This window comes from Congzhengia sp. (assembly GCF_037235575.1).
GTDB lineage: Bacteria > Bacillota > Clostridia > UBA1381 > UBA9506 > Congzhengia > Congzhengia minquanensis.
On sequence record NZ_JAXUNN010000038.1, the window covers coordinates 57672 to 115342 of the forward strand.

Consider the following 57671-nt stretch of genomic DNA (forward strand, 5'->3'; position numbering starts at 1 on the left):
GAATTATGTACACGGTGTTTGCGTGTCTGAACAATCCGCCTTAAAAATAGCAGCTGCTTTGAAAATGCCGCATGAAAAAATATTTATAGCGTCAGAAAACAAAAATAAACCACTCGCGCCAAAAACAATATCCAATTATCACAGGTTAATTTCCGCTATACTGGAAAAGGCCGTTAAATGGCAAATATTGATGTATAACCCTTGCAGACGCGTAGAAGTGCCAAAGGTGCCGAGAAAAGAAACAAACTACCTTGATGAAGTGCAGGCAAGTAAATTGTTAAACTGTTTAGAGAACGAACCGCTTTAATACAAAGCAATGATAACAACGCTTCTTTACTCTGGTATGCGGCGCGGCGAACTTTGTGGGCTGGAATGGGCGGATATAGACTTTGATAATAATTTGATTGATATAAACAAATCATCGTTATATTTAACCGACAGAGGGATTTTTGACGATACAACAAAGACAGAGAGTTAAAAACGTGTCATTAAAGTGCCGCAATATGCAATTGATATATTAAAGCGCCACGGCGGCGAACAATCATTACAACGGTTAAAACTGGGCGATAAATGGATAAATTCCGGCAAGGTGTTTACACAGTGGAACGGAAAGCCGATTCACCCGGACACAATATCCGGTTGGTTCGGAAAATTTTTAAAACGGCATAATTTGCCGCATATTTCCATTCATAGCTTGCGGCACACAAACGCAACGCTTTTAATAGCGGGCGGCGCAGATTTAAGAACAGTTTCAAAAAGGCTGGGGCATGCCGACATGACAACAACGGCCAATATCTATACGCACGCAATCCAAAGCGCAGACGAAAGAGCGGCGCAGGTTTTAGACGCAATGCTTCCGGTTAACGATGCCAAAGCAAACTAATTTTTTATGCCGTAAGTAGCAAATAAGTAGCAAACAGGAGCAATTCACAATATTTCCATAAAAAGTATAAACCCCACAAACCTTGCGGCTGTGGGGCTTCTTTTTGGCGCGCCATGAGAGATTCGAACTCCCGACCTTTTGGTTCGTAGCCAAACACTCTATCCAGCTGAGCTAATGGCGCACGCGCTATTTAAAATCTGCTTTTGAAAATCAGCAAATACTATTATAGCACGTTTGTTTTAAAATTGCAAGAATTTTTTTCTAATTTATTTCTTTCACCTTGAAATAAACCAACATGTCAGACTCACCGCGGTTTGCAAAGCCAAAATAGGGAATGAATTTAATCCGTGTTTTTTCTAAAAAGTTTTCTGAATAAGGGCGGTAGAGCGCAGTAGAATTCTGAAGTTTGCGAAAGCCGTCTGTTTCAATTACGTTGGCGCCGAAAAACGGGTCAAAGGCGACTTTGGCATTTAAATTTTGGTTCACATAAAGGGCATGCAGATTTTCGCCGTTGTCAACGCTTTCGGCGCAGTAAACCAAAGGCCCAAACATCAGGGCCGCCCTGCCAATGTTGTTCTGCACGTTCAGGTTTGCCTCCACTAAGACCGGATCCATATGAAACTCTAACGAAACGGTTCCCGGATGATGAAACCGCGCATAACCGTTTTCCATGGTATATGGCGAGCTGGCTGTAAAGTTGCTGCACCAATCGGGAACACGCACACAAAGAAATTCTGCTCCCCGGTACACAATTTTTGCTTTTCCGTCTAACGGATAATTTGTGTGCGTTTCCACGTGCGCTGTGCCGTCGTCAAAGGTGCTTTCGGCCAAAATGTGCACATAGACGGACTCGCCCTCCCTGTCGTACAAAAAGCTCTCATATTCTTCAATAAAACGGTTGATATTAGGCGGACAGCAGGAGCAGTCGAACACTTCTTTGCGCTGTGTGGCGGCATGGTGTTCTGTGCCGGCCGCATCTATGAGCCGGTTGTTTGTTTTTGCATTGATTTCTAAGGGATTTTCATAGAAAAACGCCTTGCCGTCTATTGAGAGTCCGGATAAAATCCCGTTAAAAAGCGTACGCTCCAAAATATCGGCATAGACAGACTTTTTCTCTAAATCCAGCAGATTGCGGCAAAAGTAGGCCAGCGATATGGCGGCGCAGGTTTCCGCATATGCGCCCCTGTTGGGCAAGTCAAATTTTCGGGTAAAGCCTTCATACAAATTTGTGGAACCGACGCCGCCTGTAATATATAATTTATGGGAATATATATCAAAAAAGATATCCTGGCACCGCCGGGCGAGTTCGCTGTCGCCCAGCTCTTTTGCTAGGGCGCTGACGGCCGTGTATAAATAAAGGCAGCGCACGCTGTGTCCGGTGGCGGTTCGCTGGGAACGAATGGGAAAATCCTGAGAGGAAGGGCGGTGGCCGTCTTTCTCGTTTGCACCGCGGTGTTCTATAAAAAACTTTGACAAAGCAAGATAGCGCGGCTCGTTTGTAGCCTGATACAGGCGAATCAGGGCGAGTTCAATTTCCTCATGGCCGGGCGTGGTGAAGGCGGCGCTGTTTTTAATGTGAAACGTTTGGTCAATCAAATCTGCATAGCGCATCACAAGTTTTAAAAAACGGTCTTTTCCCGTTGCTTCATAATAAGCCACAGCGGCCTCAATGAAGTGTCCGGCGCAGTAAAGCTCGTGATCTTCCCGCTTTGTGAACCGCATTCCCGGCTCGCACACGGTATAATAAATATTAAAATATCCGTCAGGCTGCTGGTTCGTTTCAAATTTGTCAATTAAAGACTCAATTTTTGCCTCAAGCTCCTTGTCCCTGGTTTTTGCCAAAATATAAGACGCGCCCTCCATCCATTTTGCCACATCAGAATCCCAAAAAATATGTGGCTTTTGCTCCATTCCCTCTTCCCATACACAGGAAAAGGCGCCAATCCGGCCTGTGTTTTCAAACTGCTTCCAAACAGCGTGAATTGTGATTTTCCGATTCAGCTCCTGCTTTTCCCGCAGAAGTCCGCCCAATAAATTTACATTTTTATATGCGCTGTAATTCATGGTATTCTCTCCTTTTCTTGACAACGTAACTGCTATTATCGTATAATAAACTGCAAGCACAGTCAATAGAAAAAAGCAGATGAAAGGTGTGAAAATCAGATATGTTAAAAACCGAAACCGGCAGCCTTGCCTATTGCGGCGGCGGACTGTTTTTAACCGAGGCGGAATGGATTCATCCAAAGAGGGAAGAAAAAACCTATGAAATTATCTATATGGTGCGCGGTACTGCCTTTATGGAGGAGGGCGGGACGGAATTTACCCTGCAGAAAGGCGACCTGAAAATTTTGCGTCCCGGTATTGCACACAGCGGGGTTTGTAAATCGGTTACGCCCACCTCATTTTACTGGCACCACTTTAAAATATCAGGAAATATCAGCGAATTTTTGCCTGAACGTTCTCTGTTTCAAAGCTTTTCCGGCGGCAGAATCTTTCCAGAAATTCTGCACCTGGAAAACCTGTGCGGAAAACAGGCGGCAGAGCCTGCCCTCCTGCACCTGCTTAATATTCTGAAAATTACCGTCCCTGGCCAAACCGGAAGCGAGCGGCTAGCCAACCGGGTTTATGAATATGTGCGTATCAACGCAAGCGCCCAGCTTACTGCTCAAAAAACAGCCGCTTATTTTGGCTACCACCCGGAATATCTTTCTAAAGTTGTAAAGCAAAAATTTGGAGTCGGACTAAAAAGTGTTATAGATAAATTTATTATTAATCGCGCAAATGAACTTTTAGACAATTCTGTTTATTCAGTAAAGGAAATTGCGGCAATGCTGGAATTTCGCGAGGCGAATTTGTTCATAAATTTTTATAAATATCATGAAAACACCACCCCGACGAAGTATCGCAGCAGGAACTTTAAAACCCACATGAACGCGCGCTAATTTTTGCCCTCCAAAATTTTTTCCACCGGCCGTTTGTGTTCCCGGTTAAACCGTTCCAGCTTAAAGAGGGAGGAGTCACGGCTGATTTTATTAATGCCCTCCGAGCAGGAGAGGCTCATTTTAAAGCCCATTTTTTTAATTTCCTCCTCAGACTCGCCGCAGAGGAAGCCAAAGGGATAGGTAAAACAGTCCGCATTTTTCCCCGTGTTCTGGTAAATCAAATCGCGCATCTTTTTCACATCTTCCGTGAACACCTTCTGATAGTGTTCCGTTTTCTCCCCGCGCATTTTCGAACAGCCGTTCCTGCCGCCGGAAATTTTGTGCATGTCGTAAGTATGGTTTTGAATTTCCGTGTGCGTGCTGTTGCTTAACTGATTTACATCGTCCCAGTTTAAATGGGCGTAGGAAACACACCTGTCGTTGATTTTAGAATACTCGTCCGTGTAAGAGCCAACAATGGAAACAACGGCTTTCATATCATACTTTTCCAAAAGGGGAACGGCATATTCTAAATAAGAAAGATATCCGTCGTCGAAGGTAATCATAACAGGCTTATCGGGAAGCGGCTCGCCGTCTTCGTGGTAGCGAATCAGCGTGTCTGCTGTGATGGCCGTGTAGCCGTTCTTTTTTAAATATTTTAAATCAGCTTCAAATTCGTCGGGGGAAATAACAAATTTTCCCTGCTTGCTTTTTTCTTTTAAAATGTGGTGATACATAATAATGGGCAGTTCATATTCCGCCCCGCGGGTTTCCTCCGCCAAGCAGCAGATATATGCCCCGGCGTGGAACACGCCAAATATTAAGGCAATACAAGCTGCAAATACAACAAAACGGAATAAAATTCGTTTCATGTCTGTCTTCCTTTCTTTTTTGCAAAACAAGTTATGTTTTAAATTATATTCATGCCAGGCTTGTATCAATCATATATTTCACCGAGGTGAGAATTTTGTTTGAAAAATTAAAGAGTGCAAAGCATTTTTATATCTTTTGCAGTTTGGTTACGGCGGTTTCGCTGCTCACTGCCGGATTTGTGATGGCAAACCCGCCGGAAACGGTTGCGGTGGAGCAAAACCAGGAAGGCAAAGACTTTATAAAATGGGTGGATTTTAACGTGTGTTACACCGCCCTGTCAGACTGCTTAAAATATGATGTGGGCACCTACGGCACGGAAAAGCACACAAGCTGGCTGGACCTTTTGGCCTGTCTGGCGTCGAAAAACGGCGGGACGTTTTCCGGCTATAAATCGTCGGACTTAAAAAAAATTACCGACGAGCTGGAAAAGGGAACCCCGCTTACCGATATAACTGGAAAACTTAAGGCGTTTCCCTATTACCGCGAGGCCTACGAAGGAGTGTTAGGCGGTTTTGTGGGGGAATTTGAAATTGAAAAGGACGACGGAAACGGCGGTAAGGTCGTGGAGCGAAAATATGGCTTAAAAGCGTTTTCTCCCATTGCAAAGGGATACAGCTACTCCGATTTTGACGATTTCGGCTCGTCCCGTTCCTATGGTTTTAAACGAAAGCACTTGGGCCACGACATGATGGGCAGCGTGGGAACGCCGGTCATTGCAGTGGAATCCGGCTATGTGGAGTGCGTTGGCTGGAACCAATACGGCGGCTGGCGCATTGGAATCAGAAGCTTTGACAAAAAGCGGTATTATTACTACGCCCATCTGCGCAAAGACCACCCCTACAACGACATGTATGAGGGAAAAATTGTCACTGCCGGCGAGGTAATCGGCTATCTGGGTATGACGGGCTACAGCACAAAAGAAAACGTAAACAACATTAACACGCCCCACCTGCATTGGGGAATGCAGCTTATTTTTGACGAATCCCAGAAGGATGCCTTAGCAGAAATTTGGATAGATATTTACGCTATTACAAAGTTGTTAGACCAAAACAAATCGGCAGTTTACAGGCCAGAGGGCGAAAAAGAATTTTACCGCAAATACCAGATGTATGAGCCGAATATCGAGGTGTTCGCCGATTGACAAACCGGCTTTCGTTTAGTATAATAAACACAAATGATAAAGGGCGCACACAGGCGCTAAGGCGGTTTTAAAGTTGAAAGTTCTTCAAATCAACGTTTCAAATAGCGGCAGTACGGGAGCAATCGCAAACAGCATCCATAGGCGGCTCCTGCGGGACGGGGCGGAGTCCCGGTTTTTGTATGCCCGCGGCCCGAAAACGACGGAGCCGGCAGCCCCGACGCAGGCAATGGCCCCGACGCAGTCGGTGCAGACCGCGCCGGAGCGGTATGTAAACGCACTTTTGTCCCGGCTTTCCGGCCGCGTAGGCTGCTTTGGAAAAAAAAGCACGGACAGGATCTTAGAAAAAATGGAAACCTTTCACCCCGATGTGGTGCACCTGCATAACCTGCACGGATACTATGCAGACATTTTCCGCCTGCTTGAATTCTTAAAAGAACGGAAAATAAAAACGGTTCTCACGCTCCATGACGAGTTTTTGTTCACGGGCCGGTGCGCCTTTTCGGGAGAGTGCGAAAAGTGGCGGACAAACGGCCCAAACGCGGCAAACAGCCCCGGCACAGTAAATAGCCCCGGTGCAGCTAGTTTAAAAGGGGCTTTAGCCCCCGGCGCAGCCGGCGGCTGCGGCAATTGTCCGCGCATGGGCGAATACCCCGCCGCGCTTTTGGACAAGTCCCGCGCGCTCTGGCTGTTAAAAAAACAGGTGTTTTCAGAGTTTCATACCTTAACGGTTGTTTCCCCCTCCCGGTGGCTGGCGGACAGGGCAAAAGAAAGTATTTTGTCCGGCCACCCCATTTGCGTTATCCCCAACGGCATTGAGCCGGGCACGTTCTGCCCCGGGGAAAACAGCGTAAGGGACGAATATGAAATAAAAGAGGAACATGTGGTTCTTGCGGCGGCGCAAAACATCATGAGCGGCCGCAAGGGCGGAGAATATGTGCTGAAGCTTGCGGAAACCATGCCCAAAACCCGGTTTTTGATTGTGGGCGCACAGGAAGAGGTTTTGTGCCCGCCCAACGTTACGTTGATTCCCGGAAAACAGAGCCCGGAAGAAATGGCCAACCTCTACCGCGGGGCAGATGTGTTTTTAATCACCAGCCGGGAGGATAATTTTCCCACCGTTTGCTTGGAGGCTGCGGCCTGCGGTACGCCTGTGGCAGGATTTTTAAGCGGCGGCGCGCCGGAAACGGTTTCGCCGAAAGTCTCAAATTTTGTGCCCTTTGGCGATGTTGCCGCTTTAAAATCGGCCGTAAAAGAGCTGTTTTTGCTGGACAATAAGGAACAAAATGCGGCGCTGTTTACACATGCTGCGGAGAAAATGTATCAAGGCTACAAAGGGAAATATATGCAAAAGTAAGAAATTTTAGTTGCGAAAATCCAGCATTTGTGATATAATAAATAAGATAAATTCACTTTAAGATAAACCAAAGGAGAGTTCCATGGAAGAAAACAGCGGTTTTCCGCAAATCCCGGAGGGGGCGTCCTATCTTGCGGAGAGCTATGACGTAATTGTGGTTGGCGCGGGGCACGCGGGCTGCGAGGCGGCTTTGGCCTCAGCCAGACTGGGTGCAAAAACGGCGGTGTTTGCCTTAAATTTAGACAGCGTGGCCAACATGCCCTGCAACCCGTCTATCGGCGGAACCGCCAAGGGACACCTTGTGCGGGAAATCGACGCTTTGGGCGGCGAAATGGGCAAGGCGGCGGACAAAACCTTTTTGCAGTCGCGAATGCTAAACCGGGGCAAAGGGCCGGCTGTTTACTCCCTGCGCGTGCAGTCTGACAGGCGGGCATACCAGCAGGTAATGAAGCACACCATTGAGCTGACCGAAAATCTGGACTTAAAACAGGCCGAGGTCACATCGCTTCTTATAGAAAATAATAAGGTTTTAGGCGTTGTAACCCACACGGGCGCGTTTTATCCGGCGAAGTGCGTCATCATTGCCAGCGGCACCTATTTAAAGGGAAAAATTATCATCGGAGACACGGCTTACGCCGGCGGGCCGGACGGAACCAGGGCAGCGGAAGGGCTGTCTGCGTCTTTGCTTGCGTGCGGCGTGCAGCTTATGCGGTTTAAAACCGGCACCCCTGCCAGAGTGAACCGGAGCACCGTGGACTTTTCCAAAATGCAGCGTCAGGACGGGGACGAAACCATCACGCCCTTTTCCTTTGAAACCGAAAATCCGGGAGAGAATAAAGAATCCTGTTATTTAACATATACAAATGCAGAAACGCATAAAATTATCATGGACAACCTGCACCGCTCACCGCTTTACAGCGGCAAAATCGAGGGCGTCGGCCCGCGGTATTGCCCCTCTATTGAGGACAAGGTGGTGCGGTTTCACGATAAAGAACGCCACCAGCTCTTTATCGAGCCGATGGGCGAAAATACCGAAGAAATGTACGTGCAGGGCATGTCGTCCAGCTTGCCGGAGGACGTGCAGATAAAAATGCTCCGAAGCATAAAGGGCTTAGAAAACGTAAAAATGATGCGTACGGCCTACGCCATTGAGTATGACTGTATCGACCCTACCCAGCTTGATTTAGCGCTGGAATTTAAAGAAATCCGCGGTCTGTTCGGCGCAGGACAGTTTAACGGCAGCTCCGGCTATGAGGAGGCGGCGGCCCAGGGCTTAATTGCAGGGATTAACGCGGCAAGAAAAACCCAGGGAAAGCCCCCCGTGGCGCTGGACCGTTCTACCAGCTATATCGGAACGCTGATTGACGATTTGGTGACCAAAGGTACCCATGAGCCATACCGGATGATGACGTCGCGGTCGGAATACCGGCTTTTGCTCCGGCAGGACAATGCCGATGCAAGGCTCACCCCCCTAGGCCATGAAATCGGCTTAATTTCAGACCGGCGGTATGCATTATTTTGTAAAAAGCAGGAAAGAATTGAAGGGGAAATAAAACGGCTTGAAAAAATAGTGCTTCCGCCGTCAGATGCAGTGCTGTCCTTTTTAAAGGAACACGGCTCAACCCCGATATCTACCGGCGCAAAATTCTGCGATTTGCTAAAGCGCCCCGAGCTAGACTATACGGGGCTAATATCTCTGATTGGCGAAGAACAGGGGCTTACCGGGCAGGAGGCTGAGGAAGTTGAAATTTTGGTGAAATATGAAGGCTACATCGCCCGGCAGCAAAAACAGGTGGAACAGTTTAAAAAGTTAGAAGAGCGCAGATTGCCGGAGAACATTGACTATGAAAAAATTGACGGACTGCGGATTGAAGCAAGACAAAAGCTTGTGAAAATGCGCCCGTCCTCCATCGGCCAGGCGGGAAGAATTTCCGGTGTAAGCCCGGCGGACATCTCGGTTCTTCTGGTGTACTTAGAGCAGAACCGCCTGTAAAAAAGACAGGAAAGGAATTTTTCTTATGATAAAGAGCATGACAGGCTACGGCCGCTGTGAACACATTGACGAAAACAGGAAAATTGTAATTGATATCCGGTCGGTAAACCACAGATACTGCGACATTACCGTGAAAGTCCCCAGGGCCTACGGCTATTTGGAGGAAAAAATTAAAGAATTTATGTCCGGCGAAATTTCCCGGGGCAAGGTTGAAATTTTTGTCTACATAGAAAACTATACCAACGACGACAAGGTCATTACCTTAGATCATGTTTTAAGTGAAAACTATTACAATGTTTTAAAAGAGCTGAAAGAAACATATAATTTAAAAAACGAAATTGGACTATCCGACCTTTCGCGGTTTTCCGATATTTTCATCACCCGCCAGCAGGAGGAGGACAAAGACAAGGTGTGGGAACTGGTGTCTTCCTGTTTAAAAGCTGCGGTGGAGGACTTTGTGGCAATGCGCCTTAGGGAAGGCGAACGCCTGCGGGAGAACCTTGCGGCCCGGGCCGAAGCCATTCAGGGGCTGATTGCGGAAATTGAAACGCGCACGCCCCAGATTGTAGCGGAATATTCTCAAAAGTTAAAAGACAGAATGACAGAACTTTTGGGGAATTTTCAAATTGACGAGTCCCGTCTGCTTACCGAGGTGGGAATCATGGCCGACCGGGTTTGCATCGACGAAGAGCTGGTGCGCTTAAAAAGCCATTTTACAGAGCTGGAAAAAATTCTTGCCCTGTCAGAGCCGGTAGGCCGTAAGCTGGACTTTTTGGTGCAGGAAATCAACCGTGAAACCAACACCATCGGCTCAAAGGCAAACGACTTTGGCATTGCAAAAAATGTTGTGGAGATAAAATCTGAAATTGAAAAATTGCGGGAGCAAATTCAGAATATTGAGTAACGTTAGGAGAACAGTCACATGAAGCTGATCAATATAGGTTTTGGAAACATAATTTCGGCAAATCGGCTCGTGGCCATTGTCAGCCCGGAATCAGCGCCCATTAAGCGCGTGATTCAGGATGCAAGAGACCGCGGCATGTTAATCGACGCCACCTATGGCAGGCGCACCAGGGCGGTTATTATCATGGACAGCGACCATATTATCCTGTCCGCCGTGCAGCCCGGCACCGTGGCCCACAGACTCGATGAAAACGCAGTGGTGGAAGAGCCGGAGGAAACGGAGGGCGAAGAAGGTGAAGAATAACCGCGGACTTTTGGTGGTGCTGTCGGGTCCTTCCGGCTCCGGCAAGGGAACGGTTCTAAAGCAGGCAATGCGTTCTGACCCAAACATTGAAGTTTCTGTGTCCGTCACCACAAGGGCGCCCAGAGAGGGCGAAATTGACGGCGTAAATTATTATTTTTTAACGCCCGAAGCGTTTCAAACTTTGCTGGCGGAAGACGGACTTTTGGAGTGGGCCGAATTCTGCGGAAATTTCTACGGCACACCCCGTGAGAAAATTGAACAGCGGTTAAACGAGGGAAAAGATGTGGTGCTGGAAATTGAAGTGCAGGGTGCAATGAAGGTGCGTGCGGCGTTCCCCGACGCGGTGCTGATTTTTAATCTGCCCCCGTCTTTGGAGGAGCTGAAAAACAGGCTTACCGGAAGACAAACAGAACCGCCGGAGGTTGTGGAAAAACGGCTGAATACCGCGGTTTGGGAGCTTTCCCAGGCAGAAAATTATGACTATGTGATTGTAAACGACAATGTGGAGGACGCGGCGAATGCGTTTCTTTCCATTTTAAGCAGTGAAAAATGTAAAACAGCGAGAAACAAGGCGTTACTTGCGCATTTTTAAGATAAAAAATTGAAAGGATTGATTTTGTTATGATGCTATACCCGTCTATTGTAGACCTTTTGGAGAAAGCGGGCAGTAAATACAGCTTGGTGATCGCGGCTTCTAAGCGTGCGCGGGAAATCTGCGAGGAAGGGGAGGAAGAAGGCGAACCCTTAGACGGCGCAAGGGGAATTTCCCAGGCGGCGGAAGAAATTGCCGACGGCACGCTTTCCATCATCAATTACGAGGGTACAGACGGCATTATTGAAAAGGTGCTGCACAACACAGAAGAACTCTATGCAGAAGCCGGCGAAGAAGCTGTTTCAGAGCCAAATGAAGCGGAAAATGACTAATATTGGAATTGTTTCGTTAGGCTGTCCGAAAAACAGGGTGGACACGGAGAATATGCTGGGAATTTTGGGAAGTTCAGGCTTTGGCATTGTGGCAGATCCTGAAAATGCCGATATTATCATTGTGAACACCTGCGGCTTTATCGACGCGGCAAAAGAGGAGTCGATTGCCACCGTTTTGGAAATGGCCGAATTTAAAAAGAAAAAGTGCAAACTGTTGATTATGGCAGGTTGTCTGGCGGAACGCTATTCAGACGATATTTTAGCCGAGCTGCCGGAGGTAGACGCGGTGGTTGGCACCGGGGACTATCATAAAATTGCCGAAGTCATTACCCAGGCACAAAAGGGTGAAAAGCCTGTGCTGTCGGGCCATATTGACGACGAAATCCCAGAGGGGCTGCCCCGGATTTTAAGCACCGGGAGCGCAAGCGCATATTTAAAAATTGCCGACGGGTGCGACAATAAATGCACCTACTGCGTAATTCCAAAGCTAAGAGGAAAATACAGAAGCCGCCCCTTTGAAGAAATTGTGGCAGAAGCCGAGGAGCTCGCCAAACAGGGTGTGCGGGAATTTATCGTTATCGCACAGGATACCACGCGCTACGGCTACGACCTGTATGGGGAAGAAAAACTGTCCGCGCTCCTTACGCGGCTGTGTCAAATTGAGTCCGTCCGCTGGGTGCGGGTGCACTATATGTATCCCGAATCCATTACAGACAGCATGATAGAAGCCTTTGCGGCCAATGAAACAATTGTAAATTATATGGATATTCCAATCCAGCACATCAATAACCGCATTTTAAAGCTCATGGGCAGAAAAACCACAAAGGAACAGATCACGGAATTAATCCAAAAACTGCGGGACAAAATTCCGGATTTAACCCTCCGCACATCGTTAATTACGGGTTTTCCCACAGAAACCGAAGAAGAATTTGAAGAACTTTTGGAGTTCGTGAAAACCACCAGGTTCGAGCGGCTTGGCGCGTTTGCTTACTCCCAGGAGGAAAACACCGCTGCTGCCCGCCTTGCGGGACAAATTGAAGAGCGCATAAAGCTTGCACGGCAGGAACGGGTGATGGAGGCACAAAACGATATTTCGGCACATCTTCAAAAAAACAAAATCGGAAAAACGGTGGAAGTGCTGGTGGAAGGATATGATAGGGAGAATCTCATGTATTTTGGAAGAACAGCGGCAGATTCCATTGAGGTGGACACCGTAACCTATTTTGCCACAGAAGACGAAGTTTTGCCCGGCAGCTTTGTAAAAGTGAAAATTTTAGACGCCGACAGCTACGACTGCACTGGTGTGCAGGTAGAGTGAGCGTAAAAGGGGACATGATATTGAACACACCAAATAAATTAACGCTGCTAAGGGTCATAATGATTCCGCTTTTCATTGTGTTTTTTCTTTATGATTTTGTTCCATATTCCAATGTAATTGCCATTGTGCTGTTCGCGGCCGCATTTTTTACCGACTGGCTGGACGGCCGCCTGGCAAGAAAAAACAACCAGGTAACAAACTTCGGAAAAATAATGGACCCCCTGGCGGACAAAGTTTTGGTTTCCGCCGCCATGGTGTGCTTAACCTGGACAAAAATCGTGAATCCCTGGATTACGATTGTGATTTTGGCGCGGGAATTTACGGTTTCGGGCATCCGCATAGCGGCGGCGGCCGAGGGCAACGTGGTAGCGGCCAGCATCTGGGGAAAACTGAAAACCTCCTGGCAGTTTATTGCCATAACAACCGCCCTGATTTTTATGCAAAAGGTTCTCATTGTGGATATCTGTATGTGGATAAACCTGATATTAACGCTGTTTTCCGGCGTTGATTACGTGGTGAAAAATAAAAAATACTTGTCTTATAAATAGCCTGCGGCTGCCCGTATATAACGGACAGCTGTTTTTTAACCGTGCACGTTGTGCATTCGGAAAGGAAGTGTTATTGTGAACTTGTTCGATTATCCGAATGAAGCTTTTCCGGAGGAAATTACAACCGTTTTAGAGGAAAACGAAACTATACGAATTGAAAAAATTGTTTCCTGCGGACAGACCTCCGGCTGGTACGACCAGGAGGAAAACGAGTGGGTTCTGCTTTTAAAAGGCGAGGCGGAGCTGGAGTTTGAAACACACAAAACACGCCTCGCCCCAGGAGAATATCTTGTCATTCCCAAACACACCAGACACAGAGTTTTAAAAACAACCCAGTGTATCTGGCTGTGCATATTTTATAGATAACTTTTAAAGCCGCAATGCATGCGGAGAATAGGAGGATTTTTATGGCATTAAAAAACTATTCGGCGGTCACACCGGAAATTACGGCTCTTTCCGAACTGTGTACAAAAAACAATCATATCACACCGGAACTTTATGAGAAACACCAGGTGAAACGAGGCCTCAGGGACTTAGACGGAAAAGGCGTTGTCACGGGGCTGACCGAAATTTCAAAAATTGTTTCATCGAAACAGGAAAACGGCAAAACCGTGCCCTGCGAGGGCGAGCTTTACTACCGCGGCATCAATGTAAAAGACTTGGTCGGCGGCTTTTTGGCGGAAGACCGGTTTGGGTTTGAAGAAACCGTTTACCTGCTGCTGTTTGGCGAGCTGCCGGACGGCGAAACCTTAAACGATTTCTGCAAGCTTTTAAGCGACGCGCGGACGCTTCCGAAAAACTTTGTCCGCGATGTCATTATGAAAGCGCCCAACCAGGATATTATGAATTCCCTGGCAAAAAGCGTTCTTCAGCTTTATTCTTACGATAAAAATGCCAATGACATATCCATTCCCAACGTGCTCCGGCAGTGCCTGCACTTAATTGCGAACTTTCCGCTTCTGTCGGTTTACGCCTACCGCGCCTACCGGCACTACATCAAGGGCAAGGGGCTGATTATCCATAACCCCGACCCGAAGCTTTCCACCGCGGAAAATATTTTAAGGCTGCTTCGGGCGGACAAGTCGTTCACCCAGCTTGAAGCGCGGCTTTTGGATTTATCACTGGTGCTTCACGCAGAACACGGCGGCGGCAACAACTCCACCTTTACCAACCACGTTGTAACCTCATCGGGAACCGACACATACTCTGCCATGGCGGCGTCTTTGTGTTCTTTAAAAGGCCCGAAACACGGCGGCGCGAACATTAAGGTCACTCACATGTTTGCAGACATTAAAAAGCATGTGTCCGACTGGAACGACGACGAGGAAATTAAGGCATATTTACTGAAAATATTAAACAAAGAGGCCTTCGACTGCTCCGGCCTGATTTACGGTATGGGCCATGCGGTTTATTCCGTTTCCGACCCCCGTGCAGGCGTGTTTCGCGGCTTGGTGGGCAAGCTTTCTGAGGAAAAGGGCAAAACAAAGGAATTTGCGCTTTACAACAACGTAGCGCGGCTGGCCACGGAAGTGATTGCCGAAAAGAGGAAAATTTATAAAGGCGTCAGCCCGAATATTGACTTTTACAGCGGCTTTGCCTATTCTATGATGGAACTGCCGGAAGAGCTTTACACCCCCATTTTCGCGGTGGCAAGAGTGGCAGGCTGGAGCGCCCACAGAATCGAAGAGCTGATTAACGCGGGCAAAATTATCCGCCCGGCATACACCTCAGTGTCTGCCGACCGCCCTTATGTGAAGCTCGCAGACAGATAAACTGCAAAGACGCCGTCCGTTGACACAAAGGGCGGGCTGTGTTATACTAAAAAGGAACGATAAATGATACAAAGAAAGGATTTTAAAAGATGGGACTTACGCTTACGGAAAAAATTCTCAAAAACCACATTGTGGACGGCGAGTTTAAAAAAGGTACGGAAATCGGAATTAGAATCGACCAGACGCTGACGCAGGATGCAACGGGCACCATGGCCTATTTGGAATTTGAGGCAATGGGAATTCCCCGGGTGAAAACAGAGCGGTCTGTAGCATATATCGACCACAACACCCTGCAATCTGGCTTTGAAAACGCCGACGACCACCGGTTTATCGGCTCGGTGGCAAAAAAACACGGTATCTATTTTTCGCGCCCGGGTAACGGTATTTGCCATCAGGTGCACTTAGAGCGGTTCGGTATTCCGGGAAAAACCTTAATCGGGTCTGACAGCCACACCCCCACCGGCGGCGGCATCGGTATGCTGGCAATCGGCGCAGGCGGGCTGGACGTGGCCGTTGCCATGGGCGGCGGCGCGTATTACATAACCTATCCCAACATAGTGAAGGTGAACCTAACCGGAAAACTTTCCCCCTGGACAGCGGCGAAAGACGTTATTTTAGAAGTTTTAAAACGCATGTCAGTCAAAGGCGGCGTGGGCAAGGTGATTGAATATTGCGGCGAGGGCGTGAAAACCCTTTCCGTTCCCGAACGCGCAACGATTACCAACATGGGCGCAGAGCTGGGCGCAACCACTTCTGTTTTCCCGTCTGACGAAATTACCAAAGCATTTTTAAAAGCGCAGAAAAGGGAAGACGTTTGGGTTCCATTATCTGCGGACGACGACGCGGAATACGACGAGGTCATCGACATCGACTTGTCGCAGGTTGAGCCTTACGCCGCCTGCCCCCACATGCCGGACAATGTAAAACCCATATCGGAGCTGGGAGATATGAAAATCGACCAGGTGTGCATTGGCTCCTGCACCAACAGCTCCTATCAGGACATGATGAAGGTTGCCTATATTTTAAAAGGAAAAACCGTGCACCCCGACGTGTCCCTTTCCATTGCCCCCGGATCAAAACAGGTGCTGAATATGCTTGCAGAAAACGGCGCGCTGGGAGATATGATTGACGCCGGCGCAAGAATTTTAGAGAGCGCCTGCGGCCCGTGTATCGGTATGGGACAGTCGCCCAACTCCGGCGGTATTTCGCTTCGGACGTTTAACCGAAACTTTGAAGGGCGTTCCGGCACAAAAGACGGACAAATTTATCTCGTGTCCCCTGAAACCGCCGCGGTTTCCGCCATCAGCGGCGTGCTGACAGACCCCAGAACCTTAGGGGAAATGCCGGAAATTAAAATGCCGGACGAATTTAAAATTAACGATAATATGATAGAGCCTCCCGCCCCCGAAGCGGAAATGGACAGTGTGGAAATTCTCCGCGGCCCCAACATTAAGCCCTATCCGGAAACGGCGCCGCTGAAGGACGAGCTGGAGTGCGCCTGCTCTTTAAAGGTGGGCGACAACATCACAACCGACCACATTATGCCAGCCGGCGCGAAGATTTTGCCCCTGCGTTCCAACATTCCGAAAATTTCTGAGCATTGCTTTACCGTGTGCGATGAAACATTCCCGCAAAGGGCAAAAGAGCTGGGCAAAAGCATTATCGTGGGCGGTGCAAACTACGGCCAGGGCTCGTCCCGAGAGCATGCGGCTTTAGCGCCTTTGTACCTGGGCGTGAAAATCGTGCTGGTAAAATCTTTTGCCAGAATTCACCGCTCTAATTTAATCAATGCCGGAATTTTGCCGTTAACGTTTGCAAACGAGGCCGACTACGACAAAATCTCCCAGGGGGATATCCTCTGCGCAAGCGGCTTAATTGAAGCTGTGAAAAACGGAGAAGACATTGTGATTGAAAACAAAACCACAGGCGATAAAATTAAATGCAGGAGCGACTTAAGCGGCCGCGCAAAAGAAATTATGCTGGCAGGAGGCCTGCTCGATTTTACTCGGGAAGCGCTTGCAAAATAACCACAGAAAGGCAGGAAACAACTATGTCAAAAATTCAGATGAAAACCCCGCTGGTTGAGATGGACGGGGACGAAATGACCAGAATTATCTGGAAAATGATTAAGGATATTCTGCTTACGCCTTACATAGACTTAAAAACAGAGTATTACGATTTAGGACTTACGCACCGAAACGAAACGGACGACCAGGTTACGGTGGACTCTGCCGAGGCCACAAAAAAATACGGCGTTGCGGTAAAGTGCGCGACGATTACGCCCAACGCTGCAAGAATGCCGGAATATAATTTAAAAGAGATGTGGAAGTCGCCCAACGGAACAATCCGCGCGATTTTAGACGGAACGGTGTTCCGCGCGCCGATTCTGGTGAAGGGCATTACCCCCTATATCCCAACCTGGACGAAGCCCATCACCATTGCCCGCCACGCTTACGGCGACGTGTATAAAAACACGGAAATGCAGGTGGCAGAGGGCAGCCGGTGCGAGCTGGTGTGCACGGATAAAGACGGAAACGAAACCAGGGAACTGATTCATGAAATGAACGGCGCCTCCGGTATTATCCAGGGGATTCACAACACGGACAAATCAATTGCAAGCTTTGCAAGAAGCTGTTTTAACTTTGCGCTGGACACCAAGCAGGACATTTGGTTTGCCACCAAAGATACCATCTCGAAAAAATATGACCACCGGTTTAAAGATATTTTTGCAGAAATTTTTGAAACGGAATATAAAGAAAAGTTTGAAAATGCCGGAATTGAATATTTCTATACGCTGATTGACGACGCGGTGGCAAGAGTAATCCGCTCTGAGGGCGGCTATATCTGGGCCTGCAAAAACTACGACGGCGACGTGATGAGCGACATGGTGGCAACGGCCTACGGCAGCCTTGCCATGATGACCTCGGTTTTGGTTTCGCCCGACGGCGTTTATGAATATGAGGCGGCTCACGGCACGGTGCAGCGCCACTATTATAAGCACTTAAAGGGAGAGGCAACCTCTACCAACAGCGTGGCAACCCTGTTTGCGTGGACGGGAGCTTTAAGAAAACGCGGAGAGCTTGACGGCCTTTCGGATTTGTGCGAATTTGCAGACAAATTGGAACGCGCCACTATAAAGACCATTGAAGACGGCGTGATGACCGGCGACCTTTACCTGCTGTCTTCCCTTCCGAACAAGCAGAAGGTAGACACAGAAGGCTTTTTGCTTGAAGTAGACAAACGCTTAAAACAAATGATGTAAGTTTATTTTTTCACCTCTTTTCGTGTACTGCATATCATGTAGTATGTGAAAAGAGGTGTTTTTATTGCGTCTTGGTCCGAAACGGTACATATTTGCCCGAAAGTCTGCCAAACGAAAAGCCGCCCGCTGGGGGGCGCTGGTTTGCTGTGTTCTTTTTCTGCTATGTTCCGCTGTTTATGCGCTTTCCGTCATGCGCCCGGCCTTTGCCGCTTTGGCGGAAAACCGCGCGAAAGAGCTTGCCGTGCGAACGATTAACGAGGCAATTTCACAAAAGTTTTCTCAGGAAATGAAATACAGCGATATTGTGGAGTTTGAGCGCACCGACGATAATAAAATCAATGCGGTGAAGTCAAATCTTGCGGGTGTGAACAAACTCAAATCTGATTTGAGCTTAGATATTTTGCAAAAAATTTCCGCGCTGAACCAAGACCAGCTGAAGGTTCCGCTGGGAAGCCTTATGGGGAACGACATTTTTGCAGGCTGCGGGCCGGAACTCTCTTTTCAGGTGAAGCCATATGGCAACGTAGTGACCGACATTCAAACCAACTTCACCGAGGCGGGCATCAATCAGACAAAATGCGACGTAACCGTCAGCGTGAAAGCGGATATGTCCATCCTCATGCCTGCCATGAACAAAAAGAGCACCGTTGAAACCACCGTGCCGATTATCCAAACCGTTATCGTCGGCGATATTCCCGAAAGCTACACCAACGTAGACCGGGACGGCTACCAGTTTGAAGACGACGTGCTTCAGCTTGCCGAATAGCGGTAAAAATATCTTATAAACGATGTGTGTCATTAAGGCTACAGCAAATTGTTTGCTGTGGCCTTTTTTGTTTAACTTGTATAAAAAATATATTTTTTTATTTTTAAATTATATTGATTATAGTAAATACATTTGTTATAATGAAGCCAATGGGAATAGGTATATCAAAAATTATATAAGGAGGACGAGAACTATGAAAAAATTAGTGTCTTTGACGCTGTCGGTCCTAATAGTGCTGACTGCGGCCGGAATGGTGCAGGCAGGCGCGGCAGAAGTGGCAACGTCGTTTAAAGATGACACGGGCTTTCATTTTTCGTTTGAAAATGAAAGTGACTTTGCACACCCCGATATGCAGCTTGACAGCATCGGGCTGTCGCAATTTAAAACCCCGGGCGTTACGCGCTACTGCGAGGGCGCCTATGGTTCAAAAGGCGCGGTGGCCGTGGCTGTTGAAACCGCTTCCGGAAACGGAAATGTTAACGACGGCGTGTCGGGCATTAAAATGTTCCCCGGGAAAGAGTATGACCTGACAATGGATTTAAAGCTCTTTTCACCGGAGAATTTTGCGAACCTGCCCAATGTGAACCTGTTTTTTATGACACAGGGGGTTCAGATGTATGAAGATACTGATTGTACCAAACCGCTTTCAGTTTCATCATCAGACTTTCAGCTGTTTTCCATTCCTGGCAGCAGCGTGTTCCAATTTGAGGATGACGGAAAAACCGTTTCTGGTGACTGGAGCAGTTTTCATCAAAAGATAACCTTAACCAATTCATTTAGCGGAAAATTTGTTAAATCAGACGAGCCGGTGAGCGTAAAACTGTTTATCCGTATGGGCGCAAATGCCCATGCCTTAACCAGCACGTCAGATTTTACTCCAGAATTTGTGGCCCAGTGTGGAACGGTGTCGGAAACAGACACACGGGCAGCCCTTTGGATGGAATATGCCATCGACAACATTGGCCTTTGGCCGGCTTCTATTATACCGGAAGAACCGGCAGAAGAGGACACTGCGCTTTGGAGAGGGTCTTTTGAAGACAATGGCTGGGCCAGCGAAACCCACGGCGTAACCTTTGAGGGCAACTATGCAAAAGGATTGATTACCTCTGATGTTCCAGCTGATATTCAAGACCGTTCCAAAGGCGCTTTGGAGCTTACATACACCGGCAACACGGACAATGGCGGTTATTTAGACTTTAACACAGTTGCAGCAACAAACGAAATGCGGCTTCAATATAACCGTGTTTATGAAATTTCGTTCTGGGCCAAAGGCTCTTCTGCGGTAGAGGATTTTTATAAGTCGTCTGGCAGGAAGACTGCGCTCATTCCTGAGCGGAACGGCGCTTCCCGTTTAGACCGCACGTTCCCCATGTGGACCAGTTACACAGTAAACGAACCGATTACAACAGAATGGACGAAATATACCTATCTGTTCTATGAGGAAATGCCAATGGCCCTGGGCCGCGACGGCGATAACGTTTCACCATTGCGGTTTCACGTTCGGTATTCGTGTGTGCCGAACACAAAAACAAATAATTTAACGGCGGAGGTTGGCGGCGAAACCATCAATTATGCTTATCAAAGCAAGAGCGGAGAATATTATAAATTAGAAGATTTTAAAATTTATCTTGACGATTTCACCGTGACACCGTTAGACATAGCATATAACGGCGATTTTGCTGTAAAAGATGAAAGCCAGTCGAATTACACGGTTGTTTGGTATAACGGCGGAACCAACACACACCGGGTGGCACAGCCTGGGAACGACGTTCTTTCGCCTGGTGTGTTCCACAACGGTGTAATTGAAACCATTTCCGATTTCCCCGGCGCAGACAGCAAAAATGTGCTGAAGGTAACCAAAGACGGCGGCGCTCCGTATCAGGGAGCTGACATTGAGAACGGCAAAAAATATCAAATTTCGTTCTGGGCAAAGGCTGACGATGCAGAATCCGTAGGTCAGCCCATCAATTTGGTTTTAGACCGCGACATTCAGGGGCAGATTTTAGATAATTCCGAGCCTACCTATACGAACGTTCCAAAGTGGGCCGGTTACCGCCTTGATACAAGCGTCACCAAAGACATCACGTTAAACAAAGAGCACTACGACGGCTACGGCGCTCCCAAAAATTTTGGAACAAATGAGGAGCCGGAATTTAGAACCGGCAGCGTTCCGTTTTACATGTATGGCGGAACCATTGCAAATGCATATCACAAGCCGGGCGAGCTGACCCCTACAAACTATGAGGAAACGCTGGTTTATGACGACTATTACGATAGAATGTTTGCGAAAAACACCCAGCTTGGAAATGAGCCTACAGCCTGGGCCTACCAGTATTATGACGGAACAGCATGGGCAGGCACCAACGACAAAGCGGAAATTACGTCCGACAAGACTCTAAGCGGGGACTGGACGCTCTATACCATGGAATATGAGTGGAACTATCCCGGCAAGCACTACAGGGTGCCGAATCTCACCTTTTTAGATAACGCAAGCTATAGCCTGGCAGACATTAAAATTGAAGCGTTAGAGGGAGAAGACCCCAATGCTAAGCCGGCATTTCACATTGAAAACCTTGCGGCAACTGCCGACAAAGAAATTTTATCAACATCAGACAGCATTCGCCTCACCTGGAATTTTGTTTCTACAGGCGCGGCAGACGCAAAGGAGGCAGCAGGCGGCTCTCTTGTTAAGGTTTATGCAGACAACAACGGGAAACTGGCCCTGATTGGCACAACAAGGGCGGACCAGGCGGGTGCAGCAGAAATTAAGGCAGGCGCGGCGCTGTTTGGCAAAAGCCTTGTGTTTGAAGTGATTCCCGCAGATACCAATGGCAATTATGGCATCGGAGCAACAGCCGCTTTTTCCGGCCGGGTTGCAACCGCAGTGGAATCGGAACTGGCAGTGAATCCCGATCAGAACTCGGCAGACTGGTCTGTTACCATTGCCGCTGACAACATCAGCGGCACGGCGGATATATATGTTGCAACATATAATCAAAACAACAAATTAATCAGCATTTCACAGGAGCAATTAGCATATGCATCCGGTGAAAACAACAAAACGGGAAACATCGCATTTTCTGCAAATGCAGATAAAGTAAAATTGTTTGTTTGGGACGGTGAGTTAAAACCAATGTGCACGGAAAAAGAAATAACTTTTATGCCTGTGAACAACGACCCCTTTGCGGGAGACAATGAGATTAACGTTGTGTTCTTGGGCGGCTCCATAACGGAGGGCGCCGGCGCGTCCGCACCGGCAAAGTGTTATGCCAACCTGACCGGAGAATGGTTTAAAAAGACCTACGGTACAACAAGCAGAACAGTGAATTATTATAACAAGGGCGTGGGCGGAACGCCGTCGGATTATGGCCTGTTAAGATTTACCCGAGATGTTGTAAACCTTAACCCCGACGTGGTGTTCATTGAGTTTGCCGTAAACGACGGCGGGCGCGATACGAGAATGTACATGGAAAGCATGGTAAGAACGCTCCTGTCGTTGCCCACCAGTCCGTATGTCGTTTTCTTGTACACAACCAATGAAACCTATTCAACGCCGACAGCTTTCCACGAGCAAGTGGCAGAGTATTACGGCATACCGCAAATCAGCTTAAAAGACGCGCTTAAGCGAGAGTTAAACGGCGCAAACGCAAGGGACGCGGGATATTTAAAAGACAGCGTTCATCCTTCCGACCAGGGTTACCAGGTTTATTTTAACGAAATTACAAAATGCCTGGAAACAGGAAGGTTCTACCAAAGACCCATCCCGCAGAAGGAAAAACTGGTAGCGGCAAGCGGCGCAGTGGAAACGGAATTTATTCCAATTTCCAGCGATAGAATTACAAAGTCTGGTAACGACTGGACAACGGGCGGCACCGGCAACCGGCAGTGGGGAAAGACTACAACCATAGGCGCTACATTAAAATTCTCTTTCGACGGAACCATTCTGGCTGTTGAGCATGGCCTGCTCAGTGCAAGCGGCATGTATGAAATTTATGTGGACGGCGAAAAGAAAGGCACGGGCGACCCTTACTACGGCGACCGCGCATTGACCGATTCACCGCAGCTGGTTATGGGCTATGCAAACTATGCCCTTCCTGACGGCCATCACGATGTGGAAATAAAAACGATTCAGAGCACCAATTCCAACAGTGAAGGAGACAATGTGTTCCTCTACAACATCATTACCGGCAGTCCGGTAAAGTAATAAATTCTTATACAAAATGCAATCCCCTTAAAGCAAACGCTTTAAGGGGATTATTATTTTATATATGTTTCATAAGAAAATGTATTTCATTTATAAAAAATATATTGAATATGGCAAAAAAATGTGATATACTATTTAAATAATGGTATATATCCATATGATTTTAATTAAGGAGGAAGAGAAACATGAAAAAAATGATGTCTTTACTGTTGTCGCTTGCAATGATTTTGTCTGCAGCCGGTATGATTACCGCAGGCGCGGCAGAAGTGACAACCTCGTTTAAAGACGAAACAGGCTTTAATTTTTCTTTTGAAAATGAAAGCGATTTTACGCACCCCGATATGGTGCTGGATTCGTCGGGTTCATCCACGTTTAAAACCCCTGGTGTTACGCGTTACTGCGAAGGCGCCTATGGTTCAAACGGTGCGGTGGCGGCACATATTGAGGTTGGGCCGGGAAACGATGGCCTTGCAAACGAAGGCGTATCTAACATTGAGCTTATTCCAGGGCAGGAATATGAATTGTCCATGGACCTAAAGCTGTTCTCGCCGGAAAACTTTGCAAAGCTTCCCAATGTCAACGTGTTTTTTATGATTCATGACAAAAATTCCATGTATGCAGACCCCGAGGGAACGGCGCCTGCCACAGCAAGCTACTATTACCAGGTACATAAAATTTCCGGTGCGGATGTGTTTCGCTTTAATGAGGATGGAACAACCGTTTCGGGCGACTGGGCACACTTAAACTATAAATTTACCGCAACCAACAAATATAGCTCCGGCTATGTGAAAAATGGTGAGTCGGCAAAAGTTTACATGTTTGTCCGTTTTGGTACCAGTGAACACGGCCTTAAATCCAACGGCGCGGATTTCACAGATGAATTTAAAGCAACCTGCGACATAGTGTCCGGCGGAAGAAACGACGGCCTGCCTGCTTACTGGATTGAATATGCCATTGATAATGTTGGCCTGCGCCCGGCTTCTATCGAGCCTGAGGAACCGGTAGAAAAGGATTCTGCTCTCTGGAGAGCATCTTTTGAAAACGAAAGCTGGGCAAATGAAACAGAAGGTGTTTCGCTGCACGCCTCTTACGCGAAAACGGCCTTGTCAACGGACGTTCCCAGCGAAATTGCGGACACATCAAAATCTTCTCTGGAACTGACTTATACCGGCTGGACCGGAAACGGCGGTTACACAGAAATTGTGGCTAATGTTACAGACAACAATAAAAAAATGTGGTATAACCGCGCCTATGAGGTTTCGTTTTGGGCTAAGGGTTCACAGGCCGTGGCGGATTATTACAATGAACATGCAAAAGATGGCCAAAAGTTAATGTTTATTCCGGAAAGAAACAATGGCAGCCGTCTTGACCGAACAAAGCCCATGTGGAACGACTTTAAGTTAAATGACCCCATCACCACGGAATGGACAAAATATACATACCTCTATTACGAAGAACTGCCAATGTCCTTGGGCAGAGACGGTGAAAATGCCTGGGAAACAAAGTTTGATTTGCGTTTCTCCTGCGTTCCCAGTTTAGCGGCAAACGCTCCGGAGGCAGCCGATTATAAAATTTATTTGGACGATTTCACCGTGACCCCCTTAGACATTGTTCACAACGGCGATTTGGCCATAGCAGATGCCAGCCAGGCGGACTACAGCTATGCTTGGTATGACGGCGCAGCAAACGCAACGACCGTCGGCCTGGCGGGGGAAGACACAAAGACCCCGGCAATTTTCCACAACGGCACCATTGAATCTGTAATCGACTTTAACGGGGCGGACAGCAAAAATGTGCTGAAAGTAACGAAAGACGGCGGAGCGCCTTACCAGGGCGTAGACATTGAAAACGGAAAAACATATCAAATTTCGTTCTGGGCAAAAGCTGACGATGCAGAATCCGTAGGCCAGCCCATCAATTTGGTTTTAGACCGTGACATTCAGGGTCAGATTTTAGATGACTCTGAACCTACCTATACAAAGGTTCCAAAGTGGGCAAGTTACACACTTGATAAAACCGACACGAAAGATATTACCTTAAATACGGAGCATTACGACGGTTATGGCGCACCAACAGAAGAAACAGGCAGCATTCCGTTTTATCTGTATGGCGGAACCATTGCAAATGCATATCATAAGCCGGGTGAGCTGACCCCCACAAACTATGAGGAAACGCTGGTTTATGACGACTATTACGATAGAATGTTGTCTAAAAACACCCAGGAAGGCCAGGAGCCAACCGCTTGGGGCTACCAATATTATGACGGCACAGAGTGGGTTGGCACCAACGACAAAGCGGAAATTACATCCGACGAGACCCTGGGTGAGGACTGGACGCTTTACACCGTGGAATACCAGTGGAGCTATCCCGGCAAACATTACAGAATGCCAAAACTTACATTTTTAGACAATGCAAACTATAGCTTAACCGACATTAAAATTGAAGAGGTGGAAGGCACAGATCCCAATGCAAAACCGGAATTCCACATTGAAAACCTTACGGCAACCAGCGACAAAACAATTTTAAATTCAACAGACAGCATTCTTCTTACCTGGAATTTTGTTTCCACAGGAGAAGTAGAAGCCGTTGAGGGTGACGGCAAGTCTTTGGTTAAGGTTTACGCAGACAACGGCGGTAATTTGGCCTTAATCGGCACAACACGTGCCGACAATGCAGGCAGAACTGAAATTAAGGCAAGCGCAGATTTGTTTGGTAAGAATCTCGTGTTTGAAGTAATTCCAGTAGACTCCAAAGGAAACTATGGCGTAGGGGCACAAGCCGCATTTGCCGGAAGAATTGCACTTTCTGCAAGCTCAGAACTGAAATTAAATCTTGATAAAACATCGGCAGATTGGTCCGCCAATATCTTAACAGACAACGTCAGCGGCACGGCAAGTGTGTATGTGGCAACGTATAACCAGAACAACAAGTTAATCGCGGTTTCAGAAGAACCGTTTGCATATGCTTCGGGTGAAAACACAAAAACGGGCACCGTTCAAATTTCGTCCGCGGCAACGACAGTAAAATTGTTTGTCTGGGACGAAAACTTAAAGCCAATGCTTGCAGAAAAGAAGATTTCTTTAATGCCGGTAAACAATAACCCGTTCGCAGGCGATAACAACATTAACGTTGTGTTCTTAGGCGACTCTATCTATGCGGGCGCAGGAGCAGAGCCGCAGTCGGAAAGATGGGTGAACAAGGTTGGAACCTGGTTTACAAATACCTACGCGAAAAATGGCGTAACCGTAACACCGCACTATAAGGGCGTTGGCGGTACGACAACAGACTACAGCTTAGTCAGAGTGATGCGCGACGTTGTAGATTTGGATCCTGATATTGTATTTTTCAGCCATACGTGCAACGACGGCAACCGTGACACAAGACGTAACATGGAAAGCGTTGTTCGTACGCTTGCATCACTGGACAATCCGCCATATATCGTGTTTACACGCACAACAAACAGAAGTTACAGCGAATCCAACGGTTACGGCAACCAAGTGGCAGAGTTTTACGGCCTTCCTCTGATTGACGATTTAGAGGCATTTAAAGCGGCTACAAACGGTACGGGCGTATCAATGTCAGATCTCTTTATCTCAGACGGCGTGCATCCCAGCAACGCCGGATATCAGGTAATTGCGGATGAAATTATTAGATGCATGGAAACAGGACGGTATTATCAAAAGGCAATTGACCGTGCAGACAAACTCATAGAAAACAGCGGGGCCATAGCGGAAGCAACCTGGTTCTCAAGCACCGACACAAGTAAAGTCACGAGAAGTACCGGTTGGACAGCAGGCAGTAATTATGTGCAGTCAAGCGCGGCAGGCGACACATTGGAGTTCTCTTTCACCGGCAATATTTTGGCGTTTGAGTATGGCTTGCATAAGGATTCCGGGCTGATAGAAGTTTGGGTAGACGACAAGCTGGAAGTAACCTGTAATCCTCGCTATAACGATTCAATTACAAGTTATCAGCTAGTGTGCAAAGGAGATTCCATTTTGCTTGATTTAGAATATGGTACGCATAAGGTTGTGATGAAAACGGTGCAAAACCCGCAAGTTACGGGCAGTCAGGTAGACCGTATATTCGGTATCATGACCGGCGCATGGGTGCAGGAATAATTCCAATAAACAAAAGCTCCTCAGACGAAAGTCTGAGGAGCTTTCTTGTGCGTAAGAGACTTGAAATAAAGTGAAAAATGTGGTAAACTATTCACAAACCTTATGCAAACAAAGGAGAAACGCTCAATGTGCGGAAAACTGGTTACGGTAATTTTGCCCGCCTATAACGAGGAAGACAACATACAGCGCGCCTCGCAGACCATTGCGGCTGTTTTGGAGCAGGAAAACATCAACTATGAGCTGCTATTTGTAAACGACGGCTCAAAGGACGACACCTGGGAAAAAATTTTGGCAGAGTCAAGCAAAAACAGCAGGGTGCGGGGCGTGAGCTTTTCAAAAAATTTTGGAAAAGAGTCCGCCATTTTTGCAGGACTTTCTGAGGCCCGAGGCGACTGCTGTGCGGTGATGGACACGGACCTGCAGCACCCGCCGGAAAAACTCGTGGAGATGTACCGGCTCTGGCAGCTGGGAGCCGAGGTGGTGGAAGGCGTGAAGGCCAGCCGGGGCAAAGAGTCTGCCGCCCATTCTTTTGCGGCGAAATGCTTTTATAGGTTAATCAGCCGTGCGGTAGGAATTGACATGTCGAGAGCATCTGACTTTAAGCTGTTAGACCGGAAAGCCGTAAATGTGCTGCTCACCATGCGCGAAAAGCACGTGTTTTTCCGGGCCTTGTCCTCTTGGATTGGCTTTAAAACTGCCGAGGTGGAGTTCGAGGTAGCCGACCGCGCGGCGGGAACGACAAAATGGTCCACCTGGTCGTTGGTGAAATATGCGGTGCGCAATATTGCGTCGTTTACGTCGCTGCCGCTGCAAATCATCACGTTTTTGGGTATTTTGGTACTGATTGTGTCCGTTGTTTTAGGCTCCATTGCGCTGTATCAAAAGGCGGTTCACACCGCATTGGATGGGTTTACCACCGTGATTGTGGTGCTTTTGTTCATCGGTTCCATCATTATGATCAGCCTGGGCTGCATTGGATATTACATTGCGAAAATTTACGACGAAATTAAAGGCAGGCCAAGATACATTATTTCAGAAAAATGTGGGAAATAAATAAAAGTGCGCAGCGAAATGGCTGCGCACTTATTTTAATATAAAGCAATTGGCAAACCGGAAAGCGTTCATCTGCGGTAAAGGCAGGGGTTACGCCGGCATGTGGTTTTTTGTCTTAGGGATATTCATGCAAAATGAAATTTATAAATTTTTGGAGTTGTTTTTTATCAATTAAAATTTTGCCGTCTGCCGGTTTGTAAATCGCTTTATGTAGAATGGAGGGGCTTATTCAAAAAGCTTTGCCAATGACTGGGGCATGCCCACATCATTCTTTGAGCGGATTACCGTAAATTCCTGCTGTGTGTTGGACTGAAACGTCAGGGTAATGGCATTTCCGGACTCTGTTTCTAAATAGGCGTTGCGTTTTAACTTCGGTTGTGTTGTAGTAACATAGTTATAAATTTCTTCAATTTGTGCCGGATCGGTAACAACCACGTCGGGTTTGCGCGCATCTCCCGTAATGCTTGTGCGCCAAACCTCAACGGATTGATATTCCGAAGCCGCAGGCAGTGCGTCATAAAAGCCCAGCTCAGTTAAAAGCGCAATCGTGTTTTTGTAAGACGGGCGAACGTAGTAGGTGTTGGTGTCACTGAAGGTGCGCTGCGCATCCAAATCCGTCACTAAAATATCAGTTCCCTCATAAACAAGGGGAATTTCATAATTGATTTCAATATAGGTGGGCAGGGCAATCTCGTCAATAAACTCTTCATAGGTTACCTGCGATAAGTCGGCTTTTAGGGCGTCAATCAGCCTGTTTGCAATTTCAGTGTCGGTATCCTTCTGCATGAAGTAAGAATTAAAAGGCCTGCTCAGCCGTGCGTCTGCTATAGAAATTGATGTGAGGTCTTCTGTGGATTTCTCTAAAACAGGGAAACGGTCTTTTAAGTTTTCTTCTGTTTCCATAATCGGCTTTAAGAAATCCCTGTCGTCGTCATAGTCTACAATATAGCGGCGAATCATTGTTTTGCCGTCTTTTAATTGATAGTTTACATACAAATAGTCTGTATTGTCGCTTTCCTCGGTGTGCTCAACGGTTTTGTGGCTATGGAACTTCAAAACAGCTTCAATGTCCTGCTGTTTTGTCATTTTGGGCACATAAACATCTTTCGGAACCACCATTCTGCCATTCATTGAGCTAACAAATCTCCGCGAGTCCGGCGGACGGCGGGTAACGCTTACGCTTTCAATTTTAGCCGCATCGGGTACCCGTTTTTCAAAGCCCGTAATGTCGAAGTGGAACAGGCAAAACAGAGCAGAAACGGAAACTACCAGGGCAACCGTGGGCTTTAAAATACCCTTAATGGTAAACGACTTTTTCGCCAGCATATTTGCAATGACAAGGCCCAATAGCCCAAAGGGCAGCGCCAGAAACAGGTTGTTTACATTTATAATTTCTGCCAGATAAAAGTAACCCGCCACGCCAAAGCACATAGAAACGCCATAGACGAATATCGGCTTTAATTTTGGAAATGCCACCACTTCGCTGCTGTTTTCTAAGTTTCTGATTTTATAAATCAAGTAACCAATTAAGAAGAACACCAGTGCATAGGCCATATAAAGAAGAAACCACGTTGGCTCAGTCAGCTTTCCAATGGAAAAATAGAGATATTTTGCCACTGCCATATTTGTGTCGTTCATCACATAACCGTAGAGATTTAAATACATAATATATTTCAAACCGGCCTCAACCAGGAATGGTAAAACAGCAAAAATATAGGTGAACACCAAATGTGCAACGCTGTTACCCGTAAACATGCCGATGAGCACAGAGAAGGCAAAGCCAACAACGGCATATGCAATCTGTGTGGAAATCCAGGCTCCGATGTGGCTCATGGAAATTACCTGGGCAATGTTCGGGTTAGAACGCATAATTACCAAAATTCCGCCGTTGATTAAAATGGGAACAATTAATGCAATAAGCCCGAACACAATGTGGGTAATGTAAAGGGTTTTGCGCTTCACCGGCACTGCGTGCATGGTGGCAACCGCGCTTTTTGAGTTTAAATAGGAAAACAAAAGCACAGAAATTCCAACGGTAAGAATCCCCAAAATAATGTACGGCACAGGGCTGCACTGGAATAAAGCAGAGTTTATGTACTGTTCACTTGCCCCGCCGAACAGGCCGATTGCCTCGTGATAGTCAATGTAAAACGGCAAAAGGCACAGCAAAAATATGGAAAGCGTATGAAGCGCGGGAACCCACCAAAGACGCTTTACATCTGAACGGAAAACCGCAGAATTAAAGCAGGATGTTCGCAGATTCATATCCAATACCTCCTAATTCGTAAATAAAAACTTCTTCTAAGGTAAGCGGCAAAATATCGCAAAGCAGCGGGGAGTAAGCCGCAATTTTGTTTTTAATCTCGCCGCTGTCGCCTTTAATAATTAAGCTGTAAACCGAGCCGAACTGCTCAGAGTGAAGCACGTTCAGTCCCTGCGTCAGCTCGTCGGGCATAAAGCCGGAAAACGCCGCCTGCACCTTGTGAATGTTGCCCTTCGCGTCGTCTAACGATTTTTCCAGCACAATTTTGCCGCCAAACATAATGCCCACATGGTCGCACACGTCCTCAAGCTCCCGCAGGTTATGGCTGGAAACAAGAACGGTAATGTCGCGCTCCGCCACATCTTGCAGCATCAGCTTCCATACGTTGCGGCGCATTACAGGGTCTAAGCCGTCCACCGGCTCGTCTAAAATCATCACGTCCGGCTTTGTGCAAATGCCCAGCCAAAAGGCCACCTGTTTCTGCATACCCTTCGAAAGCTTGCGCACCCGGCGTTTCGTGTCAATTTTAAACACTTCTTTCAGGCTTTCATAGCGCACCCAGTCCCAATCGGGATATAGGCCGGCGTAAAACTTTGCCATGTCGGCAATGGTATATGTGGGGAAAAAATATAAGTCATCCCCAATGCAAATAGTTTTATTTTTTAGCTTTATATTCTCATAAACGTTGTTTCCGTCAATCAAAACTTCCCCGGCGTCTTGCTTATAAACCCCGGTCAGATGCTTGATAATGGTTGTTTTTCCGGCACCGTTGGGGCCGATAAGGCCGTAAACCGTGCCCTTTTTCACATGCAGGCAAAGGTTATCCAAAGCTTTTGTGTCTTCAAAAACCTTTGTCACATTTTTAACTTCAATCATCTTCCTCCATCCCTTCTCATTGTATCATAAACCTTCATAATTTCAGCTGTAACGGTTTCCGGGCTTTCACCGCGGTAAAACAACTCGCCGGCAGCTTCGGTCAAATCTTTATACAGCGCTTTCACATAGGCGGTTTCCTGCGTCTGCTGCACCGGTGCAATAAAACTGCCCTTTGCCCGCTGGGAGTAGATATACCCTTCTTCCTCCAGTTCCTTATAGGCCCGCTGAATGGTGTTGGGATTAATAGCAAGAATGGAAGCCAGCTCGCGCACCGAAGGAATTTTGTCCTGCTCCTTCATGGCACCTGTGAAAATCAGCTCCTTAAACTTTTCTTTAATCTGCTCATACAGCGGTCTGCGGTCGCTAAAATCAAGTTGAATCATGGTTTTCCTCCTTTCCCTAACTGTGTTATCTGTACTAATACATATAATACAGTTAATACAGTTATTTGTCAAGGGGTTTTTCAAAAATTTTTTTATTTTTTTCTAAAAAGGACGATAAACCGCTTAAGAACCGCATATTTAGGCTCTTTAAAATCATGCGCGTCTTCTTATAAACATAGCGGAGTTTTAACAGCTTCATTCCGAATCGATACAGTTTACCAATGGCGTATTGGTTTTTTTGGATGTTTTTAGAAAGCCTAACCGCCCGTTTGCGAAGCAGGGAAAACTGCAAAAGAAAAATCAGCCGGTACCAAATTTGGGCCTCAGAATTGTCTGCGCCGCACCAATAGGCCGCAAACTGCTCCTCCATGGGGGCGCTAACGATTTTATCCATCTCTTCTTTTGTCAAAACCCCGTTTTCAATGGCAAGGGGAATAATGTCCGTGCCGGGCAAGAAATTCAGGCCGTGAAGCTGAAGCTCAAAGGGCGGCTGAAAGCGGCGCACCAAATGAAAGGTCTGTTTTAAATCGTCTAACGATTCAAAGGGGTGGTTTAACATAAAGTCGTAGCTTGCCCAAAACACGCCGGAGCGTTTTATTTTTTTCACAGACGAAAGAATTTCCCCGTTTGTTTCATAGCGGTGGAAAATGTCCCTGCGAATGTGGACCGAGCCGGACTGCACACCGCAAATCACCTCGCAAAGCCCCACGGAAACCAGCTTTTTCAAAACGTCCCCATCAACCATTTTCGGATGGGACCAAATGGTGAAGGGCAAATGAATGTGCCTGTCATACAGAGAAACAAACTCGTCTACCCAACCGGGCAGATTGGGAAAGATTTCGTCGTAAAAGTGCACGAAAACCAGGTTTTTCAGCTCCCGCTTGGCAATCAGCAGCTCGTCGATCACACTTTGCACAGACCGGGTGCGCACCTTTTTGATCCCCTTTGGCAAAAGGCGGCCTAAATTTGAACAGCAGCAGTAGGAGCACGTAAAGGGGCATCCCCTGGAGGCAATCACCTCATAGCTCATTGCAGAGAGTTGCGGGTCGCCCGGCTTTACCGTGTTGTTTTCAATAAAATAAGCATGTTCACACTTAACCGACGGAATTCCATATCCATCTATGTCGTTTAACACACCGTCCACCGAGTTAAAAACAGGCTTGCCGCCTTTTTTATAACACAGGGAGGGAACGTTTTTATACTCCCTTCCGCAGCGCAGCGCGTCGGCCAGCGCGCACATAGCGATTTCCCCGTCAGACCGCAACACAAAATCAGCACCGGCGTCTAACATCCGTTCCGGAAACATGGTGGCATATGCCCCGCCGCAAACCACCGGCAGGCCGCATTTTTTCACAGAGCCTAACACTGCGTTTACCGTGTCCATATACATAGAACTCATAACCGAAAGACCAATGATAAACGCGCCCGACGCGCGAATGGTTTCAACAAGCAAATCCAGCTCTAAAATTGTGGCCGGGGTGGGACCGCGGCTGTTAAACGCTTTAAAAAAGATCGTTACAACGTTGTAGCCGTGCCGTTTTAGGTAGCTATCTAAATACCGCACGCCCAGTGCCTTTACATTATAAAATGCAATTAATACAACGGTCTTTTTTTTCTTGTCCATTCTAACAGCGCCTTTCATATGAAAGAAAAAGCAGACTTTTTCTCGCAAAGATGCTATAATGGTTTTAAGCGAAAAAAATCCTGCATTTTGTAGCTGTATTGTTATGTATTACTAAATATATTCAGAAATCAACAGAAAGAGAAAGTCTACCTTTGAACGGAAAAGTCTACAATTTTTTTGTAAAAATCTGTTTTTTCTTACGCCCGTTCTTTTGCCCACTTTAAAAAGGTAAACTGTGAAACTCTTAAAAGTTCTGCCGCCTGCCGGGAGTTGAGCTTTTTTTCCCGCCATTTTGAAGCAATTGCGTCAAATGAGTCGGGAACCGGAATGGCTTTCCGGCCAAACTGAACGCCCCGCAGCTTTGCCGCGGCAATTCCCTCCTTTTGCCGCTGACGGATAAACTCCCGCTCTGTCTGCGCCACATAGGAAAGCAGCTGCAAAACAATGTCGCAAATTAAGTGTCCGGTTAAATCGTTATCCCGCCGGGTGTCAAGCAAGGGCATGTCCAAAACGACAATGGCCGCCTTTTTTTCTTTGGTTAAAAGCCTCCAGTGTTCTAAAATTTCATCATAGTTCCGGCCTAAGCGGTCAATGCTTTTTACAACAAGAATATCTCCCTCTTTCAGGCGGGACAAAAGCTTTAAATATCCCGGCCGGTTAAAGTCCTTGCCGGACTGCTTGTCACAAAATATATTTTTTTTCTTCACGCCAAAGGCACGCAGGGCCAAAATCTGCCGCTGTTCATTCTGGTCCCTGCCGGAAACTCTGGCATATCCATATGTGGTTTCTTTCATGGTCATTCCTCCATATTCATATTCTATATTATATCATTTTAGAAGAATGATTATTTTATGCAAGCAAAAATGTGTTGACAAACGAACGGCTGTGTAATATAATATGTTGCATAAAGTTGGATTTAGATTGGAGAAAGTAGGATATGCTTGCAAATGCACGGAGAAACAGAATCTGTAAATTGCTGCAGACCCAGTCCGCCGTAACAACGGCGGCGCTTGCCAAAAAGTTTAATGTTTCCATTGAAACAATTCGAAAAGATTTACTGAGCCTTGAAAAAAACAATGAGTTGGTGCGGGTGCATGGCGGCGCGGTGTTAAAGGCTTCGGCGCGGCCCTATTGGGAGCTTTCCAAACGGCTGGACGACAAGCGCCCGGAGAAGACCGAAGTTTCCCGCCTGGCGGCAAACTATATTAAAAACGGTGACAGCATCGCAATTGACACAGGCAGCACGGCAATTGAATTTATTGAAACGCTCATGGAGCGGTTTGACACCTTAACCATTGTCACCCATTCCATGGATGTGTTTCAAAAAGCACATGACTTTAAAAACTTTAACATTCTATTGTGCGGCGGCTATTTTTTAAACCGCGAAAATTCCTTTTACGGAACCTTTGCCAAAGATATGTTAGAGAGAATCCACGTAAGCAAGGTTTTTATCTTTCCCTGGGCCGTGTCGTTAAGCAACGGCATATGCGACAGCCAGCCTCAGCTGGCGGAAATGCAGCAAGAACTGCTCTCCGTGGGCGATAAGGTCATTGTTCTGGCCGACAGCAGCAAATATGAAAAGAGCGCGCTTATCAAGGTGGCAGACATGAATCCGGGCTACATCTATATCGCAGACTCCCGGCTGCCCGACGAAGTGAAAGAGGTTTATAAAAATAACAATATTACAATTATAACAGGGGAGGAAGACATAAAATGAAGGTTTTGTTAATTTTAAGTGACGGTATGCGGCCAGACAGTTTAGAGGGGCATCCGGTGATTGAAACGCTGAAGAAAAAAAGCACCTATTGCATCAACGCCCGAACGGTTGAACCGTCGGTGACCCTGCCGTGCCATATGTCGCTGTTTCACAGCGTAGATCCGTCGCGGCACGGAACCACTACAAACACCTATGCGCCGCAGGTAAGACCCATTTCCGGCCTGTTTGAGCAGCTGAAGCAAAAAGAGAAAAGATGTGCTATGTTTTATAACTGGGAGGAGCTGCGCGACCTCTCCCGGCCGGACTCCCTGAGCCACAGCGAATATTGTTCCGGTCATGTCTACGGATTTGAGGAAACGAACCGGCAGCTTTGCAGAAAAGCAACCCAATTTTTAACGGACAATGACGTTGATTTCACGTTTTTATACCTTGGCTGGGTTGACGAGGCAGGCCATGCCTTTGGCTGGATGAGCGAAGAATATCTGCATGCGGTGCGGGAAACCTGCAACATGGTTGGCAGTCTGATTGATACGTTGGGAGACGAATATACCATCATTTTAACAGCAGACCACGGCGGACATGACAGAATGCACGGAACCAATTTAAATGAGGATATGACCATTCCCATGTTTTTCTGCGGCGCACCGTTTGCACAAAATAAGCAAATTGACGGTGTCAGCATAAAAGACATTGCGCCTACGGTGGCAAGCCTGCTTGGGGCGGAGCCGGCCAAAGAATGGGAAGGCAGCGTTATCAGATGAACAAAATTACGGAAACACACGCGGTGAACCGCATGATTTTGCTGTTTACAGCGCTTTACTTAATCAGCTATGTGACAAGAATTAATTATGGCGCGGTGATCGCAGAGCTGGTCAGCGCAGAAGGAATTCAGAAGTCCCTTGCCTCCCTTGCGCTGACGGCCAGCGCGGTAACCTATGGGGCAGGGCAGCTTATAAGCGGTTTTTTAGGAGACAGAATTCAAGCCAAAAAATTAATTTTTTCGGGGCTTTTGGTAACCATTTTCATGAATCTGCTCATTCCTTTTTGCCGCACGCCCTATCAAATGACGGCGGTGTGGGGAATTAACGGTATGGCCCAGGCCTTTATGTGGCCGCCGCTGGTAAAGATTATGACGGTGCTGTTCACAGAAGAAACCTATAAAAAGGCCTGCGTAATTGTTTCCTGGGGCAGCTCCTGTGGCACAATTTTGGTATATCTGCTTTCACCGGTGTGCATCTATTTTGCGGGCTGGAGGGCTATTTTTGTTCTGTCTGCGCTGTGTGCGGCAGTTATGGCGGCAATTTGGTTAAAAAAATGTCCCGGCGTGAAAGAATTTTCCGGCGTAGCCGCAACTGAAACACAGGAGCGCAAGCCGCTTACCAGGAACATAATTTTCCTGCTGCCGGGCATTATGCTTGCAATTGCACTGCAGGGCATGCTTCGCGACGGCGTTACCACCTGGATGCCGTCTTACATATCTGAAACCTTTCACTTAAGCAGCAAAATTTCTATTTTAACCGGCGTAGTACTGCCGGTGTTCAGCATTGTAACCTTTCAGGTTACGTCGCTGATTTACCGAAAAAAAGTGCGCAACGAACTGCTTTTAAGTGGAATGCTTTATTTGACGGGCTTTACCGCTGCGCTGGTGCTGGCGCTGACAAACGGCGCAAACGCAGGTTTATCTGTGTTTTTAACGGCGCTGCTGACAGGAAGCATGCACGGCGTGAACCTGATTTTGGTCTGCATGGTTCCGCCCTATTTTAAGCGGTTCGGACGCATATCCTTTGCTTCGGGCATGCTGAACTTCTGTACCTATGTGGGAAGCGCGGTATCCGCCTTCGGAATGGCAGTTTTTTCCGAGCGTTTTGGCTGGAACAGCACGGTTTTTTTGTGGAGCGCAATTGCACTGTTCGGCGGCGGAGCCTGTCTTGCAATTTCAAAGTGCTGGGGCCGGTTTGCAAAAGAAGCATAAAAATAAGGGGCTGCAGCCTCTTACTGCAGCCCCTTTTTATTCTTACAGTTTATTTTAATTGTTCATATCCCTTTTCAATTTCTTTTTGCACCTGTTCTTTTGCAGGGCCGCCGGTGATATTACGCTCTGCAACGCAGGTTGCAACGTCAATGGCGTTGTAAATATCCTCCTCAATTAAATCGGAGAATTCCTGAAATTCCGAAAGGGAAAATTCGTCCAAATCCCGGTTGGTTTCCACCGCCCGCGCGACCATTTTTCCCACAATGGCGTGGGAGGAACGGAACGGAACGCCCTTTTTCACCAGATAGTCTGCAATATCGGTGGCGTTGGTAAAGCCGCCCTTTGCGCCTTGTTTCATTTTTTCGCCGTTTACTTTCATGGTGCGCACCATGTTGGTGAACACAGGCAGGCAAAGCTTCACGGTGTCCAAAGCGTCGAACACCGCCTCTTTATCCTCCTGCATGTCCTTGTTATAGGCCAAGGGAAGCCCTTTCATGGTGGTGAGAAGCGACATTAAATGACCGTAAACCCGCCCGGTTTTTCCGCGGATTAACTCCGCTACGTCGGGATTTTTTTTCTGCGGCATGATGGAGGAGCCGGTGGAATAGCTGTCGTCCATCTCCACAAAGGCAAACTCGTGGCTGGACCAGAGCACCAATTCCTCGCAGAAGCGGGACAGGTGCATCATAATCATGGAAAGAACAGACAGAAATTCAATGACAAAATCCCGGTCGGAAACGCCGTCTAAGGAGTTTGCAGTAACGGCGTCAAATCCCAGCTTTTCCGCCACAAATTCCCGGTCTAAGGGATAGGTTGTGCCCGCTAAGGCGCCGGAGCCCAAGGGCATAACGTTCACTCTCCTGCGGCAGTCCGACAATCTGTCTAAATCCCTGGAAAACATTTGAAAATAAGCCATTACATGGTGGGCAAAGGTCACGGGCTGGGCCTTTTGCAAATGGGTGTAGCCCGGCATAATGGTGTCTAAATGCGCTGAGGCCAAATCAAGCAAAACGGTCATGGTGTTTTTCAGCATTTCTAACAATTCGTCGTTTTCGTCTCTTAAATACATGCGCAAATCCAGGGCCACCTGGTCGTTGCGGCTCCTGCCGGTGTGCAGCTTTTTCCCTGCATCGCCAATTCTCTCGGTGAGAATGGTTTCAATGTTCATATGAATGTCCTCAGCGTCAATCGAAAATTCCACCTTGCCGTTTTCAATGTCTTTTAAAATTTCGCCCAGCGTTTTCACAATCAGCGCCGCGTCGTCTTTTGGAATAATGCCCTGCCTGCCCAGCATTTCGGCGTGGGCCATGCTCCCTTTTATGTCCTGCCTGTACATGCGCGCGTCAAACCGAATAGAAGAATTAAAATCGTCTACCAGCGCGTCTGTTGCCTTACTGAATCTACCGCCCCAAAGCTTCATGTGTGTCACCAAAACCTTTCTATTTTAATCCGTTGCATTTTATTTCGTGGTATGATATAATAATTTATTATACATGATAATTAAGAAAATCTCAACTTTTTTTTGAAATTCGGGAGAAAACAATGATTATTTTAGGAATCGACCCCGGAATTGCCATTGTTGGCTATGGCGTGATTTTCTATGACGGGCTTGGGTTTCAGCCTGTGGAATACGGCGCAATTACGACGCCCGCCGGGGACAAGCTAACCGACCGCCTGCGGGATATTTATGAGAGCATAGGCGTGCTGATTGAAAAGCACAAGCCGGACGCATTTTCTATTGAAGAGCTGTTTTTTAACACCAATGTAAAAACCGCCATCACCGTGGCCCACGGCAGGGGTGTGTGTCTTTTGGCGCCGTCCATTTTAAACGTGCCCATTTTTGAATATACCCCCCTCCAGGTTAAACAGGCCATCTGCGGCTATGGCCGGGCAGACAAGGCCCAGGTGCAGAGAATGGTGACGTCAATGCTCAAGCTAAACGCCATTCCGAAGCCCGACGACGTGGCCGACGCTTTAGCCATTGCCATGTGCCACGGCTATTCGGCCAAATATCACAACCTGATAAAAGAAGAAGGAATTTAAAACATATGATAGCATTTGTAGACGGAACAGTGGAATATATTGAAGAAACCGCGGCGGTGATAAATGCCGGCGGCTTTGGCTGCCGCATTTTTATGACGCCTGCCGCCCTTTCTGCACTGAAATTAAACGAAACGGTGCGGATACACACCTACCTGCGGGTGGCGGAGGATTTGTTTGACCTTTACGGCTTTTTGTCCCGTGAGGAAATGGACATGTTCAAAATGCTCCTTTCTGTAAACGGCGCTGGGCCAAAGGCGGCGCTGGCGGTTTTATCCGCCCTGTCGCCCCAGGCGCTGACGCTGGCAGTGGTGACAGACGACTATAAATCCATTACCAAAGCCCAGGGGGTTGGCCCCAAGCTGGCGCAGAAAATTGTGCTGGAGCTAAAGGATAAATTTAAAGGAAAAGAAATTGCAGTTGGCGGCGCGGCGGCCGAGGCTTTTTCCCCGTCTTCCGGCGGAAACGACGCGGTGGAGGCGCTGGTGGTTTTGGGCTATTCCCGTGGGGAGGCCATGCTTGCCGTGTCGAAGGTTTCAAAAGATTTCAGCACGGAAGATACCATTAAGGCGGCCCTAATTCAGTTAATGAAACAGTAGGAGGATAGAACATGCCCATAGAACAGGGATTTGAAGATCGGATTGTCACATCGAGAACCCTCGGCGAGGACACAGAAGTGGAATATAGCCTAAGGCCAAAAGCCTTAACAGAATATATCGGGCAGAACAAGGTGAAAGAGAACCTAACCGTTTACATTGAAGCGGCAAAGGCCAGAAAAGAGCCTTTAGACCATGTGCTGCTTTACGGCCCTCCGGGGCTTGGCAAAACCACCCTTGCGGGCATTATTGCCAACGAAATGGGCGTGAGCATTCGCGTAACCTCCGGCCCTGCCATTGAAAAGGCGGGAGATTTGGCGGCAATTCTCACCAGCCTGTCCCACGGCGACATTTTGTTTATTGATGAAATTCACCGGTTGTCCAGAAGCGTGGAGGAAATTTTATATCCCGCCATGGAGGACTATTCGTTAGACATTATTTTAGGCAAAGGCCCCGGCGCACACTCAGTGCGGCTGGATTTGCCCAAGTTTACGCTGATTGGCGCAACCACCAGAACGGGACTGCTCACCGCACCGCTCAGGGATCGGTTCGGCGTTATCAGCCGCTTAGAGCTTTACACGCCGGAGGAGCTATCGGAAATAATCGTCCGCTCGGCGTCGATTTTAGGAACGGAAATTGACAGAAGCGGCGCGGTGGAAATTGCCCGCCGTTCCAGGGGAACGCCCAGAATCGCCAACCGGATGTTAAAGCGTGTGCGGGATTTTGCCGAGGTAAAGGGCGACGGCAAAATAACGGAAAAAATTGCAGACCAGGCCCTTTCCCGCATGGAGGTGGACAAGCTTGGGCTTGACATGATTGACCGCAAAATGATGATGTTCATCATTGAAAACTTCGGCGGCGGCCCTGTGGGACTGGACACCTTAGCGGCCTCCATCGGCGAGGACTCCAACACCATTGAAGACGTATATGAGCCATATTTATTGCAGCTGGGCTTTTTAAACCGAACCCCCCGGGGCAGAATGGCCACGGTGAAGGCTTATGAGCATTTCGGTGTGAAATATGAGCGGGAAGAAACAAATTTGGCCCAGCAGTCGGTATTCGGCATAGAAGATTAAAGGCGGTGTGCCATGAAAACAATCAATATCGGGCTTTTGGCCCATGTAGACGCCGGCAAAACCACGCTGACGGAACAGCTTTTATATGCCGGCGGCGCGGTGCGAAGCTTGGGCAGCGTGGACAGCGGCACCGCAAAAACCGACTTTTTGGAAATTGAAAAACAGCGTGGCATTTCTGTTGTGTCCTCTGCGGCGCGGATTGAGCTTCCGGAAAAAGATGTGGCGGTGAATTTAATCGACACCCCGGGCCATGCGGATTTTTCCGCCAGCGTGGAGCGTGCGCTTTATATTTTAGACGCGGCGGTTTTGGTGGTTTCCGCCGTGGAAGGCATAGAGGCGCAGACGGAGCTGATTTTAGACGCTCTGAAAAAAACAAAAACCCCAACCATTGTGTTTATCAATAAAATCGACCGGGCGGGCAGCGACGTTGCAGGCGTTTTCAAAGCGCTGGAAAAGCAAGCCGGCGCCTGTCTGTTCATGTCGGAAGTGACGGATGAGGGAAGCCGGGAATGCAGCGCTCAAAACAGGAGCGGCGATGCCTTTTTTGAGGCGGTATGTGAATTTGTGGCAGACGCAGACGACGCGTTTGCATTGAAATATTTAGAAGAAAGCGTAACAGAGCGCCAGGCGTGGCTTTCTGTTACGCAATTGTTTTTAAAGGGCGAAGCCATGCCCGTTTTCTGCGGCAGCGCCCAATTGGGCATGGGCGTTTCACAGCTGCTTTCTTTTGTTGCTGAAACCGCTGACAGCAGCGGCGGCAAAGCCGCATTGGGCGGCGTTGTTCAAAATGCAGACAAGCCGATTCTTTCCGGTATTGTTTACAAGGTGACCCATGACAAAAGCATGGGCAAAATCGCCCATTTGCGCCTGTTTTCCGGCGAGGTGAAAAGCCGGGGAGAGATCACCGTTTCCTCTTTTCCTGAAAAGCAAAAGGTAACTCAGGTTCGGCGCTATGTTGGGGAAAAGTTTACCGACATCGGCTTGCTTTCCGCCGGAGATGTGGGCGCTGTGTGCGGCCTGAGCCATGTGAAAGCGGGGGACACGGTGGGCAAGGCGTGGAAGGAACAAAACCTTGCTTTCAGCACGCCTTATTTAAGCGTTCAGGCCTCTTTGGCAGAAGAGGGGGACATTCGTCCCCTGATTGCGGCGTTTGAAGAGCTTTCCGACGAAGAGCCCAGCCTTTCCATGCAATATGAAAGCGGGGAGCAGGAGCTAATTATCAGCGTCACCGGAAAAATTCAGCTGGAAATTCTCACTGCGGTGATAAAAGAACGGTTTGGGCTGAATGTTTTGTTCTCGCCGCCAACGGTGATTTATAAAGAAACCATTCAAAAAAGCGGAACGGGTTTTGACGCATATACCATGCCAAAACCCTGCTGGGCGGTGGTTTCGCTTGATTTTGAGCCGCTTCCCTTAGGGTCGGGCTTTGTGTATGACAAAGGTAACGTGCCTAATGACCAGATGTTTTACCGTTATCAGCGTCATGTGGAAACTGCGGTTAAAGAAACGCTTGCCCAGGGGCTTTACGGTTGGGAGGTAACAGACCTGAAGGTTACGCTTTCAGGCGGCGAACATCACACGGTGCACACCCATCCCCTTGACTTCTTTTTGTGCACCCCCATCGCGGTGATGAAAGGGCTTAAAAACTGCGGAACGCGGCTTTTGGAGCCCTATCAAAAGCTTGTGGTATCTGTTCCGGAGGAATTTTCGGGCAAAATTATCGGCGATATCATTGCCATGCGGGGCGTTTGTGAAAACCAGACCATTGCAGACGGGCGATTTTTGCTGGAGGCAACCGTGCCGGCAGCGGAGAGCTTAGACTACAGCGCCGTGCTTTTGCATAAAACTGCCGGCAAGGGAACGCTAAGGGCAAGGTTTTGCGGATACCGTCCCTGCCCGGAAGGGTTTACTGCGGAAACAAAACGGCGGGGCGTAAACCCCTTAGACCGGGATAAATGGATTTTAACCAGGCGTTCGGCCATGGGAAAATAAAGAAAATGGAGGCCAGCAATGAAACAGCTATTTGACACGAAGTTAAAAAAAGGAATTGCCATAGCCGCGGCGGTGGCGATGACAGCAGGAATTGCTGCGGCAATTTATATTGGCGCGGCCAGCCGCCGGGAGAATCGCTCGGCGGAGGACATAACGTTTGCGCCTTACCGCCAGCTGTATACGTTGAAAGCAACAAAGCTGAAAGACTTGGAAAAGGTAAATTCTATCATTGGTTTAACAACCTTTTACAGTGAAAACGCCAGAATTGTGAACCAGGAGCAGGCTACAGACGGCAACAAAAAGGGGCTTGTGTTTGAACTGGAAGAAACAAGAGCTTATCCCATACAAAGCAAAGAGTGCCGCCAGCAGGCAACGGTGCTTTTGGCGTTAATTCCAAAGCTGGATTTTGTGGAATATAAAATGAACGGCGAGGTCTACCGCCGGTATCAGCAGTATGGCGAGGAAAGCCGGGGTAAGGTGTTTGTGCTTGCAGATGACAAGGGCTTTTCTGCAAACTTAAAAAGCGGCTCAGACTTTGCAGCGTTTATGGATCAGGTTCGCCCGGCTTACGAGAGCCAGAGCGTTCATGAAGCTGCGGGCAAGGCAATTTTGGCTGAGCTGAACGGAAAATTTTCCGGCGGTGAGTTTGGAGCCGAGGGCCACACCATAATGAGTGCGGAAACAGTAAACGGAAAAACAAGGGCCTGCGCGGTTTTGGCTTTCGGCAGCTATCGGTTTATCAATGATAACTTTGTGAGAATCGAAGGCGAAACAATAACACCAGCTGTGCTTACATTTCAAGTAAACGACAAGGGAAATTATATGTTTGAACATGCAGAATTTGCGATTGAGGGCATGAAATATGAAGACGCTGTGAATGAAATGTTTGTGAAGGAAACTGCCGAACGCACATTGGCAAATCACGAAAGAATTTTACAGCAGCTTGAAAATGATGAAAAGCAGCAGGCGCAGAATTATTTAAAACAGCTGGGCAGAAACAGTAAAATTGGCAAATTTTCTGATTTTCCTGCAACATATCTCTCAAAGGTTGGCGTTTCAAGCGAGGCGGCCAACGCCATTTTAGAAAACGACAAGTTGCTGTCCTACCCCATGTGGGTGGGAACGCAGGAGTTTATAGAAGACGGAAAACGTTTTGTTTACGAAACAAGCTATGAAGAAGGCAACTCGTCGGTTGCGTTTAAAAAGTATGACTATGAAACGAAGCAAACCGTAGAGGAGTTTAAAGTTTCAGCCGCAGATGGGAATTTTGTGGGTTAAAGACGGTCTGATTGGAGGAATAAAATTGTTTATTGATAAAACTTTTCAGATATCTAAGGAAAAAAATCATGCGATTCTTTCTTTTGAAAACGCACAGCTCGAAACGATAAGCGGAGATGTGACGGAATTAACTCTGGAAAAAGAAGAAAGCGGCACAAGGACTTTTTGCGGAGAAGGGTTGCGCATAGCGGATAAAATTAAAGATTTGTCCGGCGGGTTGTTTCGCGTTACAAGAACCATATGTAATGCGTCGGACACATCAAAACAGTTTAAATCCATATTTACGGTGAAAACTTGTTTCGTGCCGGAAAAGTATGTAATTCCCTGTGTGTTGTATAATGGAAATCAGTTTGGCGCCGGAGGATCGCCCGCAGGTCTGACAAAAGACGGCGCGCCCTGGATCTTTGCTTACGACAGGGAGGGCATACCATCCTGCACTGTGTCAGAAAACGAAAATTTCGGTGCCGCGCTGTTTGCGTCAGACTGCGACGCACATAGCTTAGAGAGCGCCTGCTCTCTCATAAAAAGAGACGACGGCACTTTCATGCACAAGCTGTATCATCCGGTCACGGAAGCACCTGTGACTTATTCAGGAAAAAACAGGATGACAGAGCGATTTGATCAGTATTTTCACCTTGCACCCGGTGAAACGATTTGTCTTAATTTGTTTGTGTTTGTCTGTGTGCCTAAATGGAAAAACTTTGCCATGGCAAATTTGTTGGATAGAGTTTCTGATGTTTTTAAAAATAAAAAAACGCCGGATAAATCTCCTGAGCGCGTGTGGGAGTTAGGAATTGCATTTGCCCGTCAGCTCATGGGCGATTTCCACGGACACAAAATGATTTATACAAATTTTTCGCCGAAAACTTACAGCCTGCAGCATTCTGGCAAACTTTCAGACAGTGCGCTTGCAAAGCTTTTGCAGGACCCGGAAAATACGCGAATTCAGCGCTGGAATGAACGGTTTGAAATTGGCTGGGCAGATCAGGGATTGCTGAATGCGCGCATGCTCGCTCGGCACGGATACAAAACGGGGGACACAGAGCTTTTGAATAACGCGGTAAATGTGTTTGACAGCTGGGCAGAAAAACAACTGGAAAATGGGCTGGTGTATACGGAATTCCAGCACTATTACAACGGAGAGAAAGATGTTGTGGTTGACACGTGCAATTTAGGCTGGGCGCTGGCGGAATTTGCGCGGATGTATCAGTTCATGCAAAAAATTGGAACAGACAAGCCAAAGTATTTAAACTTCTGCATTCGCCTGGCAGACTTTTTCTGCACCCATTTTAATGAAGAAACAGGTTTCGGAAAGACCTGGACGATGAACGCAAAGCCTGTTTCAACAGTCGGCTCTATCGGCGGATTTGTGATAACCGGTCTGCTCGAGACCTATCTATTAACGCATAACGAAGCCTATCTAATCTGCGCGAAGCATGCTCATGCACTTTATACCAAACGTGATATAGACGAGTTTGTTTGTACGGCTGGGGCATTAGATTGCGCCTGTGTAGATAAGGAAACGGTGTATCCCTTTATCACGTCGTCATTAATGCTTTACGACATCAGCAAAGAGCCGCATTTTTTGGAAACAGCCCAAAAGGCGGCCTATTATTTCTGTTCATGGATGTTTGTTTACGATACGTTAAGCGCACCGGACAGTGATTTTAACCAATTTAACTATTACACCACGGGTGGGACGGCGGTCTCCGCAGAACACCCTGCGATAGATGCATGGGGGGCTGCCCCTGTGACAGAGTTTGTGCGGCTTGCAGAGCTAACGGGTGACAAAAAGTGGGTCGACCGTGCCAAAGCCATGTGGTGCAATGCAATTTTGTGTATCACAGAGGATACGAAGCAGGAAATCCACGGTCAAACCCGGCCGTTGGGCGGCCAAAATGAGGGATTTTTTCAGTGCCGCTGGACGAAGTATCGTCCCACCTGCGAGGAACGGGGGCATTTTAACGACTGTCTCTCTGCCTGGTGCGGCGCCTACCGGATGATGACCATTGCAAATTTAGAAGACTCGAACAGCCTTGATTTGCTTAGATAAAAAACACAACTGATTTGTGGGCAACGGATTTGAAAAACGAGCCTTTAAATAAGTGTTTTAAAATGCAATATTATTTTATGTTAGCCGGTTCTTATAAGAACCGGCTAACATACTTTTGTCGGAAATTTGTTTTCAACAAACAAATTTTACGGGTTGAACCCGACCGCAAACAGCAGGGCAAAAATGCCGATGATAACAACCGTATAAATGGCGGAGGGCAAAATGTTTGTTTTAATAATTTTTCCCTCCGCGCCGGAGGTGCCCACAGTGGCGCACACGGCTACGGCGTTGTTGATGCAGGTAACGTTGCCGATGGCGCCGCCGATTACCTGCATGGCCACCACCAGCACGGTGGACAGATTCAGCGCCTGGGCAGTTTCAAACTGCAGGTTGGTAAACAAAAGGTTGGAGACGGCGTTTGAACCGGATATGAAAGAACCCAAAATGCCGATGATGGGAGACAGCACCACAAAAACAGACGCGCCGGCGTTTGAAATAAACTCCGCCATAATTACCATCATGTTGTGCAGACCACTTTCGTTGATGTCGGAAAACTTCATCACCTGCACCAAGGCAATGCCGAAAATAATAGCCACCGCCGCACCGCCAATTTGTTTGAAAGTGTCAATCCAGGCAGTTTTCACCTCGTCTAAGCTCATTTTGTGCATGAAATGGGTTAAAATGGCTACAGGGATAAAGGGCAGAACACCGGGAATGTTGGCCCATTTTAATGAAAAATCTAACTGCTCTACGCCGAAAATATTGTTAAACTGAAAAACAAACGGGAAAGACGCATTGGTGTTGATAATGTTCTTTATGCCCAGCTCCGGAATTCTCGTAATAACCAAAACGGCCGCAATCAGCACGTAGGGCGCCCAGGCCAGCCACAAGGGCATATCGGAGGGCTTTGCCCGTTCCAGTTCTGTTTTCGAGCGCCAGTCTGGCTTCCACTCGGTTTCCGGTGCAAATCCCCAGGTGTTTTTTGGAACTAAAAATTTCTTCTTTGCGGCAAACACGGTAACAATCAGGCCAATGAGCGCCGCTAAAAGTGCCGGAAACTCATAGCCAAACACCGCCGCTACAATCACATAGGGTACAGAAAACACAATGCCGGAGAAGAGGGCAAAGGGCAAAACGGCCAACGCTGGTTTTATGGACTTTTCTTTGCCGAACACCTTCGTCAGCACCGCAACCCCCAAAAAGGGAACAAAAATACCCATTACCGCGTGGGGCAAAGCGGTCCAAACAGAAAGCTTTCCTGCAAACTCCGGCCCCACGCTTGTGCCCAGCTGGGTTAAAGCGGTAGATACCGGCGTTCCCACCGCACCGAAGGAAACGGCGGTAGAATCAAAAATTAACGCCACAGTGGCTGCGGCCAGGGGCGGAAATCCCAGGCTTACCAAAAGCGGAGCTGCCAGCGCCGCGGGCGTGCCGAAACCTGCCGCGCCTTCAATAAACGAGCCGAACATCCAGCAAATGATAATGGCCTGAATCCGCTTGTCAGAACTGACGCGGGTGAAACCGTGATTGATGGCAGACATGGCGCCGGAGCATTTTAACGTGTTCATAATTAAAATTGCCCCGAAAATCACCAGCAGCACTTCAATGGAGCTTAAAAATCCATAAACCGTACAGGCGGCAACGGTGACAAAACGCATTTTCCACGCGAAGATACCTGCAATACACGCCACCAGCCACGCAATGGGCAGCGCACGTTTCGCAGACCAGTTCAGAATTGTCATTAAAATCAGCGTGATTAAAATTGGTGCAAAGGCAATTAACGCATACATAAAAACGCTCCATTCCGCCGCGGATTTTCCGCGGGAAACAGAGCGTTTCATTCCGGCGGCTGACTGCGGCTAAACAATGATAGTTTTCACAGCCAGCGGTTTTTTATGTTGCTTTTTCAAAATTTTTTTAATTGGTCTGCCGCCTACAGCAGATTTTCCACGGCGTCTGCCATTTCGTTCAGCCATTGAGCGCCCAAAAGCTCCACAATTCCCTTGTCGCAGGCAGAGGCAATTTCCCCTGTAATGGGAAGCTTTGCAATGTTTTGAATTCCATATTTTGCGGCAATATCCTCAATGTGGCTTTCGCCGAATACCGCGTGTTTTTTCTTGCAGTCGGGACATTCAAAATAAGACATATTCTCCACAATTCCCAAAACCGGCACATTCATCATTTCCGCCATTTTCACGGCCTTTTCCACTATCATGGAAACCAGCTGCTGGGGCGAGGTGACAACAATAATCCCGTCCACGGGGATAGACTGAAACACCGTCAGCGGCACGTCGCCCGTTCCCGGGGGCATGTCCACAAACATAAAGTCCACATCGTCCCAGATTACATCGGTCCAAAACTGCTTCACGGTTCCTGCAATCACCGGCCCGCGCCAAACCACCGGGTCTGTGTCGTTTTCCAGCAGCAAATTAATCGACATTACGTCAATACCGGTTTTGGTCCGCACCGGCAAAATTCCCTCCTCGGTTCCGGCGGCCTTTTGCTTTAGCCCAAAGGCCTTGGGGATAGACGGGCCGGTGACGTCTGCGTCTAAAATTGCGGCTTTAAACCCGTCCCTCCGGGTGAGTACCGCCAGCATGGAGGTGACGGAGGATTTTCCCACGCCGCCTTTGCCGCTGACTACGCCGATTACTTTTTTTATATGCGAAAGCCTGTGGGGTTCTTCCAAAAAGCTTGTTTTTCTTTCAGAACAATCCTGCCCGCAGGATTCGCAGTCGTGTGTACATTCACTCATTTGTTTTCTAACCTCCACATTATATTTATTTTTAGTATACCATTTTTTCCACGTTTTGTCCATTCACAAAATTAATTATTTAAATTTTTTGGAAAAAGGTTGACTTTAAAGCGCGCGTGTGCTATATTTAATGATGTGCAATATGTACAGATTTTATTTTTTTCAGGAGGAACATCTTAAATGCAGACAGGCAAAGTGAAATGGTTTAATGCACAGAAGGGTTTTGGCTTCATTGCTGCTGAAGACGGTACAGACGTATTCGTTCATTTCTCAGCGATCGCAATGGACGGCTTTAAAACACTTGACGAAGGTATGGACGTACAGTTCGAAGTTGTTGAAGGTGCAAAAGGTCCCCAGGCAGCAAATGTCACAAGGGCGTAATCTTCAGATTTTGGGCTTCATATATATATGCTAATTTAGTTTTTATATGTGACACTTAAATTCAATGCAACACATACCAATCAGCCCCGTAATCGAAAAGGTTATGGGGCTTTGCATTTTTTAGAAAGGTTTTAAAAACATGAGTGTGATAAAACGTGCAATTGATTCAGAAGGACTGGTGCGGGTGAGCTTTGTTGACAGCCGCGACATTGTGCAAAGAGCCTTTGAGATACATCAAACATCACCTGTTGCCACGGCGGCTTTGGGCAGAACCTTAACCATGACGGCGCTGATCGGTAGCGGAATGAAGTCGGAAGAGGACACGGTTTCGGCCATTATAAAAGGGGACGGGCCGCTGGGTTCCATTGTGTGCACGGCCGACGGTCGGGGCGCGGTGAAAGGCTGTGTGGGGAATCCTGATGTAGACCTTCCGTTGAAAAAGAACGGTAAGTTAGACGTTGGCGGCGCAGTTGGCAAGGGGTCTTTGGCTGTCACCATGGATTTGGGGTTAAAGGAGCCCTATGTGGGGCAGGTGCCGCTGGTTTCGGGAGAGATTGCGGAGGACTTTACCTATTATTTCGCCAAGTCACAGCAAATTCCCACGGCTGTGTCTTTAGGCGTTTTGGTGGATACGGATTACAGCGTGAAGCAGGCGGGGGGACTGTTTGTTCAGCTCATGCCGGGCTGTGACGAGGAAACCGCCGCATTAATCGAAGAAAATGTAAAAGGGCTCGACTCTATAACCACTATGCTGGAAAATGGAGCTTCTGCCGATTTAATTATCACCAGCGTTTTTGCAGGCCTGTTTTTTAAATATTTAGACGAAGTGGAGTATGAATACCGGTGCGACTGCAGCAGACAGAAAATTGAGCGGGCGCTCATTTCGCTGGGAGAAGAAGAACTGAAGAAAATGATGGAGGAAGACCACGGCGCCCAGGTAACATGCAGATTTTGCCCTGAAGTTTATGAATTTTCTGAATTTGAGTTGGACGCGCTTTTAAAAAAAGCAAAAAAATAAAAAATTTTGCTTGACATTCTTTTGTCTTTCGTGTATAATAATTTTTGTTGGTTTTAGAACCAACATGTGGGCGCTTAGCTCAGCTGGGAGAGCATCTGCCTTACAAGCAGAGGGTCACAGGTTCGAGCCCTGTAGCGCCCACCACGTCGCAGCAAACTACGCTGCATTCAAAAATCCTACTCAAATGAGTGGGATTTTTTCATATGCTCCGTTGCTGCTCCTCTTTCGCAAAAGGTCACGCTTGCTGTGGCTATGCCCTTGTAAACGCGGGCATCACGCCTCCGCCGCGCTATCAACCTTTTGCGAGTATGCGCCTGCGGCGCAAAGATATCTAAATTGTTCACTCTTTCCACATCGGAGTAAGCTTTGCTTGCTCCGATTTTTCTTTGCAAAAAAAAGATAGCAGTTCGCATTGTTGCGGCACGCCATTTGGCGTGCCGCTTTTTGATATAATGTATGTCACGAACGACAAAATATGACATATACTGATATTGGGATTTGTTCCCAATCAATTATCTTGGAGGTTTTATTTTATGTCTTGTTGTTCAGGATCAAACAATTTTAACAGAAACGAATTAGAGCGCGCAGTCCGCGCTGCTGAAAGGGCCGCCTGTATGGCAGAACGTGCTGAAAAAGCTGCATGTGAAGCTGCTTGCACAGCAAAAGAAGCCGCTTGTGCGGCTGAAGCTGCTGCTGCAAAAGCAGCAGAAAGCGCCTGTGAAGCACAGGAGGCACTTCGGGAAGTGCGCCGCATTGTTGAGGAAGCCGTCGACGACTCCTGCGGCGGTTTCGACCACGGCGGCTGTTTCTGCCGGTAATCGTGTTTTCAAAAGCCGCCATACGGCGGCTTACATAGAATTCTGAAAAAATCATGGAATATCACTGCGGATTTCACATATATTATGATTGTGAGGCAAAAAATTAAAAAAACTCTTGACAGTGCCAGATGATTATGCTATAATAACAAAGTCGCAGGAAAATTTTATTGAATGCGGCTCGGTAGTTCAGTTGGTTAGAATGCCAGCCTGTCACGCTGGAGGTCGTGGGTTCGAACCCCATCCGAGTCGCCAACCCATGCCTCTGTAGCTCAGTCGGTAGAGCAAGGGACTGAAAATCCCTGTGTCGGTGGTTCGATTCCGCCCGGAGGCACCACCGTGTTATTTTTTAGATGTTATTGTGCGGGAGTGGCTCAGTGGTAGAGCGTCACCTTGCCAAGGTGAACGTCGCGAGTTCGAATCTCGTCTTCCGCTCCAAAAACTAAAATCTTGCCTTAAAGTTAAGGCAAGATTTTAGTTTCAAAATTGAATGAAACGGCGCCATAGCCAAGTGGTAAGGCATGGGTCTGCAACACCCTGATTCCCCAGTTCAAATCTGGGTGGCGCCTCCACGTTGCGGCGAACCTTTTGGTTCGCCGCATTTTCATGCGAAAATACGGCTTCACTTAATCGGCTGCCGCTCCTCTTTCGCAAAAAGGCACGCTTATGCCTGTTCACTTGCAAGCTCGCTTGCAACGGCTTACAGTTACTGCCGCCTTTTCGCGAGTATGTGCCTGCGGCGCATAGGTATTTTTTTTGGAAGGGTTAAGCCATCTAATATATCCTTTTTCATATGTATTTACACAGCCAATCAATTTATATGGTCAATTGTTTGAAATATGACAGTTGGCTTTTTACAATTTACTTAATTGTAACTAAATGGTTCTTTTTCAGTGCTATATGTATATTTTATCAAATTTGGTACATCATAATGGCAAATAACTGTTATGGTACAGATTTTTCAGCAAAACCCGTAGTCGTGGGCTGTGCGGGCGCTGTTGAAGGAAAGAGGAGTATTATTTATGGAAAAAATTAAAGCTATTCAGTATGGATGCGGAAAAATGAGTAAATATACATTGCGATATATGTACGAGCACGGAGTACAAATTGTTGGTGCAATTGATATAAACCCTGAAGTGGTCGGAATGGATATTGGTGATTTTGCAGAGCTTGGTGTCAAAACGGGTGTGATTATCAATAGCAATGCCGACGAAATCTTGGACAACACCGATGCTGATATCGCAGTTGTTACACTTTTCAGTCTGGTTAGTGACTGCTACGAACACTTTGTTAAATGTCTGAGTCGTGGAATCAACGTCATCTCGACCTGCGAGGAGGCTACCTATTGTTGGACAACCGACCCTGTACGTGCTAACACTCTTGACGTTATTGCCAAAGAACATGGCTGCACATTTGTCGGAAGCGGAATGGAGGATACTTTCTGGATAAACATGGTCGGTATGATTGCTGGGAGTTGTAATAGTATCAAAAAAATTGAAGGCGCAGTAAGCTATAATGTTGAAGATTATGGTTTGGCCTTGGCAAAAGCTCATGGGGTAGGATTAAGTGCAGATGAATTTGAAAATCAAATTGCACATCCTGAAACTATAGAACCATGCTATGTATGGAACTCAAACGAAAGCCTTGCCGCAAAGCTTGGACTTACAATTAAAAGTCAGACGCAAAAGTGTGTTCCGTATTTTAAGGAAGATGATGTTTATTCCTCTACAATGCAGCGAACAATCCCTAAAGGAGAGTGTATTGGAATGGCGGCTGTGGTAGAAACTGAAACATTTCAAGGTCCAATCATTGAAACCAGATGCATAGGCAAGGTATATGGTCCCGATGATGGCGATATGTGCGATTGGAAAATTATTGGCGAACCGAATACCGAATTTCATGTAGTCAAACCTGCTACAGTTGAGCATACATGCGCAACTATTGTCAATCGCATTCCGAGTGTATTAAATGCGCCGTCGGGTTTGGTAACTGTTGACGAATTAGATGAAATTTCGTATTTAGCCTATCCAATCGAATTTTACTGTTGATAAAAATAATTAAACCTTGTTTGATCATTAGAGAAACAACAGATTGTAAAAGATTTTCAATGTCTGAGACATTGAAAGAACAAGTAAGATGACATTCCATGTTATGAAAAACACCCGCGCTTTGCGCGGGCGTTTTTCATAAACTTTTTGTATGTTCATTTGTTTCAGTTATGCTCTGCATATGTAGAGCTTCCAAACCCAAGAATGAGCATAAAAATAGGGTTTAATAAAATTAATCCGATTGCAAATCCCACACCGTGCCCAAATGCTTTTGATAGCTTAAAATATTGGAGAATGGAAATAACGGCAACAACAATATACAAAATGAGTGCGATAATGGCTGCCAAACTGTTTTGCATGCTGTTAAAGATTCCAGCAAGAATTGCTGCAACAACACATATCCAGAACATGGACGGTTTCCAGCATATCCGATACAGAACGTGCCCGTTCAGAATCGGGATAATTGATTTCCAGCCGGCTTCCCCGGCCTTGGTGAATATTTTCCACTGCGCAATTACTAAAAGAACATAGTAAACGATAGCAATTATGCTTATCGTTGCGAGTGAACCTAAAATAAACGCCATAATTTCAGAATCTGACATTTTAACCCCTCCTTTTTTTAATGATATTATACTATATGAATAAAAATATGTCAATAATAATAAAAAAATAGGTGATTATGCACAAAAACATGTATGGAAAATTATGCAAAATTTTAGTAAAACGATGTTTAGAAAGGAATGAAACAGTATGAATGAAATTTGGAAACAATTATATAATGCGGCAAAACAAAAGCTGAACCCAAAGGTTATCTCGCCATTTGTGGAAAGCGGAGGCGTGGCAGCGGCTGTGCTGACAGAAAAGGGAAACATTTACACCGGCGTGTGCATTGACACGGCCTGCACTCTTGGAATGTGCGCCGAACGAAACGCCATTGCAAACATGATTACCAATGGTGAAAGCAAAATCATAAAACTGGTGTGTGTGATGAGAGACGGAACCTGCGGCTACCCCTGCGGCGCCTGCCGGGAGTTTTTCATGCAGCTTGGACGGGACAGCGCGAATATAGAAATTTTAACAGACCTAGACGGCCTAAAAACAATTACGTTGGGGGAACTTTTACCAAACTGGTGGGGTGGTGATCATTTATGGGAGCATTAAAATGCAGAATAATAAAGAATCCCCATGGAAATGAGGCCAAATAGAACGATCAGTCCTAATAGGATTTTGTCTTTTCAAATTACCTCTACCAGGTCGCCGTCTTTTTTGCAGTAAGAAAGCACAAAACATAATAGGCCCAGGAAAAATAAAACGTATATAAAACAAGTTGCAGGAGGCGAAGGTTTATAGTATAGTATTGTTTATGAACGGAGGTGCCATTCATGGATCTGGAAAAATGGTTGAAAGAATATGAAGAGAAAATAACAGGTCTGTTTCACAGCCGGATTTTGTTTTTGGGGATTCAGGGAAGCTATTCCCGGGGCGAAGCGGACGAAAACAGCGACATTGACGTGGTTTTAATTTTAGACCAGGTTACGGCAGACGACTTGAAACAGTACCGCAAGGCCATTGACCATATGGATTATCGGGAAAAAATCTGCGGGTTTGTTGCGGGCGAGAAGGAGATTTCCGGCTGGGAAAGGGCAGATTTGTTCCAGTTTTATTACGACACGGTTCCGATCATTGGCTCCCTGGACTATTTTGTTCCTGCCCCCGGCCGGGAAGAGGCGGTGCGTGCCGCCGTTGCCGGCGCGTGCGGAATTTATCACGGTGCTTCCCACAACTTTTTGCACGGACAAAGCGGCGCGGTGCTGAACGGCTTATGCAAAACGGCGGCCTTTGTTATGCGCGCAAGGTTGTTTTGTGAAACAGGAACGTTTTTTAGAACGAGAGCGGAGCTTTACGCCGCTGCGGACAAAACAGAGCGGGAACTTTTAGACGCGGGACAGCGTTTAAAAAGTGACGAAACGCTTTTAAAATCGGAGTTTGAAACCATAACGCAAACGCTTCTTTCGTGGACAAGCGAAATGGTTCAAAAATATTCAAAACAGGTTGGGAAGTACATATGAACATTTCATTTTACAAAGCGGATTATAAGGATTTAAAAAAGCTGCTGTCCCTGTGCAGGGAAGCGGCAAATGCGCCTTACAGCACTTGGAACGAGAACTATCCGAACGAGGAAATTTTAAAACAGGACATTGCCGCGGGCACGTTATATATCATTCAAATGGATCACCGGGACGCAGGATTAATTGCCGCAGGCGAAAACGGAGAGTTAAACTGCTTGCCCTGGGACGGGGCGGCCTGCCGCCCGTGCGAAATCGCCCGGTTCGGGCTGGTTTCACAAATGCGGGGCAAGGGCCTTAGCAGGCTGGTGCTCAAAGAGGCCATAGAGCTGTGCAAACAACAGGGGTTTGACACCATTCGCCTCATTGCAAGCTGCGGCCAGCCGGTGGTAAAACGGCTGTATGAGGGTGAGGGGTTTCAAAGCTTTGGCACGGCACGTTTGTTTGAGCACGATTTTGTGTGCTATCAAAAAAGGATTGTCTGATAAAAACAAACCGCGGGGTGATTCGCGGTTTGTTTTTTTATAAATCGAACATGTCTTTTTTGTCTTTGCGGTCTTGCTTTTCATATACATAAAAATCACCGTTTTTGCTGCATACGGCAAGATAAATGTCTTTAATATGCGAAATGTTTTGTTTTTTCAGCTCTTTATTCAGCCAGTCTTCGTTATAGCCCGCATTTTGCAGGTTGCCGGAAAGCACCTTGCCGTCTAAAATCACGTTGGTGTATAAGGTGTCTTCTGCTGGCGTTAATTTTAGGTCCTGGGTTTTAACAGGCCGCGCCGCAGTGGTTGGCAGAATACTGATTTTTCCGTTGGACTCCTGCACAGCGGTTTTTATGTCGTTCAAATTAAAATATCCCAGCAGCCGGCACTGCATTAAAAATTCGTTGATGTCAATTTTTGCCTTGTCAAAGTTTTTGTTATAAATCTTTCCGTTTTTCATTAAAATGATCGTGCGCCCCTCCACAAACCGGCGAAACCCCAAGGATTTGCAGGAAATTTGGGCAAACACAATCACCGCAATGGCATAAATCACCATAGCTACCAGCGGGTCTAACATATTCTCAACATCTGACGTAGCAAGTTCCGCCGCAATGGAACCGATGGTGATGCTGTTCACATAATCGAATAGATTCATTTGTGAAATTGCCCGGTTTCCAATGAGCTTTGCCAAAATAAACATAACGGCAACGGAAAGCAGGGCGGTTAGGGTTACGCTTAAAATTTCCACAGGTATCATTTCCTTTTCATTGTTTTTGATTAGTTTAACCACTTTTTGCACCTTCATGCGGGGGCAAAATTTTTTTGAATTTTTTATGTTTACTCTTGACTTTTCAGTGGGAATTTGGTAATATGAAAGGCGGTATAGATGGTGGTTTCTTTTATCATGAAAACGATTACCAATTGTCTATTATTTTATATTTCAATAAGGAAGGATGAAAAAACATGGCAGGAGAAAATTTAGACGCATTCAAAAATACCGCCAGCGGTAACAAAGAAATTGACGCCAGCAAAAAGGTGAAAGTTGGTATCATCGGAACAGGTTGGATTGCCGGTGCGCACATTCAGCAGTATCTCCAGATGCCCGACGTTGAAATTATCGCGGGCGCAGACTTAATTCCCGGAAAAGCAGAGGCGTTTTTTAAAGAGAACGGCGTTACCGGCGCACGCTGCTATCCCGACCACGTTTCCATGCTCGATGCAGAGCCCGAGCTGGACGCTGTCAGCATTTGTACATACAACAAAACCCACGCAGAGTGCGCAATTTATGCACTGAAAAAAGGCGTTAACGTTTTGCTTGAAAAACCCATGTGCGTAACAACTGAAGAAGCATTGGAAATTATGAAAGCAGAAAAGGAAAGCGGCAAAATTATTTCCATCGGCTTCCAGCCCCGTCTTGACCCCAATATGCAGAAAATTAAAGCAATTGTGGACAGCGGTGTGCTTGGCAAAATTTATTATATTCAGACAGGCGGCGGCAGACGTCACGGCATTCCTACGCCGTTCGGCACAACCTTTATTCAGGAGGACACCGGCGTTATCGGCGCAATGGGCGACATTGGCTGCTATTCATTAGATATGGTGTTAAACGCAATTGGTTATCCGAAGCCGTTAACCGTTACGGGCTACACCTCAAACTTCTTCGGTAAAGACCCTCACTATTTTGAAATGGACGGCAAGCCGGCTGAATATGCCGATCTTTTCGGCGTTGAAGATTTTGCGGCAGGTTTTGTTCGTTTAGAGGGCGGCATTATTTTAGACTTCAGAATTGCATGGGCAATGCACTTAGACACACCGGGAGACACCATTATCATGGGTTCAAAGGCATCTTTGCGCATTCCTTCCACAGAGTGCTGGAACGGCGAGTTAGATAAG

At 47.2% G+C, this 57671-nt stretch carries 48 protein-coding genes, 6 tRNA genes and 1 pseudogene (2 of these 55 cut by a window edge); 42 read left to right on the plus strand and 13 right to left on the minus strand.

Translation table 11 applies throughout. From position 1 onward, the window contains the following. A protein-coding gene (locus WIG73_RS09010) for a helix-turn-helix domain-containing protein (protein ID WP_337400229.1) crosses the window boundary here: on the plus strand, positions 1 to 307 show its end. It extends 503 nt beyond the left edge of the window; only the last 307 of its 810 coding nucleotides appear in the window; its start codon lies off the left edge, out of view; its stop codon occupies positions 305 to 307. A 186-nt stretch (positions 308 to 493) separates the two neighbouring features. Next, complete coding sequence (locus WIG73_RS09015) at positions 494 to 883, plus strand: site-specific integrase (protein ID WP_337400230.1); 390 nt, start codon at positions 494 to 496, stop codon at positions 881 to 883. Between the two features lie 104 nt (positions 884 to 987). On the opposite strand, the gene WIG73_RS09020 is transcribed toward WIG73_RS09015, so the two are convergent. Together WIG73_RS09020 and WIG73_RS09025 are read right to left on the minus strand one after the other, a co-directional pair. Then, a tRNA-Arg gene (locus tag WIG73_RS09020) sits at positions 988 to 1064 on the minus strand. An 80-nt stretch (positions 1065 to 1144) separates the two neighbouring features. Next, on the minus strand, positions 1145 to 2947 hold the full coding sequence (locus tag WIG73_RS09025; protein ID WP_337400232.1) for a beta-L-arabinofuranosidase domain-containing protein: 1803 nt from the start codon (positions 2945 to 2947) through the stop codon (positions 1145 to 1147). A 101-nt stretch (positions 2948 to 3048) separates the two neighbouring features. Here WIG73_RS09025 and WIG73_RS09030 point away from each other — a divergent pair, with 101 nt between their 5' ends. Next, the gene (locus tag WIG73_RS09030; protein ID WP_337400233.1) at positions 3049 to 3825 is read left to right on the plus strand and encodes a helix-turn-helix domain-containing protein; all 777 of its coding nucleotides are present in this window, start codon (positions 3049 to 3051) and stop codon (positions 3823 to 3825) included. Here the strand turns inward: WIG73_RS09030 and WIG73_RS09035 are convergent. Continuing rightward, positions 3822 to 4676 (minus strand): polysaccharide deacetylase family protein, encoded by an 855-nt coding sequence (locus WIG73_RS09035; protein WP_337400234.1) that lies wholly within the window; start codon positions 4674 to 4676, stop codon positions 3822 to 3824. The two genes, WIG73_RS09030 and WIG73_RS09035, sit on opposite strands and share 4 nt — an antisense overlap. Positions 4677 to 4771: 95 nt before the next feature. Between WIG73_RS09035 and WIG73_RS09040 the strand changes: the two genes are divergently transcribed. From WIG73_RS09040 to WIG73_RS09120, 17 genes and pseudogenes are all read left to right on the plus strand, one after another. Further along, entirely contained in the window at positions 4772 to 5818 is a 1047-nt protein-coding gene (locus WIG73_RS09040) for a M23 family metallopeptidase (protein WP_337400235.1), read from the plus strand. A 73-nt stretch (positions 5819 to 5891) separates the two neighbouring features. Continuing rightward, complete coding sequence (locus tag WIG73_RS09045; protein WP_337400236.1) at positions 5892 to 7172, plus strand: glycosyltransferase; 1281 nt, start codon at positions 5892 to 5894, stop codon at positions 7170 to 7172. Between the two features lie 82 nt (positions 7173 to 7254). Continuing rightward, complete coding sequence (gene mnmG, locus WIG73_RS09050; protein ID WP_337400237.1) at positions 7255 to 9165, plus strand: tRNA uridine-5-carboxymethylaminomethyl(34) synthesis enzyme MnmG; 1911 nt, start codon at positions 7255 to 7257, stop codon at positions 9163 to 9165. Positions 9166 to 9190: 25 nt separating this feature from the next. Then, positions 9191 to 10069: a YicC/YloC family endoribonuclease gene (locus WIG73_RS09055; protein WP_337400238.1), complete on the plus strand. Its 879-nt coding sequence runs from the start codon at positions 9191 to 9193 to the stop codon at positions 10067 to 10069. An 18-nt stretch (positions 10070 to 10087) separates the two neighbouring features. Then, positions 10088 to 10372, plus strand: coding sequence for an extracellular matrix/biofilm biosynthesis regulator RemA family protein (locus WIG73_RS09060; protein ID WP_177680534.1), 285 nt, complete (start codon positions 10088 to 10090; stop codon positions 10370 to 10372). After that, the gene (gene gmk, locus WIG73_RS09065) at positions 10362 to 10964 is read left to right on the plus strand and encodes a guanylate kinase (RefSeq protein ID WP_337400239.1); all 603 of its coding nucleotides are present in this window, start codon (positions 10362 to 10364) and stop codon (positions 10962 to 10964) included. Before WIG73_RS09060 ends, gmk begins: the two co-directional genes overlap by 11 nt. A gap of 29 nt (positions 10965 to 10993) precedes the next feature. After that, a pseudogene (rpoZ, locus tag WIG73_RS09070) lies at positions 10994 to 11173 on the plus strand (DNA-directed RNA polymerase subunit omega); the annotation flags it as partial. A 115-nt stretch (positions 11174 to 11288) separates the two neighbouring features. Further along, positions 11289 to 12614 carry a 30S ribosomal protein S12 methylthiotransferase RimO gene (gene rimO / locus WIG73_RS09075; protein WP_337400240.1) on the plus strand — a complete coding sequence of 442 codons (1326 nt, stop codon included), beginning with the start codon at positions 11289 to 11291 and terminating at the stop codon, positions 12612 to 12614. Between the two features lie 20 nt (positions 12615 to 12634). Then, positions 12635 to 13162 carry a CDP-diacylglycerol--glycerol-3-phosphate 3-phosphatidyltransferase gene (gene pgsA, locus WIG73_RS09080; protein WP_337400241.1) on the plus strand — a complete coding sequence of 176 codons (528 nt, stop codon included), beginning with the start codon at positions 12635 to 12637 and terminating at the stop codon, positions 13160 to 13162. 75 nt (positions 13163 to 13237) lie between these two features. Then, positions 13238 to 13528 (plus strand): cupin domain-containing protein, encoded by a 291-nt coding sequence (locus WIG73_RS09085; RefSeq protein ID WP_337400242.1) that lies wholly within the window; start codon positions 13238 to 13240, stop codon positions 13526 to 13528. 41 nt (positions 13529 to 13569) lie between these two features. Continuing rightward, positions 13570 to 14934, plus strand: a complete 1365-nt coding sequence (locus WIG73_RS09090; RefSeq protein ID WP_337400243.1) for a citrate/2-methylcitrate synthase — start codon at positions 13570 to 13572, stop codon at positions 14932 to 14934. 89 nt (positions 14935 to 15023) lie between these two features. Next, positions 15024 to 16961 (plus strand): aconitate hydratase, encoded by a 1938-nt coding sequence (locus WIG73_RS09095; protein ID WP_337400244.1) that lies wholly within the window; start codon positions 15024 to 15026, stop codon positions 16959 to 16961. A 23-nt stretch (positions 16962 to 16984) separates the two neighbouring features. Further along, positions 16985 to 18196 carry an NADP-dependent isocitrate dehydrogenase gene (locus WIG73_RS09100; RefSeq protein ID WP_337400245.1) on the plus strand — a complete coding sequence of 404 codons (1212 nt, stop codon included), beginning with the start codon at positions 16985 to 16987 and terminating at the stop codon, positions 18194 to 18196. Between the two features lie 64 nt (positions 18197 to 18260). Beyond that, entirely contained in the window at positions 18261 to 18962 is a 702-nt protein-coding gene (gene yunB, locus WIG73_RS09105; RefSeq protein WP_337400246.1) for a sporulation protein YunB, read from the plus strand. A gap of 193 nt (positions 18963 to 19155) precedes the next feature. Next, on the plus strand, positions 19156 to 23166 hold the full coding sequence (locus tag WIG73_RS09110; protein WP_337400247.1) for a GDSL-type esterase/lipase family protein: 4011 nt from the start codon (positions 19156 to 19158) through the stop codon (positions 23164 to 23166). A 185-nt stretch (positions 23167 to 23351) separates the two neighbouring features. Then, positions 23352 to 27287, plus strand: coding sequence for a GDSL-type esterase/lipase family protein (locus WIG73_RS09115; RefSeq protein ID WP_337400248.1), 3936 nt, complete (start codon positions 23352 to 23354; stop codon positions 27285 to 27287). 126 nt (positions 27288 to 27413) lie between these two features. Continuing rightward, a complete protein-coding gene (locus WIG73_RS09120; protein ID WP_337400249.1) occupies positions 27414 to 28340 on the plus strand; it encodes a glycosyltransferase in 927 nt (308 codons plus the stop codon). A 225-nt stretch (positions 28341 to 28565) separates the two neighbouring features. Here the strand turns inward: WIG73_RS09120 and WIG73_RS09125 are convergent, their stop codons facing one another. The 5 genes from WIG73_RS09125 to WIG73_RS09145 form a co-directional block, all read right to left on the minus strand. Further along, positions 28566 to 30605, minus strand: a complete 2040-nt coding sequence (locus WIG73_RS09125) for a DUF6449 domain-containing protein (RefSeq protein ID WP_337400250.1) — start codon at positions 30603 to 30605, stop codon at positions 28566 to 28568. Continuing rightward, positions 30580 to 31479, minus strand: coding sequence for an ABC transporter ATP-binding protein (locus WIG73_RS09130; protein ID WP_337400251.1), 900 nt, complete (start codon positions 31477 to 31479; stop codon positions 30580 to 30582). Before WIG73_RS09130 ends, WIG73_RS09125 begins: the two co-directional genes overlap by 26 nt. Beyond that, positions 31476 to 31862 (minus strand): GntR family transcriptional regulator, encoded by a 387-nt coding sequence (locus WIG73_RS09135; protein ID WP_249312748.1) that lies wholly within the window; start codon positions 31860 to 31862, stop codon positions 31476 to 31478. Before WIG73_RS09135 ends, WIG73_RS09130 begins: the two co-directional genes overlap by 4 nt. A gap of 61 nt (positions 31863 to 31923) precedes the next feature. Then, positions 31924 to 33486: a radical SAM protein gene (locus tag WIG73_RS09140; RefSeq protein WP_337400252.1), complete on the minus strand. Its 1563-nt coding sequence runs from the start codon at positions 33484 to 33486 to the stop codon at positions 31924 to 31926. Positions 33487 to 33683: 197 nt separating this feature from the next. Then, a complete protein-coding gene (locus WIG73_RS09145; protein ID WP_337400253.1) occupies positions 33684 to 34280 on the minus strand; it encodes a recombinase family protein in 597 nt (198 codons plus the stop codon). Positions 34281 to 34423: 143 nt separating this feature from the next. On the opposite strand from WIG73_RS09145, the gene WIG73_RS09150 reads away from it, so the two are divergent. From WIG73_RS09150 to WIG73_RS09160, 3 genes are read left to right on the plus strand one after another with little or no spacing between them, the layout of a single operon-like run. Further along, complete coding sequence (locus WIG73_RS09150; RefSeq protein ID WP_337400254.1) at positions 34424 to 35203, plus strand: DeoR/GlpR family DNA-binding transcription regulator; 780 nt, start codon at positions 34424 to 34426, stop codon at positions 35201 to 35203. After that, positions 35200 to 35964, plus strand: coding sequence for an alkaline phosphatase family protein (locus WIG73_RS09155; RefSeq protein ID WP_337400255.1), 765 nt, complete (start codon positions 35200 to 35202; stop codon positions 35962 to 35964). Before WIG73_RS09150 ends, WIG73_RS09155 begins: the two co-directional genes overlap by 4 nt. Beyond that, positions 35940 to 37175, plus strand: a complete 1236-nt coding sequence (locus WIG73_RS09160; protein WP_337400257.1) for an MFS transporter — start codon at positions 35940 to 35942, stop codon at positions 37173 to 37175. The genes WIG73_RS09155 and WIG73_RS09160 overlap by 25 nt, the downstream gene beginning before the upstream one ends. A gap of 49 nt (positions 37176 to 37224) precedes the next feature. Here WIG73_RS09160 and argH read toward each other — a convergent pair whose 3' ends face one another. Beyond that, on the minus strand, positions 37225 to 38595 hold the full coding sequence (gene argH / locus WIG73_RS09165) for an argininosuccinate lyase (protein ID WP_337400258.1): 1371 nt from the start codon (positions 38593 to 38595) through the stop codon (positions 37225 to 37227). 122 nt (positions 38596 to 38717) lie between these two features. Here argH and ruvC point away from each other — a divergent pair, with 122 nt between their 5' ends. From ruvC to WIG73_RS09195, 6 genes are read left to right on the plus strand one after another with little or no spacing between them, the layout of a single operon-like run. Next, a complete protein-coding gene (gene ruvC / locus WIG73_RS09170) occupies positions 38718 to 39218 on the plus strand; it encodes a crossover junction endodeoxyribonuclease RuvC (RefSeq protein ID WP_249312755.1) in 501 nt (166 codons plus the stop codon). A 5-nt stretch (positions 39219 to 39223) separates the two neighbouring features. Continuing rightward, the gene (gene ruvA / locus WIG73_RS09175) at positions 39224 to 39814 is read left to right on the plus strand and encodes a Holliday junction branch migration protein RuvA (protein ID WP_337400260.1); all 591 of its coding nucleotides are present in this window, start codon (positions 39224 to 39226) and stop codon (positions 39812 to 39814) included. A gap of 11 nt (positions 39815 to 39825) precedes the next feature. Further along, positions 39826 to 40887: a Holliday junction branch migration DNA helicase RuvB gene (gene ruvB, locus WIG73_RS09180; RefSeq protein ID WP_337400261.1), complete on the plus strand. Its 1062-nt coding sequence runs from the start codon at positions 39826 to 39828 to the stop codon at positions 40885 to 40887. A 12-nt stretch (positions 40888 to 40899) separates the two neighbouring features. After that, positions 40900 to 42879 (plus strand): translation factor GTPase family protein, encoded by a 1980-nt coding sequence (locus tag WIG73_RS09185; protein WP_337400262.1) that lies wholly within the window; start codon positions 40900 to 40902, stop codon positions 42877 to 42879. An 18-nt stretch (positions 42880 to 42897) separates the two neighbouring features. Further along, complete coding sequence (locus WIG73_RS09190) at positions 42898 to 44157, plus strand: hypothetical protein (protein ID WP_337400263.1); 1260 nt, start codon at positions 42898 to 42900, stop codon at positions 44155 to 44157. 25 nt (positions 44158 to 44182) lie between these two features. Then, positions 44183 to 46210 carry a hypothetical protein gene (locus tag WIG73_RS09195; RefSeq protein ID WP_337400264.1) on the plus strand — a complete coding sequence of 676 codons (2028 nt, stop codon included), beginning with the start codon at positions 44183 to 44185 and terminating at the stop codon, positions 46208 to 46210. Between the two features lie 146 nt (positions 46211 to 46356). Here the strand turns inward: WIG73_RS09195 and WIG73_RS09200 are convergent, their stop codons facing one another. Beyond that, a complete protein-coding gene (locus WIG73_RS09200) occupies positions 46357 to 48000 on the minus strand; it encodes an L-lactate permease (RefSeq protein ID WP_337400265.1) in 1644 nt (547 codons plus the stop codon). 143 nt (positions 48001 to 48143) lie between these two features. Continuing rightward, positions 48144 to 48965, minus strand: coding sequence for an Mrp/NBP35 family ATP-binding protein (locus WIG73_RS09205; RefSeq protein ID WP_337400266.1), 822 nt, complete (start codon positions 48963 to 48965; stop codon positions 48144 to 48146). Between the two features lie 180 nt (positions 48966 to 49145). Between WIG73_RS09205 and WIG73_RS09210 the strand changes: the two genes are divergently transcribed. From WIG73_RS09210 to WIG73_RS09250, 9 genes are all read left to right on the plus strand, one after another. Then, positions 49146 to 49346: a cold shock domain-containing protein gene (locus tag WIG73_RS09210; protein WP_177678786.1), complete on the plus strand. Its 201-nt coding sequence runs from the start codon at positions 49146 to 49148 to the stop codon at positions 49344 to 49346. A gap of 139 nt (positions 49347 to 49485) precedes the next feature. Further along, positions 49486 to 50364, plus strand: a complete 879-nt coding sequence (gene hslO / locus WIG73_RS09215) for an Hsp33 family molecular chaperone HslO (protein WP_337400267.1) — start codon at positions 49486 to 49488, stop codon at positions 50362 to 50364. A 68-nt stretch (positions 50365 to 50432) separates the two neighbouring features. Then, a tRNA-Val gene (locus tag WIG73_RS09220) sits at positions 50433 to 50508 on the plus strand. Positions 50509 to 50897: 389 nt separating this feature from the next. Further along, entirely contained in the window at positions 50898 to 51182 is a 285-nt protein-coding gene (locus tag WIG73_RS09225) for a hypothetical protein (RefSeq protein ID WP_337400268.1), read from the plus strand. Between the two features lie 175 nt (positions 51183 to 51357). Further along, positions 51358 to 51434: transfer RNA gene (locus tag WIG73_RS09230), tRNA-Asp, on the plus strand. A 6-nt stretch (positions 51435 to 51440) separates the two neighbouring features. Continuing rightward, positions 51441 to 51516, plus strand: a tRNA-Phe gene (locus WIG73_RS09235). A 26-nt stretch (positions 51517 to 51542) separates the two neighbouring features. Continuing rightward, a tRNA-Gly gene (locus WIG73_RS09240) sits at positions 51543 to 51617 on the plus strand. A 59-nt stretch (positions 51618 to 51676) separates the two neighbouring features. Beyond that, a tRNA-Cys gene (locus tag WIG73_RS09245) sits at positions 51677 to 51751 on the plus strand. Positions 51752 to 52201: 450 nt separating this feature from the next. Further along, the gene (locus WIG73_RS09250; protein WP_249312763.1) at positions 52202 to 53227 is read left to right on the plus strand and encodes a dihydrodipicolinate reductase; all 1026 of its coding nucleotides are present in this window, start codon (positions 52202 to 52204) and stop codon (positions 53225 to 53227) included. 164 nt (positions 53228 to 53391) lie between these two features. Here the strand turns inward: WIG73_RS09250 and WIG73_RS09255 are convergent, their stop codons facing one another. Next, complete coding sequence (locus tag WIG73_RS09255; protein ID WP_337400269.1) at positions 53392 to 53829, minus strand: DUF5684 domain-containing protein; 438 nt, start codon at positions 53827 to 53829, stop codon at positions 53392 to 53394. Positions 53830 to 53977: 148 nt separating this feature from the next. Between WIG73_RS09255 and WIG73_RS09260 the strand changes: the two genes are divergently transcribed. The 3 genes from WIG73_RS09260 to WIG73_RS09270 all read left to right on the plus strand — a co-directional run bounded on the left by WIG73_RS09260 (position 53978) and on the right by WIG73_RS09270 (position 55778). Beyond that, on the plus strand, positions 53978 to 54388 hold the full coding sequence (locus WIG73_RS09260; protein ID WP_337400271.1) for a cytidine deaminase: 411 nt from the start codon (positions 53978 to 53980) through the stop codon (positions 54386 to 54388). Between the two features lie 221 nt (positions 54389 to 54609). Next, entirely contained in the window at positions 54610 to 55296 is a 687-nt protein-coding gene (locus WIG73_RS09265) for a nucleotidyltransferase domain-containing protein (protein WP_337400272.1), read from the plus strand. After that, on the plus strand, positions 55293 to 55778 hold the full coding sequence (locus tag WIG73_RS09270) for a GNAT family N-acetyltransferase (RefSeq protein ID WP_337400274.1): 486 nt from the start codon (positions 55293 to 55295) through the stop codon (positions 55776 to 55778). Before WIG73_RS09265 ends, WIG73_RS09270 begins: the two co-directional genes overlap by 4 nt. Positions 55779 to 55815: 37 nt before the next feature. Here the strand turns inward: WIG73_RS09270 and WIG73_RS09275 are convergent, their stop codons facing one another. Next, complete coding sequence (locus tag WIG73_RS09275) at positions 55816 to 56568, minus strand: DUF421 domain-containing protein (protein ID WP_337400275.1); 753 nt, start codon at positions 56566 to 56568, stop codon at positions 55816 to 55818. A 173-nt stretch (positions 56569 to 56741) separates the two neighbouring features. On the opposite strand from WIG73_RS09275, the gene WIG73_RS09280 reads away from it, so the two are divergent. Continuing rightward, positions 56742 to 57671 carry the 5' portion of a Gfo/Idh/MocA family oxidoreductase gene (locus WIG73_RS09280; protein ID WP_177678140.1) on the plus strand. It continues 252 nt past the right edge of the window, so the window shows 930 of its 1182 coding nt (coding positions 1-930); it begins with the start codon at positions 56742 to 56744; its stop codon lies beyond the right edge, outside the window.

Excerpts from the sequence above, each read along its gene's own strand:
- WIG73_RS09025 (WP_337400232.1), bottom strand. The coding sequence starts at position 2,947 with ATGAATTACAGCGCATATAAAAATGTAAATTTATTGGGCGGACTTCTG.
- WIG73_RS09030 (WP_337400233.1), top strand. The coding sequence starts at position 3,049 with ATGTTAAAAACCGAAACCGGCAGCCTTGCCTATTGCGGCGGCGGACTG.
- WIG73_RS09035 (WP_337400234.1), bottom strand. The coding sequence starts at position 4,676 with ATGAAACGAATTTTATTCCGTTTTGTTGTATTTGCAGCTTGTATTGCC.
- mnmG (WP_337400237.1), top strand. The coding sequence starts at position 7,255 with ATGGAAGAAAACAGCGGTTTTCCGCAAATCCCGGAGGGGGCGTCCTAT.
- WIG73_RS09055 (WP_337400238.1), top strand. The coding sequence starts at position 9,191 with ATGATAAAGAGCATGACAGGCTACGGCCGCTGTGAACACATTGACGAA.
- WIG73_RS09060 (WP_177680534.1), top strand. The coding sequence starts at position 10,088 with ATGAAGCTGATCAATATAGGTTTTGGAAACATAATTTCGGCAAATCGG.
- rimO (WP_337400240.1), top strand. The coding sequence starts at position 11,289 with ATGACTAATATTGGAATTGTTTCGTTAGGCTGTCCGAAAAACAGGGTG.
- WIG73_RS09090 (WP_337400243.1), top strand. The coding sequence starts at position 13,570 with ATGGCATTAAAAAACTATTCGGCGGTCACACCGGAAATTACGGCTCTT.
- WIG73_RS09095 (WP_337400244.1), top strand. The coding sequence starts at position 15,024 with ATGGGACTTACGCTTACGGAAAAAATTCTCAAAAACCACATTGTGGAC.
- WIG73_RS09100 (WP_337400245.1), top strand. The coding sequence starts at position 16,985 with ATGTCAAAAATTCAGATGAAAACCCCGCTGGTTGAGATGGACGGGGAC.
- WIG73_RS09110 (WP_337400247.1), top strand. The coding sequence starts at position 19,156 with ATGAAAAAATTAGTGTCTTTGACGCTGTCGGTCCTAATAGTGCTGACT.
- WIG73_RS09115 (WP_337400248.1), top strand. The coding sequence starts at position 23,352 with ATGAAAAAAATGATGTCTTTACTGTTGTCGCTTGCAATGATTTTGTCT.
- WIG73_RS09120 (WP_337400249.1), top strand. The coding sequence starts at position 27,414 with ATGTGCGGAAAACTGGTTACGGTAATTTTGCCCGCCTATAACGAGGAA.
- WIG73_RS09125 (WP_337400250.1), bottom strand. The coding sequence starts at position 30,605 with ATGAATCTGCGAACATCCTGCTTTAATTCTGCGGTTTTCCGTTCAGAT.
- WIG73_RS09130 (WP_337400251.1), bottom strand. The coding sequence starts at position 31,479 with ATGATTGAAGTTAAAAATGTGACAAAGGTTTTTGAAGACACAAAAGCT.
- WIG73_RS09135 (WP_249312748.1), bottom strand. The coding sequence starts at position 31,862 with ATGATTCAACTTGATTTTAGCGACCGCAGACCGCTGTATGAGCAGATT.
- WIG73_RS09140 (WP_337400252.1), bottom strand. The coding sequence starts at position 33,486 with ATGGACAAGAAAAAAAAGACCGTTGTATTAATTGCATTTTATAATGTA.
- WIG73_RS09145 (WP_337400253.1), bottom strand. The coding sequence starts at position 34,280 with ATGAAAGAAACCACATATGGATATGCCAGAGTTTCCGGCAGGGACCAG.
- WIG73_RS09150 (WP_337400254.1), top strand. The coding sequence starts at position 34,424 with ATGCTTGCAAATGCACGGAGAAACAGAATCTGTAAATTGCTGCAGACC.
- WIG73_RS09155 (WP_337400255.1), top strand. The coding sequence starts at position 35,200 with ATGAAGGTTTTGTTAATTTTAAGTGACGGTATGCGGCCAGACAGTTTA.
- WIG73_RS09160 (WP_337400257.1), top strand. The coding sequence starts at position 35,940 with ATGGGAAGGCAGCGTTATCAGATGAACAAAATTACGGAAACACACGCG.
- argH (WP_337400258.1), bottom strand. The coding sequence starts at position 38,595 with ATGAAGCTTTGGGGCGGTAGATTCAGTAAGGCAACAGACGCGCTGGTA.
- ruvC (WP_249312755.1), top strand. The coding sequence starts at position 38,718 with ATGATTATTTTAGGAATCGACCCCGGAATTGCCATTGTTGGCTATGGC.
- ruvA (WP_337400260.1), top strand. The coding sequence starts at position 39,224 with ATGATAGCATTTGTAGACGGAACAGTGGAATATATTGAAGAAACCGCG.
- ruvB (WP_337400261.1), top strand. The coding sequence starts at position 39,826 with ATGCCCATAGAACAGGGATTTGAAGATCGGATTGTCACATCGAGAACC.
- WIG73_RS09185 (WP_337400262.1), top strand. The coding sequence starts at position 40,900 with ATGAAAACAATCAATATCGGGCTTTTGGCCCATGTAGACGCCGGCAAA.
- WIG73_RS09190 (WP_337400263.1), top strand. The coding sequence starts at position 42,898 with ATGAAACAGCTATTTGACACGAAGTTAAAAAAAGGAATTGCCATAGCC.
- WIG73_RS09200 (WP_337400265.1), bottom strand. The coding sequence starts at position 48,000 with ATGTATGCGTTAATTGCCTTTGCACCAATTTTAATCACGCTGATTTTA.
- WIG73_RS09205 (WP_337400266.1), bottom strand. The coding sequence starts at position 48,965 with ATGAGTGAATGTACACACGACTGCGAATCCTGCGGGCAGGATTGTTCT.
- WIG73_RS09210 (WP_177678786.1), top strand. The coding sequence starts at position 49,146 with ATGCAGACAGGCAAAGTGAAATGGTTTAATGCACAGAAGGGTTTTGGC.
- hslO (WP_337400267.1), top strand. The coding sequence starts at position 49,486 with ATGAGTGTGATAAAACGTGCAATTGATTCAGAAGGACTGGTGCGGGTG.
- WIG73_RS09225 (WP_337400268.1), top strand. The coding sequence starts at position 50,898 with ATGTCTTGTTGTTCAGGATCAAACAATTTTAACAGAAACGAATTAGAG.
- WIG73_RS09250 (WP_249312763.1), top strand. The coding sequence starts at position 52,202 with ATGGAAAAAATTAAAGCTATTCAGTATGGATGCGGAAAAATGAGTAAA.
- WIG73_RS09255 (WP_337400269.1), bottom strand. The coding sequence starts at position 53,829 with ATGTCAGATTCTGAAATTATGGCGTTTATTTTAGGTTCACTCGCAACG.
- WIG73_RS09260 (WP_337400271.1), top strand. The coding sequence starts at position 53,978 with ATGAATGAAATTTGGAAACAATTATATAATGCGGCAAAACAAAAGCTG.
- WIG73_RS09265 (WP_337400272.1), top strand. The coding sequence starts at position 54,610 with ATGGATCTGGAAAAATGGTTGAAAGAATATGAAGAGAAAATAACAGGT.
- WIG73_RS09270 (WP_337400274.1), top strand. The coding sequence starts at position 55,293 with ATGAACATTTCATTTTACAAAGCGGATTATAAGGATTTAAAAAAGCTG.